This window comes from Streptococcus sp. HMSC073D05, assembly GCF_001812015.1.
GTDB lineage: Bacteria > Bacillota > Bacilli > Lactobacillales > Streptococcaceae > Streptococcus > Streptococcus parasanguinis_D.
The window spans coordinates 307098-364768 of sequence record NZ_KV807499.1; the positions used below are offsets into that span (position 1 = coordinate 307098).

Sequence of the window (57671 nt, forward strand, 5' to 3'; positions counted from 1 at the left end):
TTGCCACAAGGCCAGACTCCCTGCAAATCTTCGCAAAATTGACTTTGAGCTAGCAAGAGGGCCATCTCAAAACTGGCAAAAGAACCCGTAAAGAGATAAGCATGACTGAGCTGTTTGTGTTCTAAGATCTGGGTGAAGCGCTCCACCAATTCTGGCTGGAGCTGTTGGATCTCTTCTAGCTTCATTTCAATATCCCCAAGCGATTTTCTAAAACAGCCAAAACATCCGCAAAGACTGCTTCAAAGGATTGACTGGCATCGATTTTCACAATGCGCTCTGGTTCCTTTTCGTACAAGGCCAAATAACCTTGTCTGACTTTTTGGTGAAGCTCCAATCCTTCCAAATCCAAACGATTGACTTCCCGCTCTTGGTTTTTGGCAATTCGAGCGAGCCCTTCTTCGACATCCAGATCAAAGTAAAGGGTGAGATCTGGTTTAAGACCATCTGTCGCGAATTGATTGAGCCACTCGATATCTTCCACACTCAGACCGCGACCATACCCTTGATAAGCGACCGAGCTATCAATAAAGCGGTCCATCAAGACGATTTTCCCAGCTGCAAGGGCCGGTAAGACACGTTCCACCAAATGCTGCCGGCGACTAGCAATATAGAGCAGCAACTCGGTCTTGGCATCCATACTAGTATGGTCTGGATCTAAAATGACTTGGCGGATCTTTTCTGCAATGTCTACACCGCCTGGTTCACGGGTTGTAATAAAAGGAATTCCTTTTTCTTCAAGTAGAGGCAAAACGGCTTCTAGGACCGATGATTTTCCCGCTCCTTCTGGACCTTCAAATGAAATTAATGTACCGTTTACCATAGTATCCTCTTTCTAGTTTTCTTCTTTTTATTTTACCAAAAATAAGGGTAAAAATCTTGTATTTTAGGAGAGAAAATTTTTCAAAGTCATTTTCATTTTTTCACTTTTTTGTTACAATGATCTTATAAAGTTTTAGGAGACAACCTATCATGTTTAAATTTAAAGATATTCTGGCTATCATCTTGGGGGCCGGCATTTTTTCATTTGGGATCTATTTTTTGGTCATTCCCTTTCACTTCTATGAAGGAGGAGCAACAGGGATTACCTTGATCACCTATTACCTCTTAAAAGTCCCCGTATCCATCATGAACTTACTGATCAATATCCCTCTTTTCATTCTGGCTTGGAAGCTGCTGGGTAAGAAATCTCTTTATCTAAGCTTACTGGGGACCTTTTCGGTTTCCGCTTGGATGGCAATTTTTGAGGCCATGCCCCTCAGTCACCGCTACCATCACTTCATCTTTGAAGCCTTTAAAGGAGATATTCTGCTTGCCTGTATTGCCTCAGGGGTTGTGCTTGGTTTGGGGCTAGGGATCATCTTCAATGCTGGAGGAACCACGGGAGGAACAGATATCCTCGCTCGCATCTTTAACAAATACACTTCCCTCAGTATGGGGAAACTCATGTTGATTGTAGATGCCATTGTTCTGACAACTGTGGTTGTTGTCTTCCAAGATGTTCGTACCGCTATGTATACCCTCTTCTTTATCCTGATTGACACCCTTGTCATCGACTTGATTGGGGAAGGTGGTTTTGCTGGAAAAGGCTTCCTTATCGTTACCTCTAAACCAGAAGAAATTGCCAAAAAGGTATCTGACGATCTGGGTCGCGGGATTACCTTTATCCGCGGGATGGGCTATTACAGCCGTAAGGACCTGGATATTGTCTACTGTGTCGTTTCACGGAATGAGATGAAACAAATGAAAGACATCATCAATCAGATCGATCCATTCGCCTTCATCACCATTTCTGAAGCCCATGAAATTCTCGGCGAAGGCTTCACTTTAGATAAAGAAAAACAACCCATTAACCGTTAATAGAAAAAATAAGGCTAGATTCTCATCTAGCTTTGTTTTTCTATTTACGATTTTCCTTAGGTGAGTACGGACGTCAGGTGAAATTATCCAGTGGATGATTTCAGCAATCCAGGAAGTTCCATGACTAAATCAAGATACAATCCGCGACCCGTATTCAATTAGTTTTGAGCCCCTTCGCTTTTTAATTTCTAAGCTCAGGCTAAAACAGTTCCCCAAACTGTTTTACTCTCAAAAATTCCGAGAGCATGAAACATACTTGTTTCATGCTATTTTCTCACGGTGGAAAATCTTAGAATACACGTCATAATTAATAAAATCATAATTATTTTTACAGAATTTATTAAGTTACTTTATACAAAAATCAGACTGGATTGTCATCCAGCCTGATTTTTTATTAAATTGCTTTTGCGGTTGTTCGAGTGATTTCATCGACTTTCAAACCGTTGGCTTCAAATTTACTACGGATTCCTTCTAGATCTGTCACCCCATCAATTTGAACTTCGATAACCACACGATCATCTTTGGTTGGGATATTGACTGTATTGGCGATGTTATACCCTTCTTCTACAATCAAGTGAATGATTTGTTCTAGAACTCCAACCTTATCTTCTGTCACAAAGCGAACACGAACTCCTTCTTCTCCATAACCGGATACTTCAAGGAAGGCACGGAAAATATCACGGTCTGTGATGACACCGGATACTTGGTCATTGTCCACGACTGGAAGAATTCCCACCTTGTTCTTATACATGAGATAGGTCGCATCTTCTAAGCTCGCAAATTTAGAGACGGTAATGACATCGCGAAGCATGACATCTTTGACCTTGGTCTTGTTCAACAGATAGTTCATCTCGAAAATAGACAAGCTTGTTGCTTTAGATGGACTTGCTTCTGCAATCGTACCTTCTGTCACCAAACCAACCAATTTATCGTTTTCAATGACTGGCAAACGGTGCAAACCTTGTTCGCGCATCAAATCTGCCGCGTGGGCAATTGTAGTATCTGGACTAATGTAAACCACTTTACGTGTCATAAAATCTTTAACAGCCATAACAAGTTCTCCTATGCTTTTATTAGTTTTATTATACTTGATTTTAAGAATGATTTCAAACGCTTTCAGCAGTTTTCTCTTGTTTTCAAAATTTAGAAAAATCAAACACACGTACCTTTTTATGCAACATTTAATCTTGTAAACTAATCTTAGTCACTAGTAACCGATTTATTAGAAGATAAGGAAAGTACAAATACCACAATGGATAATAATAAGAATATACCCCAGGCAAACTGAGAGTTCCACATAGATAAACTTGTAAATAAAATAGTTGCTATTGGCATTGATAATACTGATATAACCTTAAAAAAACTACTAGTTTGTGCAAGAATATCCGGTGGAAGTTTTGCCATTAAGAGACTATTTAATTTGGGATTTACCTTACTACTAAGATACATCATGAATGCCAACACACTAAAGGAAATAATTTCCAAACCATTTATCCAACCACATATTCCTATGACTATTAATAATCCACTATCTATTTGAAGTATTTTAATAAGTGATAGTTTAGAAAAATAATCATTAGGGGTCATTCCACCAATTAGGGCTGAAACAAATAATATTGTTTGAAGTAAAAATACCGACTGAGCAAAAGATAAACCAAAAGGAGTTATTTCTGTAAATTTCAGATTGTACATTATTAAAATAGCACTGCCTAACGAATTTAATCCTAAAATTGAAAAAATCATTAGACCAAAACGTACTTTCTCTTGATATTTAAATATACTTTTACTATTTTTGTAAAGGTTCTTAAGTTGTGAGATAAACCCATTTTCTGGTGAATAATTAACTTCTGGATGTGTCAATTGTCTTTGGATTTTAAGCAATACCATCGATGATAATAAGAAACTTATAGCATTTATCGTAGCTAAAAAGAAGAAATTATTATGAGAAATCGTTAGTAACCAAACTCCCAAAGTTTGACCAGAAATCAAAGTTATTTGACTAATTACTTGATCAAAAGAGTACGCTTCCATCAGCTCTTCTTCGGGAATGTGGGACTGAAACATGGGTAATACTAAGCCTCTTCTGTACTCTGCAATACAATCTGATAGGATGTTAATGAAACATACAATCGAGAAAACTAGCCATGAATTTTCTTTCGATAAGAACGCAACCATAATAAATAATACTGCTTGTATATATCCTAATAATAGCAACCACAATTTCTTATTCTTTGTTTTGTCAGCCTGCATTGCAATAAAAAGAGCACAAATCGTTGGAATATATTGTATAAAACTTGCTACACCAACCGCCAATTTACTATTCGCCATACTTGCTGCAAAAACTACAAAAACAAGATTATAAATAGTTGATCCTAAATCATCGAAGAAACTAGACAAGACCAGATTCCTAAAAAAAATATTTCTTAAAAAAACTTTCATCTGCTATACCTTTCTAGTAGAAACTTGATATACATAACTTCATTCAAATAAAAAAATATTTTTAAGTTTTTCAGAATTACTTTTTCTTTTATATGAATTAACGAAATATCGAAGTATTTAATTGTTATATCTAAATATAGTTTACTACTAAATTTTAAATATTTAACAGAGTTTCAAATATGAAATATCCTATCTCATACATCTGATCTTTTGCCTAATTTATATGTATCCCAAACTGGTCCAATTTTACCTCTAAAATATTAATCAGTTGACTATCACCAACAACTCGAAGAGACTCTATAAATTGTTTAATTTCCTTTTTAGAATTTTTTGACTTTAAGTAACCATTTACTAATTTTAAAAATTTCAACAACATGATTTCTAGCATATCATATGGGAAAAGAAGCTTTTCTAGCTCGAGTATAAACAATGGAACTTGAGTATCAATTTTTCTTAAAATTAATTCGCCAATTAAATTTATGTACGTTAATTTTAAAGAACTTAAATTGTGTTTAAGAAAATTATAATCTTTAGTCCTTTCCGCAAGCTGATCTCCAAAAAATAATAAATCTTCATCAGAAATTAAAGTCATTGTATTTCCAAATACATATAATTCAAACCATGTCCAAGATTCAATTGAAAATAGATAATCTACCAATACTTTTCTATCTTCTATATTTATTTCATAGTTTTGATCTAATGAATGAATCGCATTTTCAATAATAAACGACTGAATTCTTTGATATTGATCCGTCTCTTCACTCTGTAATACTTCGGTTAATAGATACTCTAATCCTTTAATATCCTGTTTCAAAAATAAAGTGGATATCTTCTTACCTAAAATAATATCTTTAGGTAATTCATAATTATTTAATTTATGGCCAAACTCTTCAAAAGTCATGTGAATTGATTCTATCGCTATTAATAATTTATCAGCACTTAACATTGTTTGCCCATTCTCAAATTTAGACAATTGTGCTATGCTTAATCCTTTTCTAGCAACATCCTTTTGTTTTAAGCCTCTGGCGATTCTTAGTTCCTTATATAATTCACCCAATTGAATTTTTCGATCTATATGCATAACTTATTATCCATTTCAGTCATTAGTAATTACGTTTATTTTACCAAATTAATAAAGGAAATTATATATTTTAAATTATTTTACTAAGAAAAAATCTCAGCCAGTACAAATGAAAAAAGAAAGGCCTTCAGGACCTTTCTTTCGAACATATTCAAACTGTTTTTCCTATAAAATTAGATTAATGTTTCTTCATAATAGAAATTATGCTATTTTTGAATCATTAGGAGTATATAGAAACTTTCCGCCGTGAGAAAAGTGCTTGAAACAAGATTATTTCAAGCACTCGGGAGTTTTGAGACCTTAGGCTCAAAACTAAGTCATGGAACTTCGTAGAAGTTCGCTGACGTCCGTACTCACCTAAGGAAAGTTTTTAAATTATCTTTGTCATCAATCCGAAGAAAGGTCTTCAGGACCTTTCTTTTTAATATTCTAGTGAACTTTAGAAATCTTATCCACCAAGGTAGGCCTTGCGGACTTCTTCTGAGGCTAAGAGTTCTTTTCCTGTTCCGGTAAGAACGACTTTCCCTGTTTCCAAAACATAACCGCGGTCTGCGATGGCAAGAGCCTTGTTGGCATTTTGCTCGATCAAGAGAACCGTTGTCCCTTGTTTTTGGATATCTTGGATGATATCAAAGATTTCTTGGATAAAGATTGGAGCCAATCCCATAGAAGGTTCATCCAGAAGCAAGAGTTTTGGCGTTGACATAAGTGCACGACCCATTGCTAGCATTTGTTGTTCCCCACCAGATAGGGTTGCTGCATCTTGGTTCTTCCGTTCTTCCAAACGTGGGAAACGGGAGAAGACTTTCTTCAAGTTAGCTTGATTTTCTTCTCGATCTTTCTTCAAGAAAGCTCCCATCTCCAAGTTTTCCATAACAGTTAAGCCTGGAAAGACGTGGCGGCCTTCTGGAACTTGAGAGAGTCCTGCTGCTACAATCTTTTGAGCCGGAACCTTTTGAATCTCCTGACCCAAAAACTCAATTTTTCCAGCACTTGGACGCACCAAACCTGAAATGGTACGAAGAATAGATGTTTTCCCAGCACCGTTAGCACCGATAAGAGAAACAACTTCCCCTTCGTTTACCTCGAAACTGACATCACGGACAGCCTGGATCATGCCATAGTGTACAGAAAGATTTTCAACTTTTAACATAGACATTAGGCTTCACCTCCTAGATAGGCTTCGATTACGCGTTTGTTGGTCTTGATTTCATCTGGCGTACCATGGGCAATCAAGCGACCATATTCCAATACATAAATCCGTTCTGTTACTTCCATGACCAAGCTCATATCGTGCTCGATCAGCATGATCGTAATATTAAATTCTTTTTGAATGCGACGGATCAATTGGGTCAATTCTGCTGTTTCTTGAGGGTTCATCCCTGCAGCAGGTTCATCCAAGAAGAGGATTTTTGGCTCTGTCGCAAGGGCACGAACGATCTCCAAGTGACGTTGTTGTCCGTAAGCTAAGTTTTTGGCCAAGGTATCTGCTTCTTTTTCCAAACCAAAAATCGCTAACAATTCAAGGGCTTTCGCTTTCAAAGCTTCTTCATTCTTGTAATAGCTTGGCAAGCGGAAAAGACTCGCAAAGACATGTGGTTTGTGGTGATTAGCAAAGGCAATCAAAACATTGTCCAAAACGCTCAAATCTTTAAAGAGACGAATATTTTGGAAAGTCCGTCCCAGACCACCTGCAGCGATTTTATAGGGTGCTTTACCATTTAGCAGCTGAGCATCTAAGGTAATAGTTCCTTCACTTGGTTCATATACCCCTGTTAGGAGGTTGAAGAGGGTTGTTTTACCGGCACCGTTTGGTCCGATCAATCCAACCAATTCCCCTTCATTGAGTTCCATGGTCACATCACCAACGGCTGTCAAACCACCAAAGTTTTTTGTTAAATTTTTTACTTCAAGAAGTGCCATTAGTTAGCCTCCTTTTTTGAGAGTAGTTTTTTCAAGCTGAATTCCCATGTTCCAAGAAGACCACCTGGACGGAAGATCATCACGAGAATCAAAGCCAATGAGTAAATGATCATACGGACACTTGAGAAGTCTTGAAGCACCATGTTCAAGATACCCAAGACGATGGCTGCCACAACTGTTCCGGACATTGATCCCAAACCACCAAACACGACAATGATCAAGACATTAATAGTATTGGTGAAAGAGTAGTCTTTAGGAACAACAGAGCCGATAAAGCCGGCTTGGAGAGATCCAGCAATCGCCGCTGTGATCGCACCAAATACAAAGGCGATGACTTTGACTTTGGTCGTATTGATCCCAACAGATTCTGCCGCGATTTCATCTTCACGAACAGAAAGGGTAGAGCGTCCAATTGGACTGCGTAAGAAGTTAATCGTAAAGATCGTTGTAATGACAACAAAGAGGTAAACCAATTGCCAAGTTGTAAAGGCTGGCAAACCAAGGATCCCAGCAGCACCATTTGTTAGAGTACCACCATTGACGATCAAGATCCGGATGATTTCAGAAACCCCAAGTGTCGCAATCGCGAGGTAGTCCCCTTTCAAACGAAGGGTTGGAACCCCAACGATCAAGGCAACGACACCAGCAATCAAAGCCCCTAAAACCATCGCGCCAAAGAAAGCCCCGTAGGTTGGTGATTTGGAACCGAGAATGGCTGCAGAGTAGGCACCAATCGCCATAAATCCGGCATGTCCGAGTGAGAATTGACCTGAGAAACCAACAATGAGGTTCAAGCCAACTGCAAGGATAATATTGATTCCGATTTGTTCTAAAATTTGGATATAGAAGAGGTTGAGCACACCCGCTGCAACCAAGACTTGGATCAAGGCAAAACCTGCGACCAAAAGACCAAGCCAGACTAAATTCACTTTTAAATTTTGTTTCATGGCTTACACCTTCTCTTTCACATTTTTACCGAGGATACCTGCTGGACGGATGAGCAAGATCACAATCAAGATGGCATACACAATGGCATCACGGAAGTCTGAAAGACCGATCGCTGTAGCGAAGGTTTCTAACAAACCGATAACAAATCCACCTAGGGCAGCACCTGGAATGATTCCGATTCCCCCAAGAACGGCTGCGACAAAGGCTTTGATCCCTGGTGTCATCCCCATCAAAGGCTCGATCGAGTTGTAATACAAACCAATCAAGACACCACCAGCACCTGCCAAAGCTGATCCCAAAGCAAAGGTAAAGCTGATCGTACGGTTTACGTTAATCCCCATCAATTGAGCGGCATCACTATCAACAGATACAGCCCGCATGGCTTTCCCCATCTTTGTTTTTTGAATAATAAATTGAAGAGCGACCATCAAGAAAACAGACACTCCCAAGATCATCAACTGAATATTGGAGATTGAAATAGGACCAAAGTTGTAACGAACTGTTTTAATCACTTGCGGGAAGGAACGGGTATTGGCACCGACGAAGAAGACCATCCCATATTCGAGCAAGAAGGAAACCCCGATGGCTGTGATCAAGGCAGCAATCCGAGTCGAATGACGAAGCGGACGATAAGCCAGGTATTCAATTACAACCCCTAAAATAGCTGTCCCAACCATGGCTAGGAGCAAGGCTACAAAGAAGTTTACTTTCCACGAGTTCAATAAGAAATATCCCATAAAGGCACCTACCATGTAGATATCCCCATGGGCAAAGTTGATCAATTTGATAATTCCATACACCATAGTATAACCAAGGGCCAAGAGTGCATAGACACTTCCCAAGATTAGACCGTTCACTAATTGCTGGAGCATTTGAACCATCCTTTCTAACAATAAAGAGCGAGGCCAGGAATTTTCATTCTCCCAGCCTCTTGTACAAACAACAAATGATAATTATGGTTTAACAGACTCAACTGATTTGACTTTACCATCTTTCAAGCCAATCATAAGAGCTGATTTAACCGGGTTGTGGTTCTTGTCAATTGACATTGTACCAGTCACACCTTCCAAGTCTTTCAACTTCGCAAGGTTATCTTTCAATTCGACAGAGTTCTTAGCACCTTTAGATGCTTCTGCAACCATGTAAACTGAATCATAAGCCAAAGCTGCGAACATTGAAGGTTCTTCATTGTATTTCGCTTTGTATGCTTCTACGAATTTCTTGGCTTTATCAGTCATTTCACCTTCAGTAGAGAATCCAGCTACGTAGTAGATATCTGTAGCTGCAGCAGGTGTTGCTTGTTCAACGAACTTAGCATCGCTAAATCCATCCCCACCAATGATTGGTTGTTTGATTCCCATACCACGCGCTTGGTTTACGATCTTACCAGTTTCTGTGTAGTAACCTGGAAGAACAATCGCATCGAAGTCTTTATCTTTGATTTTTGTAAGGGCAGCTTGGAAGTCTGTATCCTTAGATTGGAAGGTTTCTGTTGCTACGATTTCACCTTTGTAAGATTTCTTGAAGGCTTCAGCAATCCCTTTCGCATAGTCAGATGAGTTATCGTAGTAGAGAACGACTTTTTTCGCTTTCAAGTTATCAGTTGTGTATTTGGCAATGATTTTTCCTTGGAAACTATCGATGAAGGTTGCACGGAAAAGGTAATCTTGACCTTTTGTCAAATCATCTTGAGTTGCTGATGGTGTTACCAATGGAACACCTGCTTTACCAGCGTTGGCAACCGCTGCTGCAGTAGCACCTGAAGTCGCAGGTCCTACAAGAGCGTTCACTTTTGATTGAGTGACAAGGTTTGTAGTGACTGTAGCTGCTTCAGCTGTTTCAGATTTGTTATCTTTATCTGTGACAACAATCTTCTTACCGTCAGCTCCACCCTTAGCGTTGATTTCATCAACGGCCAATTGAGCACCTTTTTGTTCAGCGCTACCGTAGGCTGCTACTTCACCAGTTTTTTCAAAGTTAAAACCGACTTTTAGTTCTTTGCCGATTTCGTTACCAGTTGTGTTTGAACCTGAAGTAGAAACTTCACCACAAGCAGCAAGAAGAGCGACACTTGCAATGGTTAAAAATGAAAGAGCAAATTTTTTCTTCATTTGTAATGATCTCCTTAAATGAATCTTAAAATAAATACATTAAGAATATACCGAATTATCTGACAATTGTCAATAAAAAAAACGCAATCCATCAAATGATTGCGTTTTCTAACCTTCTGTGACCACAGATGGGGTCTCCAATCGTTGCAAACTCCCCACAAAATCTGTATCTAAATCTTTGAGATGGCAAGGCAAGACTTTTTTGACATAACGTTCTTTCTTTAAGTCTTCCATGACTTGATCGGCCTTGTCGCTGTCCACATACAATTGGACATAACGGCATTTCTTAGAATGGTACAAGACATCTCCGACAGATTGTAATTTTTTCCCGTCTCGATTGTAATACAATTTAACAATTAAGCCTGTTCTTTCTTGTTTCTCAAACATGGTCAATCCCTTTCTCGTTCTGTTACTAGTATATCAAATTTCAAGAAAAAGAACTACTCTTTTATGAGAGCAAAAAAGAGAGTGGGACAGAAATCGGTAATTCGTTAGTATTCGATTTCGTTGTCCCACCTCCGCACAGTTGAGTAAGGCTGTAAAAGCTGATGAAATCAGCGTAGTATATCCCACTCAACCACTGCGTTTTGCTCGACAATCCAAAAATAATTGAGAGGCTAGGACTTTTGTCCAGCCTCTTGACGGGCCTTCCCACAGGATGGTTTAACCCAATTTATTATTGGCCATGATTTCATCAATAAAGCCATATTCAAGTGTTTCTTGTGCGCTCATCCAATTGTCACGCTCCGCATCAGCATGCACTTTTTCAATGGATTGACCTGAATTTTCCGCAAGGATTTTTTCCAAGTTGTTCCGTGTTTTGAGTAAGTGTTCTGCTGCAATCGCCATATCGGTTTGTTGGGTACCACCACCAGTACCACCCATTGGTTGGTGAATCATGTACTCGGCGTTTGGCAACATGAAGCGTTTGCCCTTCGCACCGCTTGAAGCGATAATAGTTCCCATAGAAGCTGCCATCCCCATAACAATGGTTTGGACATCTGACTTGATAAAGTTCATAGTATCTACAATGGCAAGACCTGCTGAGACAGAGCCACCTGGGGTATTGATATACATATAGATATCTTTTGTATTATCTTGGGCATCCAAGAAGAGCAATTGAGCGATAATGGAGTTAGCCATTTGGTCCTCAACTGGTCCTGTTACCATGATAATTCGATCTTTTAACAGACGGGAATAAATATCGTAAGAACGTTCTCCTCGACTGGTTTGTTCAATAACTACTGGAATCATCTATTCTTCTCCTTTAGTATCCATTCATTCTCACGATTCGTGAGGTTCAAAGTATATGTGCTATTATAAACCAATGGTCAAAAAAGGTCAAATCTTAAGCACCTTTCGGACGAATCATGAATGGTTTCTTATTTGGTACCGAATAAACGGTCACCTGCATCTCCAAGACCAGGAACAATGTAGCCATGTTCATTCAAATGATCATCGAGGGCTGCTGTAAAGATATCAACATCTGGGTGAGCTTCTTGAAGAGCTTTCACCCCTTCTGGCGCTGATACTAGACAGACAAATTTGATATGGCTAGCGCCACGTTTTTTCAAGGAATCAATAGCTAGAATAGCGGATCCACCCGTAGCAAGCATTGGGTCTACTACAAAGATACGACGTTGATCAATATCTTCTGGCAATTTCACCAAGTATTCAACTGGTTTCAAGGTTTCTTCATCACGGTACATCCCGATATGGCCAACCTTAGCAGCTGGTACCAAACTCAAGAGACCATCAACCATCCCAATCCCTGCACGAAGAATTGGGACAATAGCCAACTTCTTCCCTGCGATTTGTTTTTGAACGGTTTTGGTAATAGGAGTTTCAATTTCAACATCCTCAAGAGGCAATTCACGCAATACTTCGTAGCCCATCAACATAGCAATCTCATCTACCAATTCACGAAAGGCCTTCGTAGAGGTATCTGTACGACGAAGAATAGACAATTTGTGTTGAATCAGTGGATGTGTAATAACTTCTAATTTTCCCATTTTGAGATCCTTCTTTCTAAGCTGTTATTATTCAAAAAAGAGCTATGATAAAAGTGGAGTCAAGCTCTACTCTTTCTTTCAGTCCCTCTTTGATACTCACAGCACATGGAAATCTTCATTTCCAACTTTACATTCTTCTTATTATACCAAATTTTACAAAAAAAAGAGAGCCCTTACACTTAATTTTTTAAGTTCGGACTCACTCTTTCTATCAATCAATTACAACCATTCTTTGTATTTCTTAATATAGATACGTTTGACAACCGTCACACTCAGCATATAGAGGACGATAATCGCAAACAATAGAACAAAGTACAATCCATTTAGTTGGCTCAACTTCAAGATAGAAGCCAAAGGACTATATGGAAGGGAGGTTACAAAGAAGGCTGCTGCTAAGGTCGTCACCACGACTGAGAAGGCTGGACGACTTTGGATAAATGGCAGTTTTGGTGAACGCAACATATGAATAACCATGGTTTGAGACCACATAGATTCGATAAACCATCCGGTTTGAAACACCATGATAAAGGCTGCTGCATCTGTTGCTCCATGGTTGTAGCCATGACCTAAAATCATAGGAACAACAAGGAAGTAAAGAAGCATGTAGGTAATAATATCAAATACAGATGAAATTGGACCAATCCAGGCCATAAAGCGCATGATAGAGTTTGCTTCCCAGATACGAGGTTTCTTGAGGAATTCCTTGTCGACATTGTCAAAAGGAAGGGCGATACAGGAAAGATCATAGATAAGATTGAGCACAATCAAATGAACGGGGGCCATAGGAAGGAAGGGCAAAAAGATGCTGGCAAAGAGAAGAGAGAAGATGTTCCCGAAGTTAGAAGAGACCGTCATCTTGATGTACTTGGTCATATTGGCATAGACCTTGCGGCCTTCAACCAAACCTTTTTCAAGGACCATCAAGTCCTTATCCAGAAGGATGACATCTGCCGTTTCTTTGGCAATATCAACAGCGGTATCCACGGAGATCCCAACGTCTGAGACCTTCATAGATGGAGCATCGTTAATACCATCTCCCATGTAACCAACCTTGTGGCCATTGTTCTTGAGACTGAGGATGATCCGCGCTTTTTGATCGGGTGATAGTTTGGCAAAGACCGTTGTTGTTTCTACAACTTGTGCTAACTCTTGGTCTGTCATCGTATCGATTTCGCTTCCCAAAAGAATCCGCTCGACATCTAGTCCTACTTTTTCACAGACAGCTTGGGTGACCTTTTCATTGTCCCCAGTTAAGATCTTGGTGGTTACCCCATATTCTGCAAGAGCTTTGATTGCGGGAGCTGCAGAAGGTTTTGGTGGATCAAGAAAGGCAAGGTAACCGGTTAGGATCATATCTCCTTCATCTTCAACACTAAAGATGTCATTTTCGTCCAAGTCAGTTTTGTAGCTGACTCCCAAAACACGAAGTCCTTGTTCATTTAATTGAGCAACTTCAGCAAGGACCTCTTGACGAACTTCATCTGTCAGGCGTTTAATCTCCCCCTTGTATTCAACATAAGTCGATACAGAAAGCATTTCTTCCAAGGCACCCTTGGTCACCATGCTGACCACATCGTCTTCGTCTTTGACAATGACACTCATGCGACGACGTTCAAAATCAAAAGGCAATTCATCAATCTTATGGAAAGTTTGATCCAGATCGCGAACGATTTCATGTTTCTTGGCTTCTTTCTGGGTCCGATTGATAATCGCCCGGTCCATCAAATTTTTTAGCCCGGTTTGGAAATAGGAATTCAAGTAAGCCCGGCGAAGAACTGATAGATCCAAATCGCCATGGATATCAAGCGGATACTCCAAAACGATTTCATCTTGGGTCAAGGTACCTGTCTTATCAGTACACAAAATATCAATAGCCCCAAGGTCTTGAATGGCATTGAGTTTTTTGATAACGACTTTTTCCTTGGCCATGATGATGGAGCCCTTCGCAAGACTCGCTGTAATAATCATCGGCAGCATTTCAGGAGTCAAACCAACCCCAACGCTGAGGGCAAAGACACCTGCTTCTAACCAGTCACCATCTGTGAGACCATTGATCACAAAGACAACGGGCACCATCACTAACATGAGCCGAATCAAGAGCCAAGAGATGGTATTCATTTCTCTCTCAAATGAGGTTGGTTCGTCATAGGTGTTGATGGTTTGCTCAATAGCTCCCATCATGGTTTCATCCCCCACGACCAAGACCAAGGCTGTTGCCCGTCCGGAGATGACATTGGTCCCCATGAAGGCCAAGCTTTCACTCTCCAAGAGACTATCTAGATTTTGACTGTCGGCTTTTCTGAGACAAACCTTTTCAACAGCATCACTTTCCCCTGTGAGACCAGATTGTTGGACAAAGAAGTCACGGGAATCAATCAAGACCACATCTGCTGGAATCATATCGCCGGCACTTAATTTGATCACATCACCTACGACGATTTCATCGATCGGAATTTCTTGTTCTGACCCATCACGCAGAACGGTCGCTGTATTGACAATCATACGTGATAAGTTGCTAGCTGCTTTGTCGCTCCGCAATTCTTGAATGAAGCGGATGCCACCAGAGATCAAGACCAAGGTCACAATGATGATAGAGGTCGTTGGATCCTGTTCACCTGGTTTTGCTAGCCAGACATTGGTGATGAAGGAAACCAGCGCAATGACCAACAAAATCACTGTAAAAGGATTGATGATCGATTCGTAGACCTTTTTGATCATGGAATCTTCTTGACCTTTTGTGATGACATTTTCGCCATAAATATCGCGGTTTTCTTCTACTTGATCGTCAACTAAACCAAGGGCACTGGTTTTGTAGGTGGCAAAGGTGCTTTCAAGTGGTTCTTGAAGAGTAGCAATGAGTCTTTCTTTATTTGTTTGCATTGGTATCTCCTTTTTCAATCAGGAGCCAATCACTTTTGGAGTCCCTACGACACAAATCAGCGATTGGCTGGTTCGGTGCGGTTCGGGATGATCGTCGATTTGTATCATAGCTCTCTCCTTTCTCTTTTCTTGGTAAGGCATAAAAAAGAGTCCTACCCTCGATCGGTAGGACTCATGAAACTCGTCATTAATTTTTCAATCAAAACTCTCAAAAAACTGACCGTCCAAGCTTTAGCTCCACAAGGCAATGAAATGAGCTTAGTCTTGACCTTTGCGATCAGGACTGTTGACCAACGAGTAGTGTCTCCACTGCTTTGCGGTAGTCATCCGTATCCTTGTGGTAGCCTCACCTACCGTATTTCGAGTTTATTGTACTCCTTCACTTACAGAAAGTCAACACTTATTTGTGAAAAGTTTCCACCAAGCGTTTGGTGATTTCTTCAATGAGGGTGAAAGGGGCTGCTACATTGAGGCGAGCATGCAAGTTTCCTTCTTTTCCAAAATCTGTTCCACGGTTCAAAATCAATTTGGCTTGGTCATGAATTTTAGCATGCAGCTCATCATCGGTATAAGGATAGGCTGAAAAGTCCAACCAAAGAAGATAGGTGCCTTGGGGTTTCATGACACGGATTTTGGTCTTTTCATGCAATTCATCTACCACATAGTCGATGTGTTTTTCAAAAACTTGCTTGAGCTCTGTCAACCAAGGCTTGCCATGACGATAAGCCGCTTCTGTAGCAATATACCCTAAGCCTGAGATTTCATGTTGATTATTAGTCAATTGCCGTTGTTTAAAAGCCGTACGAAGCTTTGGATTTTCAATGACCACATAGGAATTTTTTGTTCCTGCAATATTGAAAGTCTTGGTTGCACTGGTTAAGATCAAACTGAAGTCTTTAAAGATTGGATCAACCGTGTTAAAGCTGGTATGACGGTGGCCAAACAAGGCCAAATCTTGGTGGATCTCATCTGAAACGAGAAGGACACCATGTTTTTGACAGAGGTGGCCGATTTTTTCCAAGACTTCACGATCCCATACACGGCCTCCAGGATTGTGCGGATTACACAAAACATAGAGTTTAACTTCTTGCTCCACAATGTCTTTTTCGAGCTGATCAAAATCAATTTGGAAAAGACCATCCTTTTCAACTAATGAATTTTCGATCAATTTTCGACGATTGAGTTTGACACTTCTGGCAAATGGAGGATAGACCGGCGTATTGATTAAGACAGCATCCCCTTCCTTAGTAAAGGCTTGAATAGCTGTTGAAATGGCTGGAACAACACCTTCGATAAAGACGACAGCTTCCTTGTCAAAGGAATAGCCGTGCTCTTCTTTTTCCCAATCAAGGATAGACTGGTAGAGGGTATCCGATGCGTAGGTGTAGCCATAGACCATTTGGTCCGCATAACCGATCACCGCTTCTCGTACTTCTGGAATGACATTAAAATCCATGTCCGCGATCCAAGCCGGAATGATTTCTGGATCTGTCTCTGTTTCTTTCCACTTGTAGGTATGGTGGGTCAAGCGATTCGGTAAAGTCGTGAAATCATATTTGGTCATCTTAAGCCTCCAATGCTTGTTTCAAATCGTCAATCAAGTCATCTGCATCTTCGATTCCGATAGACAAACGAAGGAGATCATCTGTCAAACCGTATGAATGACGAACTTCTGCAGGAATGTCCGCGTGAGTTTGGGTGGTAGGATAAGTGATCAAGCTTTCAACTCCGCCAAGACTTTCTGCAAAGGTAAAGACTTGAAGGGAATTCAACAAGTTAGGAATTTTTTTCTCATCTTGAATTTTAAAGGAGACCATTCCACCTTTTCCAGTGTAGAGGACTTCTTTGACCTGAGGGGAGGTTTTCAAAAACTCGACCACCTTGCGGGCATTCTCAGTGGAGCGCTCCATCCGGATAGAGAGCGTCTTGAGACCACGGATCAGCAGATAGCTGTCAAATGGGGAAAGAACAGCACCTGTCGTGTTCAAATTGTAAAAGAGTTTGTCATACAAGTCCGCATCATTTGTCACGACAACACCAGCCAAGACATCGTTGTGACCAGCTAGGTACTTGGTTGCTGAATGAAGGACAATATCCGCTCCCTCTTCAATTGGGCGTTGATAGATCGGGCTATAGAAAGTATTGTCCACCACGACTTTAGCACCTTTTGCATGGGCCAATTTGGCTAAATGAGCAATATCGAATTCAAACATCAATGGATTGGTTGGTGTTTCAATATAAAGGACATCCACCGGATCATTATCTAGATGGTGGATCAGTTCTTCTTCTGTATTGGCATAGGTGAACGAGAAGCGGCCTTCTTGCTCTTGTTGGTTAAACCAGCGGAAAGAACCTCCATAAAGGTCACGAACGGCTAAGACTTTTGAACCAACTGGGAAAATGCTAAAAGCAAGCACAATGGCTGACATTCCAGAGCTTGTCGCCAAAGCATAGTCTGCACTTTCGATAGCTGCCAAAGTCTTCTCAGCTGTTGCGCGTGTTGGATTTTTTGTACGGGTATAGTCAAAACCTGTAGACTGACCAAATTCTGGGTGCTGGTAAGTCGTAGAGAAATGCAAAGGAGTCGTTAAAGCTCCCGTTGCTTTATCCGACTTGATTCCTGCCTGTGCCAAAATAGTATTGATATTACGTTTTTTACTCATATTGCCCTCCGATAAACATTCAATCTAACTGCTTACTATTTTATCACTATTATGAGGAGAGCGGTTTTCCCATTTTCAAGACCTAGCTATAGTTTCAAACTATAAGAAAAGGCTGGACATAAATGTCCAGCCTCTGATTTATTTAATCCGAAATTTTTGTCTGAGACGTGCGGCTTGACCTCCGATAAAGCGGTCAAAATACCGTAGCCATAATCCTAAGGCTCCATAAATAGCAACTCCTAATCCGCCAATGACGACGATATAAATCATGCTCGATACACGGCCATTTGGTGGGAAAATCCAGCCCAAAATCAAGCCTGCGATCAAGACTCCAAGTAGCATCACCACGGTAAGAATAGAACCAAGTAAGGTCCGCTTGAAGACGATGGTTCGATTAAACTGAGTAATGGTTTGGATCTCTCGATACATGAGGACGATCGGCACCATTAAGGCAATGGTCGTTGACAAAAGTGGCCCATAAGAACGAAAGACCAAAATAAATGGAATTTGGAGGACCAATTTCACCACTACCCCATAGAGGAAGTAACGAATGGCCTTGCGGTTTTGGAAGAGGGCTTGAATCATTGGGGACAAGACCGTGTAAAGACCGAGAATTACGGTCTGCAACATCGCTACGATGAAGAGCCCTAATGCCAAGCCATCTGGTTGCCCATAGAATACTGTATAAAGTGGTTTTGCGACTGCTACTGCACCAAGGGTAGCTGGAAGCAAGAAAGCAAGTAGCATGGTCAAGTTATCCTGTACGAGCTTCCCAGCCGCTTTTAGGTCACCCTTCACATAATTCTCTGTCAAGAGAGGAATCCCAACTCCCCCAATCGAAGTCGCTACTGCGATCAAGATCATGGTGATTTTATTTGGGTTAGCAGAGAAATAACTAAACATGACCAAGAGCTGCTTTTGACTATAATCTGTAAACCAAGACATGACATTAATAAAGGTCATCTGGTCGACAATTTGGAAGAGCTGGATCGCAGAACCAGTGATGATAAAAGGAATGGCTTCCCGTATCGTATCGATCAAGAGGGCCCGAGTATCAATTCCTTCACTTCCCTCTTGCTTTCTAAAAATAGAAGAGAGCAAGCCTGTCTTTGCAAGGTAATAAAAGAGCACCAGAAGGCTCGCTCCCATACCAATAAAGGCAGCAAAGGTCGACTGCGTCACAGCCTGCACGTAATCACCTGAACCAATCTTCATAATAAAGAAGGTCGTGAGCAACATCCAGATGACCCGGATCACTTGTTCAGCGATCTGGCTAATGGCGTAAGGCTTCATGTTGTTAAAGCCTTGGAAAAATCCTCGAATGACACTCATGGAAGGAAAGATCAAGACAGCCCAAGAAAGGCTCTGCATGATCGGAATCAACTCTTTTCCCCCACCTGAAAGACTCGCAAAAACAGGAGACAACAGATACATGAGAATGGCAAATCCAAGGCCTAGAATACCCATAAATTTCAAGAAGCCTCGAATCAAAGCAAAACTATGATCGGCTTGGTCTCGGGTATTGTATTTGGCTACTTGCTTGGCAACAGCTACGGGTACCCCGGCTGTCGAAATCAAGAGAAACCAAGCATAGATATTGTAACCCATTGTAAAAAGACCATTGGCTTGTGGCCCATATTTTCCCATCCAAATATACCAAGGAATAATATAAGCAGCTCCTAGCAAACGGCTGATAAAGTTGCTGGCTGTCATCCAGGCAGTCCCGCGTAGCATCTGGGCTTGCTGGTCATTTTGTTCGTGACTCATTGGTGTCCTCTTTCGTTTCTTCTTCTCTTCATTATAAACTTTTCCATGACACTTGTAAAATAGGGACTTTAGGTTTACAATAGTTTTATGATTACAATTGAACAAACCCTCAACATTTTAAAACAAGACCAAAATTTCCGAGAAGTTCTAGTAAATGGTGAATACTACTACCATCTAGAAGGAACAAGTTTTGATGCTATTAGCTATGATAGCCGGAAGGTTTCTGCTAGCACCCTCTTTTTTGTCAAAGGGGCCAACTTCAAAAAAGAATACCTGGAACAGGCTATTTCTAATGGACTCGGCTTTTATGTCTCTGAAAAAGATTATGAAGTTGGTATTCCTGCCATCCTCGTCAATGATATCAAACAGGCCATGAGCTTAATTGCCATGGAGTTTTATGGGCACCCTGAGAAACAATTAAAACTATTGGCCTTCACAGGGACTAAGGGAAAGACAACCGCGGCCTATTTTGCTTACCATATTTTGGAACAAAGTCACCGACCAGCTATGCTGTCTACCATGAATACAACACTGGATGGTAAAAACTTCTTTAAATCGACCCTGACAACGCCAGAGAGTTTAGATCTTTTTGCCATGATGGCTGAGGCAGTAGCCAATGATCGGACCCACTTGATTATGGAAGTTTCCAGTCAAGCTTATCTGGTAAAACGGGTTTACGGTCTGACCTTTGACGTTGGTGTTTTTCTCAACATCAGTCCAGACCATATTGGACCGATTGAACACCCAACTTTTGAGGATTATTTCTACCACAAACGTCTCCTCATGAAGAACAGCCAAGCCGTAGTCATCAATAGCGATATGGATCATTTCCAAGTTTTAGCGGACCAAGTCGCGAACCAAGACCATGATTTTTATGGAAGCCAGTCTGAGAATCAAATTGAAAACTCCAAAGCTTTCAGCTTCTCAGCCACTGGTAAATTAGCTGGAAACTATGATATCCAACTGATTGGACATTTCAACCAAGAAAATGCTGTAGCTGCAGGTCTCGCCTGCCTTCGCCTAGGAGCGAGCCTCGAGGACATCCGAAAAGGGATTGCTAAGACGCGGGTTCCTGGCCGAATGGAAGTCTTGACTCAGCAAAACGGTGCTAAGGTCTTCATTGACTACGCCCATAATGGTGATAGCTTGAAAAAACTGCTCTCAGTTGTCGAAACCCATCAAACGGGGACCATTTCACTAGTCCTTGGATCAACTGGGAATAAAGGAGAGAGCCGCCGCAAGGATTTTGGCTTGCTCTTAGAAGACCATCCTGAAATTCAAGTCTTCCTCACAGCGGATGATCCCAACTATGAAGATCCTTTGGCCATCGCTGAAGAGATTAGCAGTTTCATCACGCGCCCTGTAGAGAAAATCGCAGATCGCGAACAAGCCATTCAACGGGCTATGACAACTACCAGCAAGCCTGAAGATGCTGTCATTATCGCAGGAAAAGGAGCTGACTGCTACCAAATCGTCAATGGGGTAAAAGAAGAATATCCAGGGGATGCCGCCATTGCTGAACGTTACCTATAATCAAACGAAAGAAGGCTAGGAAATTTTCCTAGCCTTTTATTGTTTGATAAACATCAGTCTTTCCTTGTCCAAGTCCACTGCTAATTCATATTTGCCTTCATCATTTTTGCGGATATAGCCTAAGACTTCTAAGCTATCAACAAAGATATCTCTGCGCTTTTGCTGGACTACTTCTTTTTTGAGGAACTTGAGCAAAAAGCTGGTCATATACTTGAGAGCATACTCGGGATTGACATCGCCCAAAATAGCATAGAGCTTTTCTTGCTCCTCTGTCAATGGATATTGGTGTTTCACCTTGTAGAAGTAATTGGAAAGGGTCTGTGCATTTCGCGCAAAGTCCGTCTCCTCTATCAAAATCGCTTCATTGGTCGTATTGCTGAGTTCTGTTTGGAAGACTTTGGCTTTCAATTCCTGAAAAAGTTCACTATCCTCTCGGACAAAGACTTCTTGATCCAGGTCAACAAGATCAGCTGACTCTAAGAAAGGCAGGTTGAGGGTGTAGCGTTTATTTTCTCGAAGGATCAAGCCCGCTTTGATATACTCCTCCATCAGTTTATCCACTGGTTGATCTGTAAATTGGGCCTTGATTTGCCGCAAAATCACATCATCCTGCTGATCCAAATAGTTGATCAAGTCCTTGAAAAATGGCTGACGTGTCAAACGTGTAGGATTAATGATTGTAATCATAAATAGGTCTCGTTTACTGTTTTATCGGTTCGTTCTTATTGTAACATAAAAATTAGTTTAAGCGAAATCAATACCAAAGGACAAAATCTTCAATTTATGGATAGGCAGGCAAGAGGGGAAAATAAGGCAATAAAAGAACTTAGTCTTTTCAATCCAAGTTTACTGTAGAAGCCCCATAAGTTATTCCAACTCATTTCATTTCTATTATTTTAAAAGAAATAAAATCAGTCAGTAGTTGCTTAATGCGTTCTGGACATTCTTCATTGTCCCTACTGTAGATACTCACTAAGCCATGTAAAAAAATAAAGATTCCACTACGAATATTTAGCGCTTCTGCATCAGATAAGTCTTTCGGTAAAAAGACATCAATAGCTTCTTCCAACAAACGATAACTTTTCATTCTCAATTGCATCAACGGTTGCGAACAATCGCCTGAATCTTCATGCTCTCCACGGTAAAAAATCAATAATTCATAAATATTACGTTCTCTAAACCCAAAATCCACGTATACTTGACAGATTTGAAGCAGACGTTCCTTATCATTCTGCTTGGAATGACTGATTTCTAAGCAAGTATGATAGAGATGAGTTAACGGTTTTTCCGCTACTGCATATAATATATCCTCTTTCTTTTTAAAATACTGATAAATAGCTGTATGTGAACATCCTGCAGCTTGAGCAATCTGCCTGATTCCTACTTTTTGCTGAGATTCTGTCCGGAAAAGTTCTTCGGCTGCCCTGATAATTCTAGATCTTGTATCCTTTGCCATTACAAACTCCCTTTAAACCCATCCGATGCCTCAAAATCTCGTACTGCATCTTTTACCTCACTACCATGACAAACACTAACAAGTGCCTGCGAATATCTCTTGATAATTCTTTCTCCACTAGCTAAAGCTTGTCTCATATCTGCTGTATATCCTTTCATTGGTGGACGCAACTTTCCATTTCTCGTAGCTGTAAAAAGGTCTCCAGCAATTAAAACTTGATCCTCTTCATGGTAATAAACAACATGACCAGGGGAATGACCAGGAGAAAATAGGGGTTTTAATCCTGCCCTACTTAACAAGTCTTGACCCTCTTGACTTTCAACAGTTATAAAAGTAACCGGGTCAAAAATGACTTTTTCTTTCTCTTTTCTATTAGGAAAAGGTTCTTTGCCTGAAATATAGGGGAATTCCTTCTCACTGATTAAAGTCGGGATGTTCCCAAAGTGCTGTCTAAGATAGGGCAAACCTTTGATATGATCTGGATGTCCATGGGTCAGAAAAATTGCTTCAATTTTTTGTGGGAGTAAAAACTGGGCAGCGTACTTCTCCATTCCTCGCATTCCCGTATCAATCACATAAAAGCGACCAGATGATTCAACTAGCCATATGCTGACAACAAAAATGCCCAATTCGGACTCAAACTTTTTTATATGTGGACTGATTTGTTTTGTACGTGTTAATAAACGATACAAGAAAGACATATTTACTTCCTCCTTTGATTTCCAGCAAAAACTAACCAGTGGTTAGTTTTTTTGTGAAGTATATCATATTTTATCTGTCTAAACAAGAAACATCCAGAGGATATTAGAAAAAAATACAACTTTTACAAGTTGTATTCGAACGTAGAACATATTTTTCTTTAGTTTGATGCAACTCTTATAAACTGTATCAAAGATTCAGATTGTTGTTTCATGAATCCAAATCATCCAAATACCTTTCTTTAAACTGTAGCTGTGGTGATTGGGCTAACTGACTCGGGTTGGTCCCGGGCTGATCTAAAGGAACCGCTAGACCAAGCTCTCTGTAGTAATCTTCCCAAAACGAACTAATCTCTTGTTCCTCATCTCCAAACTTCATGGGAATGGTTTCAAAAATAGGAAGTAGTTCAGCAATGAACTGGGAACAATAGAAACCAGCTCCATCTGGATAAAAGGAAGCATTGTAGGGAGCCCCTAAAAGGTTTTCTGCCCGCTTTTTGACCTCTGGACAATCAATCTGCGCATAGCGATAAAGGTCATAGACTTTTCCAGCTTCAAAGAAATCCTCAGGGGCTTGGGAAAGGACGCCACCTTCTACCGTGGCATGATAAATGAAACCGTCCAAAAAGATAGCCACATGGCTATAGTTGCCAGTAGATACCTGGATGGCCTGCCCCATTTCCGTATCTTCTCTCACAAAAATCAAATCGCCCGTCTCTAACATGATCTTCTCCTAGCAAAAAAGGAGCCGAAACTCCTTTTTAATAATGGGTTTCCCCATTTATCATTATGCATTAAAGCTTTCAGTCAATTGAGGAACCACTTGTTTCTTACGTGAAACGGCACCTGGAAGGAAAGCGTGGTTGTTTTCAAGTTTGAAGTTGAAGGCTGCTTCTACCTTGTCCATGTTGGCACCAAGAGCCAAGATTTCTGAGTTTGAGTTGACGATGTCTGTAATCATCAAAACAAAGTCAGAGTAGCCGTTAGCGGCATTGGCAGCTTGGATAGCTGCTTCGATTTCAGCTTGGCGTTCCAAAACTTCCGCAATATCAACTGTGTTCACTTGAGCCACACGAACGTTATTTCCGTTCAATTCAAAAGTCTTGGCATCGATGTCGATCAATTCTTCTGCTGATTTGCTTGCCAAGTTAGTACCAGCCTTGAGCATTGCAAGACCATATTCTTCCAAGTTGACACCAGCCAATTCAGCCAATTCTGGCGCAATCACTTTATCAGATGGGTGAGTTGTTGGAGATTTCAAAAGAAGAGTATCTGAAATCAAACCTGAAAGCATCAAACCTGCGATTTCTTTTGGCACTGCTACACCGTGTTCTTTGAACATGCGGTACACGATAGAAGATGCTGATCCAACTGGTTCCAAACGCATGTAAAGTGGGCTGGCAGTTTCGAAGTTAGCCACACGGTGGTGGTCCACTACACCATATACTTCTACTTCAGCAATATCTGATACTGATTGTTGGAATTCATTGTGGTCCGTCAAGATGACTTGCTCTGCACCTTCTGCTTTAGCTGATGTGATGACGCGTGGTGCTTCCACACCAAAATAGTCCAACACGAAAGCTGTTTCTTCATTTGGAGTTCCAAGGGCCACTGCTTCTGTATCCAAACCATAAGCTTCTTTTGCAAGATAAGCAAAAGCTACAGATGAGCCGATAGCATCTGAGTCAGGATTTTGGTGACCAAAAACGAGAATTTTTGACATGTTTCTACCTCTTTATTTCATTTATAGATTCACTCTATTTTAGCACGTTTTGCCATTTAAAGAAAGGGAATAGTTGTGCATTTCATCAGAAAAAGACAGCTGGAAGGCCCAACTGTCTATACTTTTTATCCTTTGACCCGTTTCAGGTAATCTTGGTAACTTTCTGTTTCCATCAAATCTTTTGCATTTTGAACCCGTTCTTTTGTCGGTGGTTTTACACCCTCCAATTTGTAGGGAATGCCCAATTCACGCCATTTGAATTCCCCCATGGTATGATAAGGCAGAATTTCAAATTTATCGACATTTTTTAGGGTTTTAACAAATTTTCCAAGCTCGATCAAATCATCATCCCGGTCCGTTAAACCTGGCACCAAAACGTGACGAATCCAGACTGGTTTTCCAATATCAGACAAGTACTTGGCACAAGCTAAGATCGTTTTATTGGTATGGCTGGTCACAATTTTGTGTCGTTCATCATTGATTTCCTTGATATCGAGAAGCACCAAGTCTGTCACCGCCATCAAGCGGTCGAATTTTTCCAAATAACGAGGTGTATTCCGGAAAGGAAGGGCACAGGTATCCAAGGTACAATGAATGCCCAACTCTTGAGCCTTAGTAAAAAGTGCAATCAAAAAGTCAATCTGCAAGAGGGCTTCTCCACCACTGACAGTGATTCCCCCTTTTTGACCCCAAAATCCACGATAGCGGAGGGCTTCTTCTAAGACATCATCCACCGTCCGCTCACGGGACTTGTTGGTTTCCATTGCCCAAGTATCTGGATTGTGGCAGTATTGACACCGCATTTGACAGCCTTGAAGGAAGACAATAAAGCGGATCCCAGGCCCGTCTACTGCACCAAAACTTTCTGTTGAGTGTACCATTCCTGTTACTTTTCCATAGTCAACTGTTTCATTTTCCATTGAGGAACCTCTTCTCTTGAAAACGTTTTATGATTTTATTATAACACGATTCCATCTATTTTAAAGAGTTTAAGCCTCTTTTTGAAAAGAAACTGTTCTTTTCAGTATTTTTCATTGTCCTAGTACAGTTTCCAATATGGGACCAACTGTCCTGTATTTAAGGAGAAAAAAAGGAGCCAGCAACTCCTTTTTTAGATCTTTCTTACGAAACACGTTAGTGAGTAGTCTTTTTCTTTTTGTACCAGACAAGACTGATCGTGGCTACTACTACTCCAAGAAGAGCTAGATAACTTGTTTCTTGTCCAGTAGATGGAAGGATTTTCCGTTTACCTGGTGTCTTGATTTCTGTTGCTACCTCTTCCTTGTCGTCTTGCTTCTCATCTTCGTTCTTGCCCTTCTCTTTGCTTTCAGATGTTGAACTCTTTTGTTCATTAGCTTGAGCCTGATGAGGGGCTAGTTGAGACCCTGTATTCGATGAAGAAGGGCTAGTTTGATCCATTGCTTGTCCTGAATTCCCTTTTTGATCATCCGTCGGCGTTCCTGGAATTTGTGCTCCACTAAAGTCGATTTGGACCAAGACAGGATCATGGTCTGATGCACGACCGTGTTCCTTCATAAAGGAAGCATTGATATGGACTGGTTCAAACGTTGCTTTGGCTGCCATGTTGTTTGAGATAAAAATGTTATCTAATACTTGGTTGCTACCACGGTAGAAATAAGAATAGCGATCACCTGCATCATGTTGGGACATTAAGTTGGTTAGCTCATTGCCCGCAAGGATCTGTGCTGTGGTTGAGAAATCGTAATCATTAAAATCACCCGTCAAAACGAAGGTAGTCTTCGGATTTTGCTTCAATCCTTCTTGGACGAATTGATGGATGACACTAGCTTGTGCTTCACGAGTTGGCAAGGTATGTTCCACTGCTGGTTGGCTTGCCCCATAAATAGCATCATCTCCGATTTTTGATTTCAAGTGATTGGCAATCACCACAACTGGTTGGCCTTTGAATTCAAACTCAACGGCTAAAGACTTGCGAGTATGATCAAACGATGAATCGCTAGGGGCAATCCGAGCTGGGTTTTTAACCAGGTGTCCCTTGTCAAATTGCGCTGCTTCGTTGCTAGTCGCTGCCTCTTTTTTAGCTAAGGTCACGCGTTCCGGATTGTAGAGAATTCCCAAACGAATATTGGAACCTGGCTTTCCACCGTCAGCGCCATCTAGTGGAGCAACCTCCGTATACTCATAGCTCTTGCCACCCAATTCCTTGATCCGACTAGCTAGTTTGCGTCCACTTTCAACACCACTGGTCGTCCCGTCATCCACACTGCCATTATTGTCCTGCACTTCGATCAAAGTAATAATATCCGGATTGTGAATTTCATGGATAAAGGAATTAGCAATCAGCGTCACCTTATCCTCTGGCGTTTCATTTTTGGCATTGTTGGCCGAGAAATTTTCAATATTATAGGAAGCGATGGTCAGCTTGTCCTCACTTGGTTGGGTTTGAGCTGCTTGACGCTGCAAGCCACCATCTTGGACTGTCAACTGTTGAGTGGGCTCTACCTTATAAAAGCTATTCCGATAAGTCACCACTCCTGTTACATCTTCTGCAAAGTAATCTTTGGCTTTTGCGACAAACTGATTACCAACATAAATCGGGATCGTCGCTGTATTTTGTGCATGTGGCCGTAGATTCAGACCTCCAATATTGTTTAAAGGAAGGCCTGTAAAATCTTCTCCCAATACATAGATATCTCCTTTATACTGGGGACCTAAAACATGCGGTTTCTTTACCACAGTGAGCATGCCTTCCAGACTTTCCCAATAATCGAGGGCATCGGTTTCTGGAGCATAAGCAGTTGGATTAGTCTTCACCTCTGCCGGCATCCCTGCAGTGATATTCACAGCTTCTGGAAGAGGGGCTGTCCCGTCTTTTGTGATCCAAGCATCAACCAACATGGTCACCGTTAAACTATTCGTCGGTTCCTTAAAGGTCTTCCCAGCTCCCAAGGTGACTTCTTCCATATAACCTTCCTTGACAGTACCGGTGATTTTTACCTTGTCACCGACCTTGACCTTGTATTTAGAAACTACATAAATCCCATCTGAAGTCCGACTATTACCATCCGATTCAATGTCTTGAGCATAAAAACCATAGCGGTCTGTTTTGGTCACGACCGCATTTTTGATGGCTACCTTTTGGCCTTCAAGTGGAGAGCGTTGCGCTTCCCCTTGAATCTCCCCAATCTTAACCGTTTTCTCTTCGGTATCCTCCGAGGAACTGCTAGATATCTCTCCTCTATCACTCGAAGCTCTCGTCGTAGCTTCTGTAGTTGTTGTTGCGGAAGTCGAATGATTTGTCAAGCCTTCCTCGCTACTAGTGTTCGTCACAAGTGCTGGCTCTGAAGTCGAAGCTGTGGTCTCGTCAGCAACTACCGTGAGGGCACTGTTAAAGACCCCCAACTGACTAACCAATAAGGTAGCTACTGCTAATAATCGAATCTTTTTTCCGTTATTTCTCATGCTTCTCTCCATCCCTAAAAAGTTTTCCTCTTTTATTATAAGGGAAGAACTTTGTATTTTCAAGCGCTTTCAAAAATATTTTTCAAAAAGAAAAACACTTCGACCGAAAAAGATCGAAGTGTCAAGAACTTAAGCTAAAATTGCCAGTGTCTGATACGGTTTCAGAATTATCTTTTCAGCAAGCTCTACATTCTCATAGTTGGACAAGAGCACGCGCCCTGCTTGGTAGTCTTTTGGAATCGCTACTTCGACTTCACTTCCATAGAAATGATTGAGTACCAAGAGTTTTTGACCATCTAAGTGGCGTTCAAAAGCGTAGACTTCTTGACTATCCTCCAATGCTGGCAGGTAGCTTCCTTCTGAAATGATGGGCATTTCTTTGCGCAAGCGAATCAATTCTTTATAGAAGGTAAAGATTGGACCATCCATTTCCTTTTCAACATTGATATCTTTATAGGACTTCCCAACTTTCAACCATAGCGTACCTGTTGAAAAACCTGCATTTTCAGAAGCATCCCATTGCATGGGCGTACGAGAATTATCACGGGACTTAGCTTGGATAATCTTAAAGGCTTGCTCAGGAGACTTGCCTTGATCCAAAAGCATTTGGTAAGCATTGATGGACTCGACATCCATATAATCTACCATCGAATCATAGTCTGGGTCAATCATGCCAATTTCTTCGCCCATGTAGATGTAGGGTGTTCCGCGTGAAAGGTGGATGCTGGCTGCCAGCATGGTCGCTCCTTCATTGCGGAAGTTCTTGATATCCACAAAGCGATTCAAAGCACGAGGTCGGTCATGGTTATTCCAGAAAAGAGCACTCCAACCACCACGTTCACTCATTTCCTTGCCCCAAGTATGATAGAGACGCTTGAGCTCTTGCAGGAAGAAGGCTTTATCGAGACTGTTCAAGGGATGGGGTCGCAAATTTGTAGGCAAGCACACTTTGACTTCCCCGTTTCCCAATTAACCAGCTACCAAGAAATCGTCAAAGCTTCTGGTCTTCGCTCAGAAACCAATGTCATTCGTTTGGAACAAATCAGTATCGATGAAAAAGGCGCTAAAAAGACAGGTTTCCCCCTTCACCGTTTGGTTTGGAAAGTCACCCGGCAACGGGTAGTGGATGGTGTCGCTTCTGTCTTAGATATTGATTACCTAGACAGAGAGCTGATCCCTGGCCTGAGCAAGGAAATTGCCCAGCACTCTATCTACCAATATATAGAAGAAGACTTGAAATTGCAGATTGGCTATGCCAAAAAAGAAATCTTGATTTCACCAATCGATAATCGTGACAAAATCTTATTGGATCTTGGAAAAGACCAACACGTGGTGACGGTCCGTTCCCAGGTTCACCTAGCAGACGGACGGCAATTCCAATTCACCGAAAGCCGGCACAAATTAGACAAATTTCATTTTGTCGACTATGCAGAGCGGAGGAAATAAAGGAGGCTGGGACAAAAGTCCTAGCCTCTCAATTGTCTTGGATTATCGAGCAAGACGCAGTGCTTGAGTGGGCTCTACTACGCTGATTTCATCAGCTTTTACAGCCCTACTCAACTGTGCGGAGGCGGGACAAAGAAATCGAATTCTAACGAATTACCGATTTCTGTCCCCCTCTCATTTTATCCTAATACCAATTCATCACTAACCAGGGTTTCGCCACTGTTTTGTTGGAAGAGGCGCATCAAATCTTCAACTGTTAGATTTTTCTTTTCTTCTCCTTTGACGTCTACAACGATCTTGCCTTGGTAGAGCATGATCAAACGGTTGCCGTATTCAATTGCATGGTTCATATCATGCGTAATCATCAAGGTTGTCAAATCATGGCTTTCCACAATCTTTTGTGTCAATTCCATGACCATTTCACTAGTCTTAGGATCGAGCGCTGCGGTATGTTCATCCAGAAGCAAGAGTTTCGGTTTGACCAAGGCTGCCATGACCAAGGTCAAGGCTTGACGTTGCCCACCAGACAAATATTGGGTATCCACCTTGAGACGGTTTTCTAAACCGATATTCAGTTCCTTCAAGGCTTCACGGAATAATTCGCGATCTTTCTCTCGAACTCCCCAGCTCAAACCACGAGATTTCCCCCGACGTTGGGCAATGGCCATATTTTCTTCAATAGTCAAACGGGAAGCTGTCCCCATTTTAGGATCTTGGAAGACACGCGCAATATCTTTCGCACGCTTACGAACACTCGTATTTTTGATGGAGTTACCTTCTAGCAAGATATCCCCTTCATCCACGACCAGATTTCCTGCCAAGATGTTCATCAAGGTTGATTTCCCAGCTCCATTTCCACCGATGACTGAAATGAAGTCCCCTTCTTCTACTTGGAGATCCAAGCCTTTTAAAACATGGTTTTCATTGACTGTTCCTGCTTCAAATGTCTTATGAATACCTTCAATTGATAATAATGTTGCCATACTTTTCTCCTACTTATTTCCTAACTTCAATCCGCGAACACGAAGACGTTTTTGCGCCTCAGGAGCGAACAAGACAATCGCGAGCAAGATCGCATTGAAGAGACGGACCATATTTTGATCGAGATTTGGGATCTCGTAAATATTTAAGATAATCAGACGGTACACAATGGCTCCAACCCCAATGGAAAGCAAACGCCAACCAATAGTCAATTCGTGGATCAAAACTTCAGCAATAATCACCGCACTCAAACCAACTACGATCGTCCCTGTACCAGAAGTCACATCTGAGAAACCATCATTTTGTGCAAACATGGCTCCACAAAGGGCAATCAAACCATTGGAAATCATGTAGCCCAACATCTTCATGTTATCTACATTGACCCCATTGGCCTCACTCATTGGAATGTTATCACCAGTCGAGCGCAAAACCAAGCCAAGCTGCGTCTTCATTAAGAGGGTCAACAAGATACAGACGATGATCAAGCACGAAATACTAATCAAAAAGACAGCTTCTTCATTGGACAAGCCCAATTTCATGACACTTTTGAAAATGGTACTAGCATCGCCAATAGAGAGGTTGGGTACTCCCCCCATGATTTTAATATTGATAGAGTAAAGACCGGTCAAAGTGACAATCCCTGTCAAGAGGGCTGGAATTTTCATTTTTGTATGGAGAATCCCAGAAACCAATCCTGCGATCATTCCTGCTAGAAAGCCCAGCAAAGTTGCAAGCCAAGGGTTTCTTCCTGCTTGAATTTGGGAGGCTACAACTGCTGCCCCAAGTGGAAAGGCTCCTTCTGCCGTCATATCGGCAATATCTAAAATTCGAAATGTTAAGTAAACACCGATCGCCATGATCGACCACAATAAACCTTCTGATAAACTTGATAAAACGAAATTCATCTCAAACCTCCTATTTTTCTACCTTCAACGAGCTAATATCAATTCCAAGCTCTTTGGCCATCTCTTTATTGGTATGCAATTCTAATTTTTCAGGTGTTTCAACTGCGACTTTCCCAGGTTTCTCACCCTTCATGATGCGAATGGCCATCCGAGCAGCTTGTCTTCCCAATTCCTCATAATCGGTACCAAAGTTGTACAAACCACCAGTAGCCACCATTTCAGCAGAACCTCCAAAAACTGGCACCTTATGACTAATCGATACCTGTTTTACAGTTTCCATTGTAGAAGAGATAATATTGTCTGTCGGAACAAAGACGATATCTGCTTCTGACATGATACTGTCTGCTGCAGCTTTCACATTGTTACTATCGAGAATTGTTTTTTCAACCACTTGATAGCCTTTAGCTTCAAGGATCTTCTTCGCATTATCTTTTTGGACGACTGAGTTAGGCTCACTTTGCGTATAGAGGATCCCAACTGTTTTCGCCGTTGGAAGCACTTGCTTAATCATGTCTACCTGTGTAGAGATCGCATCTTCTGACTGGTCACTTGTCCCTGTGATATTGCCACCAGGCTCTTTCAAGTTTTTCACCAATTTCGCTGCCAATGGATCGGTCACAGCTGAGAAGACAACCGGTGTTGTTTTCGTCGTATTAGCCAAACTTTGAGCCGAAGGTGTTGCAATCGCAAAGACGAGATCACTTTCTTCCGCCAATTGTTTGGAAATGTTTTTCAGATTTCGTTGCTCCCCTTGAGCATTTTGGAAATCAATTTGGATATTTTTCCCATCCACATAGCCCTCTTTCTTCAACTCTTCGATAAAGCCTTTTCGTGTTGCATCAAGCGACTTATGGGTGATGTACTGGGAAATCCCAATTCGAAAGACATTGTCCTTTTTAGCATCCTTCAGATGGTGTAAGGTCACCAATGATGTTAACAGAAGTCCTACAACCAGGACAGGTGCTAGTAATTTCTTCACTACTTTCATTTTTTGACTCCTCTTCTGCAAATAAACAAAAAATCCGCTTAGATCATTCTCTAAACGGATGCTTGAAATTCTCCAACAAGTTACAAAACCTCGGTCCATTTAGATACTAGCTCTATGGACCATCATCAAAAATCTTAGCCACATAGATACAAACAAATTGTTTGGGTTGTTTGCATCCATGAGATCATGTCTACAAACACTATCTAAAGTAGCTAAAGTAAAATTTTTGAGTTGAAATGGCTTGTTGCTTCATGTTTATTTTCTGCTTTCTTTATTTATGGGTATTATCTTACCTTAATTTATTTTGGCTGTCAAGAATATTTCAGAAATTTTTAAAATTTTTTGAAAATTCAACTAGCCCTGACAAGAAAAAAACAGAGGCTGGAACACGTCCAGGCCTCTATTTTCTAATCTTCTTTTGATTTGGTTTCTTCATCTTCTTCGACGATTTCAGAAATTTCAACTTTCACCTTGGTCACACGACCGTTTTTCACCTTGTCATTAGTCAAGATCAAGTGTTTCTTTTGACTATCGACTTCACAGCTGAGGCGTTCTTTCAAGGATGGAATCCGCCCAACTTCAGTCAAATAATACCCTGCAATAGTATCCACATCATCACTTTCCAACTCAACGCCAAAGTATTCATTAAAGTCGTTTAGTGACATAGCTCCTTGCACGACATAAGTATTATCCCCAATTTCAAAAACATCAATTTCAGCTTTGTCAGTCTCATCGTCAATTTCACCGACGATTTCTTCCAAGAGGTCTTCAAGAGTGACCAAGCCAGACATCCCGCCATATTCATCGAGTAGAATGGCCATTTGATTTTGCGTATTGCGCAATTCCTTCAAAAGATCATCCACAAAAATGGTTTCTGGAACAAACAAAGGTTCTTGTAAAATCTTTCTTAAGACAATATTATCAAAGCCATTGATAAATCCTTCGTTCAAGAGACGTTTGGTATGGATGAGGCCGATGACATTGTCCTTGTCATCATCATAGACAGGAATTCGTGAAAAGTTTTGCTTAAGGATACTTTCAATAATTTCTTTGGTATCATCATTGATATCAACCATGAAGGCATCTGTCCGTGGAACCATGACTTCACGCGCTACCATTTCATCTAATGAAAAGATCCCTTGGAGCATCTCAATCTCGTCCGCATCTAGTGTTGCTTCACTATTGGTCAGCATATACTCGATTTCATCCCGCGTCATCTTTTCATCCGGATCATCGAATTCCATTGGCGTGATACGGCTCAAAAGGTTGGTCGATGCTGAAAGCAACCAAACAAAGGGGCTGACAATTTTTCCTAATAGAATCACAATCGGAGCTGTTCGAACAGCCAACTCATCTTTTAGGTTCATAGCGATTCGTTTCGGATAGAGTTCGCCAAACACGATCGAAATATAAGTCAAAAATGCTAGAGATAAAAAGCTTCCAGCTGCAAGAGCCGTTTTAGTATTGCCCATCCATCCAGCAATGACATGACCGAGACTTTCTGCAAGACTCGCCCCAGATAAGATGGTAATCAAGGTGATCCCCACCTGAATAGTGGATAAGAAATGGTTGGGCTGTTCCAAAACGCTAAGAAGACGGATGTATCTTTTATCTCCTTCTTCAGCCTTTTGCTCTACACGAGAGCGATTTAACGATACCATTGACATTTCAGTCGCCGAAAAAAAGGCGTTCAATAATGTCAAAACAATCAATAAAATAAATTCCAGTAAAATTTCCTGACTGCCAGGGTCTTCCATGGATAGTTTCCTCCAGTATATAATATTGTATATTATACCACAAAATAGGAGAGCCTGCATTCTTCTATAAAATTTTCTTTTTTTACCATCAAAAAATCAGGACCAGGTCCTGATTTTAGTGTTCTGCACTGGTAAAATCATAAAAGAAGGCATTGAGTTTTTCAACCAGCTCAAGCGATGAGAGACTACTTGTACAGATAAAAGGTTTTTTCTTTAATTCGGGCATCATAAAGTTGGCTACCACCACATCTGCATCCGAAGCTTCGATATCATCCACTGTCAGATTGTACTTGATCATCTGTGTAAATTCAAAGTTATCCGTACAGTAGAAATCAAGGAAATCAATCATGGATTTTGCATGGTGATCGTCAAAACGACTGATAATCAAGACCTTAATAGACTTCCGTCGGCGCAACAACTGCGGTAAGAGACGTTCCCAGTGAGTATAGACCGTGTAGATCATGTGCTTGATGATCTCTTCGTTCAGATCATGCTTCATGGTCTTCATATAAGTGATGATATGCTCCTTCAAATCATCATAGAAGGCTGGGAAGATGCTCATGAAATCTTCGTTGGTATTGGTCTTCGTATCAAATAAGAGGAACTCGGAGAATAATTCCTTCCGACCTAAGTGAGCCGTATTGTGAACGTGCATCAACATCTCATCAAGATTTTCAATGTCTAAATCATAGGTATAGCATAGATCCTTGAACATATCTTTGATGAGTCTGGTCGATTCTTTGGCATACGGATCAGTTTCTGCAGCTTCGACCAAGCTTTCTGGGCTGAAATAGAAATTCTCTTGAATGAAGATGATGAAGAATTGCTCCAGCACTCTTTCATTCAACTCGACACCCAACTGCAAACTAAAGTAGCGCAACATCCCCTCGACATTGGTCACCCCTTGATACTGGTCTTTATACACATCATAGTTCGTTGGCATGTCAATAAAATAGCCCTGCTTAATACGTGATAAGTAGACTGTCAAGAGAACTTTATAAGACCTGAGTAAAGAGAAGGTCAATGGATAGCCATAGAGTTTGAAGAAGAAGGTGATCAAATCGGTCACCGCCTCTTCCTTAAATTCTGGGAAAGGCCACTCCATATAGTAATAACGTTCCGCAAAATACTGGGCATAGAAGAAACGAACATCTACTTCATCCCCGACAAGATTCAAGGGTTTCAAATCAATCTTTACATTGTATTTGGTTTGAAGTTTCTGATTGATCGTCCGAATCAAGCGGTAGAAAGATTGGTAACTCAGATCAAACTTTCTGCAAATATATTCATTAGAAACATCCTTGTTGAAGAAGAGATATTCAATCAATTCGAAGGCTTGTGATTCTTTAAAAAAGTGATGATAAATCACCTCAAGCCCAACCGAATCCTCATAACTGATTTTGATCCCATTGGTAGAGGATTCAATTAAAAAGTCATCAAATGTACTACGAAGATTAGACAAATCCTCTTTTAACGAACGTTCTGTACAATCCAAACGCTTGGCCAACTCTTTCAAGTGGAACCATCTTTTTTCCTTAATCAAGATTTCCAATAATTGCAATTGGCGTCTCTGTTTTTTGGATAAGAGCAGTCTCATCTTTTCCTACCTTTTCATATTTTCTTTCAAAATCACTTATATTTTAACACATTTCATAGCACTTGTTGACTTTTTTCCAGCATTTTTTCAAAAAAATGTACAAAAAAGACTCCAAGGCCCATATAGGCGCTAGAGTCTAGGATTTATTAATGATTCCAAATTCTTCTTTTTTCTTCTGCTCCTTAGCAGCACGGTGGTTATCATAAAGATTTACCAAGAATTTTACAATTTCTTTTCCAATCGAATAGACTGGAATCGCAACGACCATCCCGATAATACCGTAGATATTACTTGAGAGTAACAAGAGGACCATAATGGTAATCGGGTGAACCTTCATCACGCCTCCAACGATACGCGGATAAAGAATATTCCCATCGATCTGCTGGATAATCAACATGTAAATGACTGCTTTGATCATCATATCCATATCGGTAAAAGCATAAGTGATGACCATCGGAATCAAGCCGATGGTTGGTCCTACATAGGGAATGAGGTTGGCCAATCCAGAAAAGATGGCAAAGACCAAAGCGTACTTCAATCCAATAAAACTATAGCCAATATAGGCTAGGGTTCCAATGATCAAGGCATCGATCGAAATCCCACTAATATAGCGAGAGACTGTTTCATTCAGACTAACCAAGAGGCTTGAAATGTGGAGTTTGTCATTGCGTAGAATGGTTCGCTCCAACATCGGCAATAACTTCTTCCCATCGACCAAGAAATAAACCAAGAAGACGGGGGTCATGATCAAGATAAAGACCGTATTGACAATGGTGTTAACCACACTTCCTAAACTGTTGGTCACACTATTCAAGAGATTTTGTAGGATATCCATATAAGAGAGATTCAACTGCTGAATCGTCGACTGGATATTCACATTCTGGAACAAAGGATTGGTCGAAAGTTTTCGAACCAAACTTTGGACTTCCCAGTAAAGTCCTTGAGTTGAATTGATCAAGCTGGTTAACTGATTGATCAAGATGGGGAGCAGATAAAAAATCCCTAAGCCAATGATCCCAAACAAGAGGACCAAAGTGATCAAAATCCCAAACACACGCTTGATTTTTAAGTGTTTTTCCAACAATTCAACAACTGGATTGGTAATGTAATATAAAAAACCTGCAATTAAAAATGGTAAGAGGATGGTATTCAGAACAGATACAAACGGAGAAATCAAAGTCCCCATTGATTTCCAAATATAGAAAATCACCGTCAATAATAAAATCTCACATGTCCAGAATAACAATTTACTATTTCGAAACATTCCTTACCTCCTGTTTTCTATTCTACCATATTTTATGTTAGAATAAAGGAGATTTTAATCAAAAGGATGAAGTTATGAAGAATTTGATTGAACTACAAGACGTCAATTTGATCCGTAATGGAAAAGCTCTTTTGAAAGAGATTAACTGGCAAGTGAAAGAAAATGAATGCTGGGCCATTTTAGGCCTCAATGGGGCAGGAAAATCGACCCTCCTCAAACTGCTCATGTCTGAATATTGGGCTAGTTCCGGCCAAGTAACGGTCCTTGGAACCCGCTTTGGAGAAGGAGGAATTCCTGAGTTGCGGAAGCGTATTGGAATCGTAAGCTCTTTTATTTCAGAAAGACTGCCAGAGCATTTTTTGACAGAACAAATTGTCCTAACTGGTCAATACAAGAGTAGTATTTTATATGCTGCATACGGGGAGGAAGAACTAAACTGGGCACGGGATATGCTAACTTCGATTGGAGCTAGCGCTTTGATCGGTCGCAAATACCGTGAGCTCTCCCAGGGAGAAAAGCAGACCGTTCTCATTGCACGAAGCCTCATGGACCAGCCAGATCTGATCATTTTTGACGAAGCTTCTAGTGGATTGGATCTCTTTGCCAGAGAAAAGCTCCTCCGCCAGATCCATCATATCAAACAACTGGATCACGCGCCAACCATGATCTACGTCACCCACCATGCCGAGGAAATTACAAAAGACATGACCCATGTCCTCTTACTCAAACATGGCCAAGTGGTTGAGCAAGGACCAAAAGATCAAATTCTAACACCAGGTGTTCTCAGCCATTTTTACGAAGCTCCTGTATCCCTTATTGATCTTGGTGACGAGCGACTCTTTGTCAAACCAGAAATCGCACACTGAAAAGAAAGTGAATAAAGCAATAAGAGAGTGGGACAGAAATCGGTAATTCGTTAGAATTCGATTTCGTTGTCCCACCTCCGCACAGTTGAGTAAGGCTGTAAAAGCTGATGAAATCAGCGTAGTATATCCCACTCAACCACTGCATCTTGATCGACAATCCAAAAATAATTGAGAGGCTAGGACTTTTGTCCAGCCTCTTTTCCTCTTATCTCAACGATTTCGTGCATACTCGATCAAATCGTATGGAAGCGTATTGGCACTTTCTCTTAGGGAATAGCTTTCTAATTCATTGACATTTTGTCGCATACGGCGCGCTTGCTTGGCGGTAATCAGGTGTTGCGCTTCATATTCAAAAATAATCTTACGCTCCAAATAATAGCCTCTCAACATTTCATCGATATTATTTGGTTTCACGCGATTAATAACCCGCTCCACAAAGGCCCCACTGGTAATAATAGCTGTCTCTCTCAGACGAGATTCTTGTAGGAAAGAGATCAAACTGCTCCGATAAACCCCCTTGAGGTCTTCCAAACTTTCGATAATGATTTCCGTATTGGCCAGATAAAGGGCCGCAATCTGGTCATAATCAATGGCCTCTAACTTACTGTCTTCTCGGGTCCACCAGTTTCGCAAGCCAGATCCAAAAGTTAAGATCTCATGAACTAATAAACGCAAAAGTCGGAAAGACACCAAGAGGTAATAGGTTAAGCGAGACGAAAGATTGCGATTGACACGTTGCTCCATATTGCGAAGATAGCGTTGGTAGACACGGTAGCCCCGCTCTCGAATCTTTCCTTCTTCATAGGCCTGTTCCAAGCCGTCACTTTCAATACTCAAAATCAGGAGCTTCAACTGTTCCCAGTCCTTTTGAATGAGCCTGTTTTCTTGGCCTAGAATCAAGTTTTCTATGCGGCCATGGTAGTTATCAATCGCCGCATACAAGGGACCCTTGTGCTTGCTATTCTTTAGGTCTGCTTCTAATTCCATGACGACATCATTTAAAATCGCGATCTGCATCAGGTAGTCATTGGTTTCTTCCTTTTCTTCTGATAATTTTGGAAGTACCACTAAGCCTGCAATAAAGCTGACAAGGGTAACTCCTGCCACTAAAAAGAGTAGGATAGGGTATTCTTTTTCGATCTTGGTTGGAATCAAAAGAATCGTCGCAATCGAAACCGTTCCCTTCACACCCGAAAAGGTCAGCAATAAGGCATCTTTTAGATAATTTCTTAACGATTTTTTTAGTCGAACCGTTCGGAACCAATAAAAGAGGTAAACCATGACAAAACGAATCAAAAAGAGCAAGGCTGTCAACAGAAAGACAGAAAGAACTAAAAGAAGATTATTGTAAATGGGACTACTTAAGATGGGCTTGGAGATCATTTCCAATTCCATTCCTAAGATGACAAAGACCGACCCATTTAAGATAAAGTTGACCGTATTCCAGACAGTATGACTCACAGTATCTACCCGCGCTTCAAGGAGGGTAATGTGCTTAAAGCGACTGGCTTTTAGGATCCCTGACACAACTACTGCAATGATACCAGAGACATGGAGTTCTTCTGCTAGGAAGAAGGTCAACAGTGGGAGACTCAGTTCTAATAACAATTCACTGGCAATATCACTGGCGCGAACACTCAAGAGCAAGGTTTGCAACCACCGGTTCACAAAGGCCGTCAAGATCCCCACCGCAAATCCTCCAATAATGGAGATTCCTAAGGAAACCCCTGCCTCTCCAAGGGAGAAACTTCCGGTCGCAAGGGCTGCCAAGGCCACTCGAAAGGCAACTAGACCTGAGGCATCATTTAGTAATCCTTCGCCTTTTAAGATATTCGAAACCCGCTTTGGAAAGCTAAAGCGCTCAGACAGAGAAGCAAAGGCTACTAAGTCGGTAGGCCCAAGGGCTGCCCCTACTGCCATACAGGCTGCTAAAGGAAGGCTCAGCCACAAGGAGTGAGCTGCCCAGCCCAAACTAATGGTGGAGATAAAAATCACTGGGAAAATCAAATAGAGGATGACCCGCCAGTGCTTTAAGACGGAAGTAATATCTGCTTCTTCTGCTTCTCGAAATAAGAGAGGGCCAATGACCAAGGCCAGAAAGAGCTCGGTATCCAGATGAAAATTTTCTTCGGGCACAAAGAGAGCCCAACCAATCCCTAGTAAAATTTGAATCAAGGGCAGAGGAAGGCTCGGCACAAGTTTATTCGTGGCATTTGAGACGATCAAAATCATCGAAAAGATCACTGCATAAAGGAGTAGTTCCATATCACTCCCTCCTTAGCGTTCTTGGCAGCAGGTCTCAAATTGCTGTTTTAACTCCGCAATCTTTTGGTCTGTCTTGGTTACATCCTTGTGCTCAATCTTCTTTTGGCACCGTTCCATCTCAAGCGAAACCAATTTCTTTTTTATTTTGAGCATCTTTTTGGTCATATGGGCTTCATCATAAAAACCTATTGCACGCTCGTGGATGGTTGATTCGACAAAATCATGTCTCAATCCTTCGATTTTATTCTTTAAATATTCTTTATCCATGACGGTAGCTTTCTAATTTTTCGATCATGACCAAAAACGGTGGCTGATTCACTTGATTCAGTGTCCGGTAGATGGTCACTGTATAGTCTTTTTGAGGGAGCTGACTGACAAAGTCTAACACTGCATCACGCTCGATGTCTCCTCCCTCATGACCATAATAGATCATAATAGCAATTCGCCCACCTTTTTCTAGGCGAGCACAGATTTTTTCCATCGCTTCAATCGTAGTAGCCGGAAGAGTAATGACCGATTTATCCGCAGATGGCAGATAACCCAGATTAAAAATAGCTGCTTTGAGGGTCTCCACATATTGGTCCACATGCTGGTGACCATCCAAAATCAACCGGACATGTTGAAGACCCAACTTTTTCAATCTTTCCTGGGTATTTACAAGTGCTTGCTCTTGAATATCAAAGGCATAGACCTGGCCTGCTCGTTGGGCTAAAAAAGCTGTATCATGTCCATTTCCCATGGTCGCATCCACCACCACATCTTCTTTGGTGATGACTTCTGCTAAAAATTGATGGGCCATTTCAAGTGGTCGAAGCATCGGCAGTCTCCTTTTCTTCTAGCTTACATCCTTGGGTACTTCCACGCCGACGCATTTCAGTTTCAATAGCGTTTAGGACTTCCCATTTGTTGAGGCTCCACATAGGGCCAATCAACATATCCCGTGGGGCGTCTCCCGTAATCCGGTGGATGACAATGTGTTTGGGGATGATTTCCAACTGGTCACAGATGACCTTGACATACTCCTCCTGGCTCATGAGTTGAAGTCGTCCTTCATGATAGTCCCGTTGCATCCGTGTATTGGTCATCAAATGCAAGAGGTGCAACTTGATGCCATCAATCTCATTATCAGTCACACAACGGCGAACATTTTCCACCATCATCTCATGCGTCTCCCCAGGTAGACCATTAATCAGATGAGAGACGATCTCAGCCTTAGGCACCTGTTTGCGAATACGCTTGACTGTTCCAACATAAAGATCATAACTATGGGCACGATTGATCAATTCAGAAGTCGCTTCATAAGTCGTCTGAAGACCCAACTCAATCGTCACATGCATGCGCTCTGTCAGCTCTGCTAGGTAGGCCAAGGTCTCATCTGGTAAACAGTCCGGACGCGTACCAATGTTGATTCCTACCACTCCTGGTTCATTGATGGCCTGTTCATACCGCTCTCGAATGACTTCCACTTTATCGTGGGTATTGGTAAAATTTTGAAAATAGACCAGGTACTTCTTCACATCCGGCCATTTCCGATGCATAAAGTCAATCTCTTTGTAAAATTGTTCTCGAATCGGAGCTTCTGGGGCCACAATGGCATCTCCTGAACCCGAGACCGTACAAAAAGTACAGCCACCATGGGCGACTGTTCCGTCTCGATTGGGACAATCAAAGCCTGCATCAATAGGGACTTTAAAGGTCTTTTCTCCAAATAAGGTTCGATAATAATCATTCAAAGTATTGTAGGATTTCATACCCTTCATTATAGCAAAAAAAGAGTCGAACTCAAAACGCGAGTTCAACTCCTAGTTGTTAGATGCTTATTTTTGCTTGCCTGTAAAGCGCCATTGAAATCGCAAGCGATCATACAAGGGATACTCAAACTGTAAGACAGCAAGACCCAAAATCATACTGCCAAGAACGTCTGATGGGTAGTGGACCCCAACATAAATGCGGGAAACCACAATGGTCACAATTCCCAGAACCAGCAAGGCTTGAAGGCAATAGCGGGCAGTTTTATGTTTAAAATGTTGGCCGATTATGATGATCAAACTTCCCAAAACAAGGGTAGACGCCAGTGAATGACCACTCGGGAAAGAAAAGCCCTTTTCCTCTACTAGATGAAGAATACTTGGTCTCGGTCTCTGGTAGATATTCTTCAGAAGAAGAACCAAAAGCCCGGTCAATACTAGATTGCTCCCCAGAAAGAGGGCTTCGCTGTACCATTTCTTATAGGCAAAGACAGCCAACAGAAGAGCCACCCAGATGACAATGATCTTGGTATCCATGACATGGGTTACCTTGGTAAAGAAGGCTGTCAGTGCTGTAGGCAGATCGCCTCGGATAGCAGATTGAATCGTGCTATCAAAACCAGTTAATTGTTGCGGGTAAAAACGAATCACATACCCAAGAATGACAAAAATGAGAAGGGCGAAGCTTGCCTTCGCCCAATGTTGTTGTTTATTTTTCATATTTTTCCAAAATCGGTTGCAATAAGGTATAGATCAACCCAAATGCGATGGCCCAAATCACCCCTTCGATCAGGTTAAACGGTGCAACCATTGCGGCTAAATAGTGGACAAGCCCTAGTGTTTTCGAAATATCATAGTTCATAAAGCGAGCATACAAAGGGATTGCATAGACATAGTTCACCAATACCATCGTGATACTCAAGCTGATCGTCCCAACAATCGTTGCCAGGACAAATCGACCATGGGTCCGTTCTTTGTTCCAAATCCATGCAAAAGCAAGGACAAAAACAAGAACTCCAATGATATTGATTGGTAATCCAATCAAGGTTTCAAGCCCCTTATTATTAAGAGCTAATTTAAGAACAGATCGGATCAAGGTCACCCAAACGGCACTTTTAAAATCCAACAGGACCAAGGCCAACAAGATGGCAATGATACTCAAATCAATTTTGAAGAAATCTATCAAGAAAGAAAATTGATAGAACATCAAAATAAAAGATAATGCGGATAAAACAGCCACTAGGGTCAGTTTACGTGTATTTGTCATAACAGGTTCCTCCAATTTTTTAAAAATTAGAGAAGCTGGAAAGACGTCTACTCCATCATTCTACTCTAAACTATTTAAACAAAGCTTAAACTAGAAACTATTCTAGTTACTTTTGCTGGTCTCCATCGTAACATGCCGTTAGTCAGTCTTAGACTCCAACGTACTATTCCCATGCATCAGCTCTAAACAGATCAGAATAGCTGTCAGACTATTCGTCTCTCGTCTTCTCCCATCCAGACTATACTGTCGGTTGTGGAGTCACACCACATCAGCTTGCGCTCGCGGACTTCTTTTAGAGTATGGAAAAGAACATTTCCTCGTAAAAGTCACCGCCGGTCGGGAATTACACCCTGCCCTGAAGACTTCTTAATCATAACAAAAAAAACTTGCTAAGGCAAGTTTTGTAACTTTATAGATTACATCGTTCGGTTTTTTAGTTTTCATCGGCTATTTGAGCTTGTCGTGTTCATAACGATGGCTCAACTCCAGCCCCTTAAAACCTTGCTGGCGGAGAGCCTCATAGACAATCATGCAGACGGTATTGGAGACATTTAAACTACGGACATGCTCATCATTCATCGGAATGCGAATGGCCTTCTCTTCGTGCTGGCGCATAAAATCTTCCGGCAATCCTTTATCCTCGCGTCCAAACAAGAAATAATGGGACTTCCCATCCTGATAAGAAACGTCCGAATAGGTCTGATTTGCAAACTTGGACACTAGGTGCACCTGACCGTCGCGCGCCGCTTCCATAAACTCTTCCAAGCTATCATAAAAACGGACATCCAGCTTGTCCCAATAATCGAGTCCTGCTCGCTTCATTTTGCGATCATCGATCGGAAAAGCCATAGGGCGAATGATATGCAAGGGGGAATTGGTCGCCGCACAAGTCCGTGCAATATTTCCCGTATTTTGTGGAATCTGAGGTTGGAACAAGACAATGTGATTTTGAGTAGTTGACTCTTGGTAGTCCAGTTCTTCAATATTCATACTCGATCTCTTTCTGATAAAAAAATAGCCACACTGCCCGGAGTCAAGCTCAGCAAACAGCGTGGTTACAGCTTCATTAACTTAACTCACAACAGGTTTGAGGTAAATCAACGAAGGTACTTTCTAAGTATATCACTTTTGAAGCTCCTGTCAATAGTTTTTTTAGATTTTTTTAAGAAACTTTATCAAAGTTTTCGCTCCCTCCTCATTCTACTCTTCTGACGATTTTTCCTACTTGTTCTTAGCTTCTCAAAATTCCACCAGAAAATCCTTAAAAAAGATGAATTTTTCTTGAAAATAGAGTATGATAGAAGCATACTCTGGAGGTATTCTATGAAAATTATTGTTGTTGGTGGAGGAAAGGTCGGAACGGCCCTTTGTCGTTCTCTCGTTGCTGAAAACCACGATGTTATTTTGATCGAAAAAGACGAATCCGTTCTTAACCATATTACCAAACGGTTTGATATCATTGGAATTTTAGGGAATGGGGCGAACTTCAAGATCTTGGAGCAAGCGGATGTTGAAAACTGCGATATCTTCATTACTATGACCGAGTACGACGAGGTTAACATGGTCTCCGCTGTTTTGGCTAAAAAAATGGGAGCCAAAGAGACCATCGTTCGAGTGCGGAATCCGGAATATTCCAATTCCTACTTCAAGGAAAAAAATATCTTGGGCTTCTCCCTGGTTGTCAATCCGGAATTGCTGTCAGCTCGTTATATTGCCAATATCATTGACTTCCCAAATGCCCTCTCTGTGGAGCATTTTGCCAATGGTCGGGTAGCCTTGATGGAATTTAAAATCAAGCCAGATAGCAATCTCTGCAATATGAGTCTATCCCAATTCCGGAAGAAATACGGAAATGTCATTGTTTGTGCAATCGAGCGTGGCAACGAACTCACCATTCCAAACGGAGATTTTGTCTTGCAACCTCAAGACAAGATTTTCGTAACAGGTAACCGGATCGAGGTCGTTCTCTTCCACAACAATGTTCGCCCTCAGGTCATTAAGAGCATGATGATCATTGGTGCTGGGAAAATTGCTTACTACCTACTCAATATTCTTCAAGATGTGCGCCGCAAGATCGATCTCAAGGTTTTAGAAGTCAATCGTGAACGGGCGGAATTCTTTAGTCAGGAATTTCCTGATCTCTATGTCGTCCATGGAGACGGAACTGCCAAAGACATTCTTTTAGAAGAGAGTGCCAATAACTTCGATGCTGTGGCTACTTTGACAGGAGTCGATGAAGAAAACATCATCACCTCCATGTTCTTGGATTCTGTCGGCGTCAAAAAGAACATTACCAAGGTCAACCGAACCAGTCTGTTGGAGATCATTGGCGATCAAGATATGACCAGTATCGTTACGCCAAAACGCATCGCCGTGGATACTATTATGCACTTTATTCGTGGACGTTACAATGCACAGTTCTCAAACCTAGAAGCCCTGCACCATGTCGCAAACGGTCGGATTGAAACCTTGCAGTTCCAAATTAAGGAAGACAATAAACTAACCCAATATCCCCTCTCTGAATTGAAATTAAAAAAAGGCGTCTTAATCGCTGCCATTATTCGAGATGGTAAGGCTATTTTCCCTAATGGAGATGACCGTTTGATGGTAGGAGATCGGATTGTCGTGACCACCCTGATTCAAAATATCACTAAAATCTACGATTTAGTTGAGAGGTAAGCCTGATGAATAGAAGCATGATTCGTTACCTCTTGTCCAAACTCCTCTTAATCGAGGCAGCTCTCCTGATCGTTCCCTTAGTCGTCGCTACGATCTATCAGGAACCTGCCAAGGTCTTTGTCTCTATTGGGGCAACCATGGCCATCTTACTTGGGCTGGGGCTACTTGGTAGTTTTCACAAACCAAAGGACTTTCACATTTATGCTAAAGAAGGAGTCCTGATTGTAGCACTCTGTTGGATTCTCTGGTCCTTCTTTGGTGCCCTTCCCTTTGTCTTTTCGGGACAAATCCCCAACATTATCGATGCCTTCTTTGAAGTCAGCTCCGGCTTTACAACAACAGGGGCAACGATTTTAGATGATGTGGGTGTCCTCAGCCACTCCCTCCTCTTTTGGCGCAGTTTCACCCACTTGATCGGTGGGATGGGAGTATTGGTCTTCGCCCTTGCCATTATGGACAATAACAAGAACAGCCACCTCGAAGTCATGAAGGCGGAAGTTCCTGGTCCAGTTTTTGGAAAGGTCGTTTCCAAATTAAAAAACACAGCTCAAATCCTCTACTTCTTGTACTTGGGCTTGTTCTTCCTCTTTGTGGTTCTTTATTTCCTTGCCGGCATGCCCCTTTATGATAGTTTTGTCATCGCCATGGGGACGGCTGGGACTGGGGGCTTTACCGTTTTTAACGATGGGATCGCCCACTACAATAGTAGTTTGATCACCTATTTAGTCAGTATCGGGGTTTTAGTCTTCGGGGTTAACTTTAACCTCTACTACTTCCTCATGATCCGAAAATTCAAGGCCTTCTTTAAAGACGAGGAATTGCGGACCTATATCACCATCGTCCTCGTGTCCAGTGTCTTGATCGCTTACAATGTCCTTCATCTCTATGCCAATGTCGCTAAGAGTTTTGAGATTTCCTTCTTCCAAGTTTCCAATATCATCACCACCACCGGTTTTGGTTATGGAACGACGGAAAAATGGCCTCTCTTTTCTCAGTTCATCCTCTTGATGCTGATGGTCATCGGTGGTTCTGCTGGATCGACCGCTGGAGGACTAAAAGTGATTCGGTGCTTGACCTTATGGCGAATCGCAAAAAATCAGGTTCTTTCGACCTTGTCCCCGAATCGCGTTCTAACCTTGCATGTCAATGATACGGTATTGGATAAGGATACACAGCATCAGATCCTCAAGTACTTTACAATATACAGTTTTATCACGATCGGCCTACTCTTTGTAGTGAGTCTAGATAATAATAACTTCATGACGGTTGTCAGTGCTGTCTTTAGTTGTTTCAACAACATTGGACCTATGATTGGAACAGGTCAAACCTTCTCCATCTTTAGTCCGATTTCAAAACTGTTGCTTTCCTTAGCCATGATTTCCGGACGGCTTGAAATCTATCCAATGATTCTTCTCTTCCTCCCTAAAACATGGTCTAAACGCTGATAGACAACTCTTGTACAAAATCAACACCCTTAGAAAAATAATTTCTAAGGGTGTTTCTGTTTATTTGCGATCATCCTATTTTGATTCTTCATTTCGCTTCAGACTAAAGTGGTCTGGCAAGGGATCTGGCCCCGCCTGGCTTCCAGGATGGCATCGTAAGATCCTTGCAATCCCCATCAAGACACCTTTCACACCAAAACGTTCAATCGCTTGGATCATATAATTGGAACAGGTCGGTTGAAAGCGACAAGAAGGCGGAAATAGGGGAGAGATCCATTTTTGATAGCCTCTGACCAGCGCAATCAGGATTGTTTTCATGCTTTTTTAGATTTAGTCACTGCTAGATTGTGCAACTGGCTGATTTCTTTTTTGTTCAAGCGACGGTATTCACCCGGACGTAGCCCTGAGACGTCCAAATTTCCAAACTGGGTCCGGGAGAGTTTATCCACTAAAAGTCCCACAGCTTCAAACATCTTTTTAACCTGGTGGTTACGCCCTTCATGAATGGTCAACTGAACCACTGAACGGTTCTTTTCGACATCCACTTTTAAGATCTCATAAGTCGCTGGCTTGGTTTTCTTTCCATCAATGGTCACCCCTCGCGTCAAGGGACGCAAGTTTTCCTTATTGGCAATCCCTTTGACACGCGCCACATAGACCTTATCAATTTCATTGCGCGGGTGAATCATCTCATCTGTAAAATCACCATCATTGGTCAAAATCAAGACACCAGATGTATCCCAGTCCAAACGTCCCACTGGGTAGATACGCTCTGGCACTTGAGATAAAAGGTCAACGACTGTTGTCCGTCCTTTATCATCCGATACACTAGAGATGACGCCACGTGGCTTGTTTAATAGATAGTAGACCTTTTCTTCGTTATAGATTGGAGTCCCTTCTACTTCAACCTGATCACCGGTTTTAATGATGGTCGCTAATTCACGCACAACTTGGCCATTGACCGTCACCAGGCCTTGCTTGATCAGTTCTTCGGCCTTGCGACGACTAGCCACGCCTGCATGGGCAATATATTTGTTAATTCTCATCTAGTTCCTCTGTTCTCTCTGAAAATAATTGACCCTCTTCTGGATCGATGTCCACTTCCTCAACCTTTGGCAATTCCTCCAAATGATTGATCCCCATATAATCCAAAAAATACTCCGTCGTGACATACAAATTAGGACGCCCGAGGACTTCTTTTTTCCCATCTTCGCGGATCAGATCAAATGATAGTAGTTTGGTAATGGCACCACTGGAATTGACGCCTCGAATATCATCAACTTCCACGCGGGTGATCGGTTGCTTATAAGCAATGATTGACAAGGTTTCAAGGGCAGCCCGAGACAAACTTTGGTTCATAGGCGTTCTAGAATAGTCTCGTAAAACCGAAGCATAGTCTGCCTTTGTCACCAATTTATAACGGGAAGCTGTCTCCATTAAACACAGACTCGTATCTGTATCCTCCTGGTATTTTTGGGCCAATTTTTCTAAACTTTGCACCACACCTGTTGGGGGTAAAGAGAGAAGATCTGCGATTTGTCTGGCAGTAATTCCTTCTTCACCCGCTACAAATAAGAGTGCTTCAATTTCAGCTAATTTGCTCATGTTCAATCCTATTTAAGTAAATTTCTCCAAAAGCCCTATCCTGTACCACTGTGACCTCTTGAATCTTGATCAATTCAAGGGTTGCAAGAAATAGGGTAATGACCTCTTGGAGATCCGCTGCTTCTAGAAACAAGTCCTGCAAGAGAACTTGTGAACGATCGTGGAATCGGTGACGCAGCTGGTCCATCAGATCCTCAATCTTGTATTCATCCTTTACAATGGTTGTATGGTTCTGGCGGAATTCTTCTTTTTTCTTGGTCAATAGTTTTGAGAAAGCCAAGAAGAGATCCACCGTGGTGCGATCATGAAGTAATTCGGTATCGTCATAGACCAATTCCATCTTCGGTTTCGAATAATAGAGGGCGCGCTCCTCGTGCTGCGAGGCCATCAACTCTCCTAATTGCTTGTAAGTACGGTACTCTTCCAATTGAGAAAGGAGGTCCTGCTCTAGATCCTCTGCTTCATCCATCTCCTCTGCGACCTTAGGAAGAAGTCTTCGACTCTTGATCAGGGTTAGTTGACTAGCCATCAGCATGTATTCCCCTGCTACCTCTAGTTTCATAGCCTGGAGAGTCGCCAGATAAGCCAGGTACTGTTCAATCACCTCAATCAAGGGGACCTCATAGATATCCATCTGGTATTTAGAGACCAAGTGGAGCAAGAGGTCCAAAGGCCCTTCAAAATCTTTTATTTTAATATCCATTATTTATATTTTTCTAATGTCACCATGGTTTTTAGGCCCAATTCACGCGCAATACTAAAGAGATCCACACCGAGTTCACGTTGTTTCAAAATATACTGCTCACGAATTGATTGGGCCGAAAGGTCTTGGTTGCCTTTTTCGATCAAGAAGGCTTCTAACTGTCGGAATCCCCACTGACGGGAGTAAGATTTTCCTTTATTATCAAAGAGATAGACACCATCGAGGAAGAGTTGCAACTCTTCCAGTAAAGGATCTGGAACTTTTAAAACCCGTTTTTGGCCATCTTTGCCCACTCGAATGACATGAAAGTCCAGCTGAATATCTTCGACCTTGACTTGGAGGATCTCACTTGGCAATAAGCCCATCTCCAGAATCAATAAGGCCATCAAGCGTCCCTGTGGGTTAGTTGATTCTTCCCAAAAATGGGTCAGATTCAATAATTCACGATCATGGGTTTTGGCCGGTTGAATTTTAGGCAAGACCAAACGATGGTATTCAGAAATAAAGCGTTCTTGATACAAATAATATAAAAATTGGTTAACAGCGGATAATTTCCGTTTTTGAACCGCCGGTTTAAAATCTTTAATCGAAGCTTGGTAAATTCTCAAATTTGTCGGTGTCACTTTTCCATGAATTGATTCAATAAATTGGTCCAAATCATAGAAATAGGCTGACTGAGAATTTTCACTTAGTTCTTTTTGATCAATAAAACTTGCAATAAATTCTTTCATTTTGGAATCATCTCGTATTCATTTGAAAAATTATGCATGAGCGAATTGATGGCTTTGAGGATCGATTTCCGCGTAATAATCCCTTGGAAATAACCTTCTTCATCCACCACCGATAAGAAGGAGTCATCCACCAACTTGTGAAGGACTTCTGTCAAATTGAAGTCTAAGCCGATGACCCCAACCTCCTTCTTTGCAACGTCTACGATATCCATCGAAGCAAAAGTCTCCTCAGGAATCTCGTGTTTCAATTGATAAGATAGAATATCCGTTAGGGAGATCGTCCCCACAAACTTGCGTTCATCCGTCACTACCGGGATGCGACTATAGCTAATCTGGCTCAACAGCAAAACCGCATGGTCTACATTGTGGGTATCAATCAAGACCGCTAAATTTTTGGCAGGAGTTAAGAACGTCTCTTCCTGCGCCAACAAGAAACGTTCAAATTCCTTTGCTATCATCTGCTAAACTCCTTTGTCAATTCAGGGTACAATTCATGATCTCGCGTATAATACTCTACCTTGAAGTTCGAATCGGTAATCTCTATCTTGGCATACAAACACTCGCGAATCAGACCACGAGGTTGGCTAATGGATCCAGGATTCACAAAGAGGGTTCTTCCTTCCTTCCAAGCATCTGGGATATGAAGATGGCCGTATAGACAGATATCTGCTTCCTCCTCTTGGGCCCACAGATCCAATTTTTGAAAACTAAAATTGATCTGGAAGAGATGTCCGTGGGTCTGGATGATCCGTGTTGGCCCTAGTTGGGTCACCAAGCGTTCCGGAAAGCCATCATAAAAATCCATATTCCCTTGGACAACGTGGATCCCTTCCCAGACAGGATCGTCACTTTTCAATTCAGAATCCCCATTGTGAAAGATCCCATCGACCTGACCTAGGTATTTTTCTTTAATAGCTTCAACAATGGAGCGGTCTCCATGCGAGTCACTCATAACGATGATTGTTTGCTTTGCCATGATGGAAATACCTCCAATAACTTTTTAACAGCTAAAGCACGATGTGATTGTGTATTTTTTTCTTCTAGCGTTAATTCAGCAGCAGCACGGCCCGTTTCCCCAACTAAGAAGAGAGGGTCATAGCCAAAGCCGTATTCCCCTTTGGGCTCAAAATTAATATACCCTGGCCAATCTGCTTCCACCACTAGGCTTTCCTTGCCCGGTCTTGCAACTACCAAGGTCGTATGGAACTGGGCTGAACGATCTTTCAAGTCAAAAACCATAGCCAATTCGTGCAACAATTTCGCATTGTTTTCTGCATCTGTCGCACCAACTCCCGCAAAGCGAGCTGACCAAACTCCTGGTAAGCCTCCCAAGATATCTACCTTCAAACCTGAATCATCTGCTAAGACTGTTTTCCCAGTTAGCTCTGCAATGGTTTCAGCTTTTAGGCGGGCATTCTCTTCAAAGGTCATCCCTGTCTCTTCGACTTCTGGAAGCTCTGGGTATTGATTGAGATTTTCCACTTCAAAGCCCAGCTTTTCAAACATATTACGGAATTCTTTGGTTTTTCCCTCATTTCGAGTCGCAATGAGAATCGTATCTTTGACCTTGTCTTGACCCAAGAAGGCTTCCAAATCCACTCCATCACTTGGCAAATGCAAGTAAAGCAATTTCCCTTTTTCAACCAAGAGCAAGGCACCTTGACGCTGGACAATTTCAAAATTTCTTCCCTTGACCTCGTTTAAGATTTCGGTCAAAAAGGTCAGAAAACGGAAGGCTGAACCATAGCGCATCACCGATAGATTGAGAGGGAATCCTTCAGGATCCTTTGCAAAGAGAAGTTCCAGCTGGTCTAACAGAGTGGAAGCTTCCGCAGGAACTTGACTAAATTGGTTGTAGTCTGCATCTTCTCCCCATTGGGCAATATACCAATCTTGGGGATCTTTGTATTCAAATAGTTTGTCACTCATAAATTTATGTGCTCCACATTCACTGAACGTTCTAGCCATTTTTCGGCAATCGCTGCAAAGCTATTGGCATTTGCAGTTGTATAAAAGCAGTGGGTCTGCTCTAAGAGTTCACGACTCTTATTGAGCTCAAAATAGTTTAATAAGACGGAAATATCCCGAACACACTCAGCTCCACTATCAATCAATTTGACATCCGGTCCCATCACATTTTGAATGATCGGTTTTAAAAGGGGATAATGGGTGCACCCCAAAACCAAGGTATCAACCTTTCCAACTAGTGGTTTTAGGGTTTCGTAAACCACCTTTTTGGTCACACTGGATGCCAACTCGTTTGATTCCACTAAAGGAACAAACTTGGGACAAGCCAGACTGCTGACTTCCATGTCTGGTGCTAGACTTTGAATCTTCTTTTTATAAATTCCAGAAGAAACCGTCATCGGTGTCCCAATGACCCCAATTTTTTGATGGGTCGTCGATTTAATGGCTGCAGAAGCTCCGGGTAATATCACTCCCAAAACAGGAATATCAAGCTTCTCCTTGACTTCTTCCCAAACAACTGCCGTCGCTGTATTACAGGCTAAGACAATCATCTTGACATTTTTGGTCAGAAGGAAGTTCACCATCTGCCAAGTATACTCGCGAATTTGGTCTGCAGGTCTAGGACCATAAGGTGCACGCGCTGAATCTCCAATATAGACGACATCTTCGTGAGGAAGCTGACGGAGCAATTCGCGGACAACAGTCAGGCCCCCTACTCCAGAATCTAAAAAACCAATCGGTCGGTTATCCATATCTCTTCCTTCCAAAAGGAGGGACTAAGAAATTCCTCCAAGCCCCTCTCATTTATTATCGTGAGATTGCCCCACTCTTATTTTTTCTTGTTTTTCGCCATTGCTGATTTTTGTTGGCTCACAATTTGGCGATAGACTTGTTGAACTTTTGCTTCGCTTGGACGTTGGCCGCTCGCTCCTAAAAGCGTACGAACTGCTTCAACATTCAAACGTGGGTTTGATGCAAATTCTTTTTCAAACTGACGACGAAGCAAGAACATTCCTGCAATCATCCCACCAAAGAAAGCTAAAATAATCAACAAAATTCCTAAAAAGAGATTCATACAATTTTCTCCGATCCATTATTTTTACATAACTATCATTATATCAGACAATCGCTTATTTTTCAATGTTAAAGCCGTAGAGTGTCGCAAGATAATCTTCTGGTTTTTCTGCTCGACGAATCAAACGGGCCTGCCCATCTTCTTGAAGCAAAACTTCTGCAGAACGCAACTTAGCATTGTACTGATAGCCCATTGAAAATCCATGAGCTCCGGTGTCATGGATCACAAGTAAATCTCCAATCTCAGTCACGGGTAGTTCTCGTTGTTTCGCAAATTTATCGTTATTTTCACAAAGACTTCCCACGACATCGACCACTTCAGTCGGTTCCTCTGGACGATCCATATTAGTAATATGGTGATAAGCACCGTACATAGCCGGTCTAAGAAGGTTCACAGCTGAAGCATCGACACCCACATAAGTCCGGTAAGTTTTCTTTTTATGCGTCACTCTGGTTACCAAGAGACCGTGTGAAGCCAGCATAAAGCGACCAAGCTCCGTATAGATTTTCACATGACCAAGTCCTGCCGGTTTGAGAATCGCATCAAAGACGCGATGTACGCCCTCCCCAATAATGGCAATATCATTTGGCTCTTGCTCTGGTTTGTAATTGACCCCAACCCCACCAGAAAGATTGATGAAGCCCAAGTGAACACCTGTTTTCTCGACGACTTCCACTGCCAATTCAAAAAGTTGACGCGCCAACTCTGGATAGTAGTCATTGGATACTGTATTAGAAGCCAATAAAGCGTGAATGCCAAACTCTTCCACACCTAGTTCTTTCAACTCGATAAAGGCTTGGATCAATTGCTCCTTGGTCATGCCAAACTTAGCTTCTTCCGGATTGTCCATAATATCGGTTCCCAGTTCAAAAACTCCACCAGGATTATAGCGGCAAGAAATGACCTTGGGGATGCTAGTCACAGACTTCAAGAAAGCAATGTCTTCATAGGCGTCCAGATTGATCGTTGCCCCTAATTCTCTCGCATAGACAAATTCATCAGCTGGCGTATTGTTAGAAGAAAACATGATTTCTTTTCCACTAAAGCCCAGTTTATCCGCCATCAACAATTCCACGTAGCTGGCCGTGTCGACTCCACAGCCCTCTTCTTGCAAAATTTTTAGGATCGATGGATTGGGTGTTGCTTTGATGGCAAAGTATTCTTTAAAGCCTTCATTCCAAGCAAAAGCTTGATGGAGGGCACGCGCTGTTTCACGAATTCCTGCTTCGTCATAGAGATGGAAAGGGGTCGGAAATTTTTGGGTCAGGCTTTCTAATTGTTCACGGGTTACAAAAGGTGTTTTCATAAGCGCTCATTTCTATACTTTAGTCACTATTAGTATAGCACAAGTCGGAAGACAAAAAAAGCCGAGGCAACTGCCCCAGCTCAATTGCTCTTTGATTAGTCGTTTCTTCCGAAGATACGAAGAAGGCTGATAAAGAGGTTGATAAAGTCAAGATAAAGTTCCAAAGCCATCGCTACTGCCCAACCTGTAGCAGGTTGACCATTTGTTTGATCATAGACATAGCGAATCTTTTGGTTATCCCAAGCTGTCAATCCTGCAAAGAGGAAGACAGAGATAATACTCAAGATATAGTCCATTCCAGAACTTCTCAAGAACATGTTCACAACAGAAGCGATGATCACACCGATCAAGACTCCCATCAAGGCACGTCCCATACCAGACAGGTCTTTTTTCACGACGCGTCCGATAGCTCCCATGACAATAAACATCAAGGCACTGACCAAGAAAGCCTTATAGACAGTTGCTTGCATGTAGCGAGCAATGATAAAGCTCAAGGTAAAGCCATTCAAAGCTGAGTAGATCAAGAAGATCGGAAGAGCAGACGGGCTATTTTTAACAGCCTTCCCACTTGCAACAAAGACCAAGATCAATTCTACAACCACTGCTGCATAGTAAACCATTGGTGCTGTTGTCAAGATTTGAACGAAGAAATCTTGAAAGACTGTCATCATAAGACCAGACACAAGGGCTGAAATCCCAACACCGATCCCAACTAATGAGTAGATTTTGTTATAAAAAGCATTCAATCCACTTTGTTCTTGGATTACTGAATCATTATACATATAAACAAGTTCCTTTCAAATTTGTTTACTATGATTTTAACATTTTTCGATGAAAAAATCTCCTTTTGGCCATCTTTTTACGCCAAGGTTCTGAAGCTTCCTTAACAGCCCAGTATTTATCCACCATCGTCACTACGAAGGATTCTTTGTAGCGAGGCGGGGCAAGGGTAGCACCCCACATATGTTTAATAATGATGTCTTCTTCCTTGGCATTGAGATCTGTGATCTTTCGTGCATTTCTCACGGCAATGCGGGGATGGATCCAGGCGTGACTTTTCGTAAACTTGGTCTCGCGCCAATCATAGTAAAAGAGGTCATGCAGGAGGCCACCCCGAGCCGTACTTTTGGCATCCCAACCAAATTTTTTAGCCAGTTTATAACTGGTATAGCTAACATGAATGGAATGCTCCAAACGATTGGAATGAATATGGTGGGGAATGTCAGCTAATTTTTGAACCTTAGGATGCTGGATCAGATGGCCTACATAGGTCATGTATTCTTTGTCACGATGATATTGCATAAGATAACCACCTTTCGTTGATAAGCTCTCCCAATAAGATCTCCATCAACTTCTTCTTACAGGTTAAGTATACTTCTTTTTCTCAAAATTTCCTTAAAGAAAACATCAAAATTCCTGCTGCCACTGCAACATTCAAACTCTCGGCCCGACCTGGCATAGGAATATGAACCAGCTGGTCTGCTTGTGCCGCCATTTCCTGGCTGATGCCATTTCCTTCATTCCCCATAACCAGAATAAACTGATCGGTCTGAGGAAGCTGACGGTAGTCAATGGAAGCTTCTGAAAGCGTCGTTGCGAGAACTGCTAGATGAGATTGCGCAGCTCGTTCCAATAGTTCTTCTCGATCCAGTTTCCAGATAGGAATATGGAAATGACTGCCCTGCATGGATCGAAGGGTCTTGAGACTGTATAGATCTGCGGAGGCTTTCGAAAGCATGACGCCATCAAAACCTGCTGCATCTGCTGTTCGAATCATAGTCCCTACATTGCCGGGATCCTGTACATCCTCCAAATAAAGGTAGCGACCTTGTAACTGATCTGGAAGCTCTGGCTGCTCTAGAAGAATCTCTGCGACAATCCCTTGAGGAGTCTTCGAATCTGCCAAGAGGCTTAAGATCTCCGGAGTCACGATAGTGACTTTTTGGATGTCCTCTACCCGGTCTAAATAGGCTTCTAAAACAAAGACCTGCCGAATCTTCGCATGATTTTCTACTGCCTCTTCAAACAGATGCCAGCCTTCAATGAGATAAGAATCTGTCCGGTATTTTTTTTGATGTAATTTTTTTGCATTTTTGATTACATTATTGGATTTAGACGTTATAATATTCATAGAACTATTATAGCACAAAGAAAAAGAAGAAATCATACCTCAGATAGATTTCTTCGAGTCAAGGAGGTCGCACATGCAAAAGGTAAAAATGATTGCCCAAGGACGGGTTCAAGGGGTTGGCTTTCGCTGGGGAGTCTACAGTCTTGCTTTAGAGATCGGTGGGATCACTGGCCGTGTCTGGAATAATGACGACGGAACAGTTGGCATTCTGGCACAGGCAGAGTCTAGTAGCCAAATGGCCAAATTCATCCAAGAAATTCGCAAAGGTCCTACGCCTTTTGCGCATGTGACTTATTTAGATGTTACGCTCGCAAACTTTGAAAACTATACAGACTTCAAAATTGCAAATTAAGACTAGAGAACTATTGTGTATTTTCAAAAAAAACAGTAGAATAGAAAGGTAACATTA

Annotated in this window: 58 protein-coding genes, 1 pseudogene and 2 riboswitches (1 of these 61 only partly in view); of the genes and pseudogenes, 7 read left to right on the top strand and 52 right to left on the bottom strand. The window is 41.7% G+C overall.

All coding sequences use genetic code 11. The features are described 5' to 3' along the window. Together HMPREF2832_RS08955 and tmk are read right to left on the bottom strand one after the other, a co-directional pair. Positions 1–185, bottom strand: partial view of a DNA polymerase III subunit delta' gene (locus HMPREF2832_RS08955; RefSeq protein WP_070506842.1) — the 5' end (the start) only. It extends 709 nt beyond the left edge of the window; only the first 185 of its 894 coding nucleotides appear in the window; the start codon lies at positions 183–185; its stop codon lies off the left edge, out of view. Beyond that, positions 182–820 (bottom strand): dTMP kinase, encoded by a 639-nt coding sequence (tmk, locus tag HMPREF2832_RS08960; RefSeq protein ID WP_049472085.1) that lies wholly within the window; start codon positions 818–820, stop codon positions 182–184. Before tmk ends, HMPREF2832_RS08955 begins: the two co-directional genes overlap by 4 nt. 149 nt (positions 821–969) lie before the next feature. Here tmk and HMPREF2832_RS08965 point away from each other — a divergent pair, with 149 nt between their 5' ends. After that, the gene (locus HMPREF2832_RS08965; protein ID WP_070506848.1) at positions 970–1857 is read left to right on the top strand and encodes a YitT family protein; all 888 of its coding nucleotides are present in this window, start codon (positions 970–972) and stop codon (positions 1855–1857) included. Positions 1858–2251: 394 nt separating this feature from the next. On the opposite strand, the gene HMPREF2832_RS08970 is transcribed toward HMPREF2832_RS08965, so the two are convergent. From HMPREF2832_RS08970 to HMPREF2832_RS09040, 15 genes are all read right to left on the bottom strand, one after another. After that, the gene (locus HMPREF2832_RS08970; RefSeq protein ID WP_003005183.1) at positions 2252–2908 is read right to left on the bottom strand and encodes a CBS domain-containing protein; all 657 of its coding nucleotides are present in this window, start codon (positions 2906–2908) and stop codon (positions 2252–2254) included. A gap of 149 nt (positions 2909–3057) precedes the next feature. Continuing rightward, the gene (locus tag HMPREF2832_RS08975; protein WP_045759741.1) at positions 3058–4296 is read right to left on the bottom strand and encodes an MFS transporter; all 1239 of its coding nucleotides are present in this window, start codon (positions 4294–4296) and stop codon (positions 3058–3060) included. Positions 4297–4510: 214 nt separating this feature from the next. Further along, positions 4511–5377 (bottom strand): Rgg/GadR/MutR family transcriptional regulator, encoded by an 867-nt coding sequence (locus HMPREF2832_RS08980; protein ID WP_045759742.1) that lies wholly within the window; start codon positions 5375–5377, stop codon positions 4511–4513. Between the two features lie 448 nt (positions 5378–5825). Then, complete coding sequence (locus tag HMPREF2832_RS08985; RefSeq protein WP_003005434.1) at positions 5826–6536, bottom strand: ABC transporter ATP-binding protein; 711 nt, start codon at positions 6534–6536, stop codon at positions 5826–5828. Continuing rightward, positions 6536–7300 carry an ABC transporter ATP-binding protein gene (locus HMPREF2832_RS08990; protein WP_049471818.1) on the bottom strand — a complete coding sequence of 255 codons (765 nt, stop codon included), beginning with the start codon at positions 7298–7300 and terminating at the stop codon, positions 6536–6538. The genes HMPREF2832_RS08985 and HMPREF2832_RS08990 overlap by 1 nt, the downstream gene beginning before the upstream one ends. Further along, the gene (locus HMPREF2832_RS08995; protein WP_003008278.1) at positions 7300–8247 is read right to left on the bottom strand and encodes a branched-chain amino acid ABC transporter permease; all 948 of its coding nucleotides are present in this window, start codon (positions 8245–8247) and stop codon (positions 7300–7302) included. The genes HMPREF2832_RS08990 and HMPREF2832_RS08995 overlap by 1 nt, the downstream gene beginning before the upstream one ends. Before the next feature lie 3 nt (positions 8248–8250). Continuing rightward, the gene (locus HMPREF2832_RS09000; protein WP_021153669.1) at positions 8251–9120 is read right to left on the bottom strand and encodes a branched-chain amino acid ABC transporter permease; all 870 of its coding nucleotides are present in this window, start codon (positions 9118–9120) and stop codon (positions 8251–8253) included. A gap of 81 nt (positions 9121–9201) precedes the next feature. Next, complete coding sequence (locus HMPREF2832_RS09005) at positions 9202–10359, bottom strand: ABC transporter substrate-binding protein (RefSeq protein ID WP_023918808.1); 1158 nt, start codon at positions 10357–10359, stop codon at positions 9202–9204. Positions 10360–10467: 108 nt separating this feature from the next. Continuing rightward, positions 10468–10746: a DUF2129 domain-containing protein gene (locus HMPREF2832_RS09010; protein WP_003013098.1), complete on the bottom strand. Its 279-nt coding sequence runs from the start codon at positions 10744–10746 to the stop codon at positions 10468–10470. Positions 10747–11022: 276 nt separating this feature from the next. Next, positions 11023–11613: an ATP-dependent Clp protease proteolytic subunit ClpP gene (gene clpP / locus HMPREF2832_RS09015; protein WP_021153673.1), complete on the bottom strand. Its 591-nt coding sequence runs from the start codon at positions 11611–11613 to the stop codon at positions 11023–11025. Between the two features lie 128 nt (positions 11614–11741). Next, a complete protein-coding gene (upp, locus tag HMPREF2832_RS09020) occupies positions 11742–12371 on the bottom strand; it encodes a uracil phosphoribosyltransferase (RefSeq protein WP_003005574.1) in 630 nt (209 codons plus the stop codon). Between the two features lie 219 nt (positions 12372–12590). Then, entirely contained in the window at positions 12591–15251 is a 2661-nt protein-coding gene (gene mgtA, locus HMPREF2832_RS09025; RefSeq protein WP_070506853.1) for a magnesium-translocating P-type ATPase, read from the bottom strand. 207 nt (positions 15252–15458) lie between these two features. Beyond that, positions 15459–15616: riboswitch (M-box (ykoK) riboswitch) on the bottom strand. 35 nt (positions 15617–15651) lie between these two features. Beyond that, entirely contained in the window at positions 15652–16815 is a 1164-nt protein-coding gene (locus tag HMPREF2832_RS09030; protein WP_023918813.1) for a MalY/PatB family protein, read from the bottom strand. Between the two features lies 1 nt (position 16816). Beyond that, complete coding sequence (locus tag HMPREF2832_RS09035) at positions 16817–17914, bottom strand: cystathionine gamma-synthase (RefSeq protein WP_070506858.1); 1098 nt, start codon at positions 17912–17914, stop codon at positions 16817–16819. A 138-nt stretch (positions 17915–18052) separates the two neighbouring features. Then, positions 18053–19681: a putative polysaccharide biosynthesis protein gene (locus HMPREF2832_RS09040; RefSeq protein WP_070506863.1), complete on the bottom strand. Its 1629-nt coding sequence runs from the start codon at positions 19679–19681 to the stop codon at positions 18053–18055. 87 nt (positions 19682–19768) lie between these two features. On the opposite strand from HMPREF2832_RS09040, the gene HMPREF2832_RS09045 reads away from it, so the two are divergent. Then, entirely contained in the window at positions 19769–21214 is a 1446-nt protein-coding gene (locus tag HMPREF2832_RS09045; RefSeq protein ID WP_070506868.1) for a UDP-N-acetylmuramoyl-L-alanyl-D-glutamate--L-lysine ligase, read from the top strand. 36 nt (positions 21215–21250) lie between these two features. Here HMPREF2832_RS09045 and HMPREF2832_RS09050 read toward each other — a convergent pair whose 3' ends face one another. The 8 genes and pseudogenes from HMPREF2832_RS09050 to HMPREF2832_RS09085 form a co-directional block, all read right to left on the bottom strand. Continuing rightward, positions 21251–21901 (bottom strand): DUF1803 domain-containing protein, encoded by a 651-nt coding sequence (locus HMPREF2832_RS09050; protein ID WP_070506872.1) that lies wholly within the window; start codon positions 21899–21901, stop codon positions 21251–21253. A 190-nt stretch (positions 21902–22091) separates the two neighbouring features. Further along, positions 22092–22670, bottom strand: coding sequence for a TetR/AcrR family transcriptional regulator (locus HMPREF2832_RS09055; RefSeq protein WP_070506876.1), 579 nt, complete (start codon positions 22668–22670; stop codon positions 22092–22094). Continuing rightward, complete coding sequence (locus HMPREF2832_RS09060) at positions 22670–23371, bottom strand: MBL fold metallo-hydrolase (RefSeq protein ID WP_070506881.1); 702 nt, start codon at positions 23369–23371, stop codon at positions 22670–22672. The genes HMPREF2832_RS09055 and HMPREF2832_RS09060 overlap by 1 nt, the downstream gene beginning before the upstream one ends. 208 nt (positions 23372–23579) lie before the next feature. Further along, positions 23580–24092: a YiiX/YebB-like N1pC/P60 family cysteine hydrolase gene (locus HMPREF2832_RS09065; protein WP_070506884.1), complete on the bottom strand. Its 513-nt coding sequence runs from the start codon at positions 24090–24092 to the stop codon at positions 23580–23582. A 63-nt stretch (positions 24093–24155) separates the two neighbouring features. Further along, positions 24156–25091: a manganese-dependent inorganic pyrophosphatase gene (locus HMPREF2832_RS09070; protein ID WP_048689738.1), complete on the bottom strand. Its 936-nt coding sequence runs from the start codon at positions 25089–25091 to the stop codon at positions 24156–24158. Positions 25092–25216: 125 nt separating this feature from the next. Next, entirely contained in the window at positions 25217–26011 is a 795-nt protein-coding gene (gene pflA / locus HMPREF2832_RS09075; protein WP_003008306.1) for a pyruvate formate-lyase-activating protein, read from the bottom strand. Between the two features lie 214 nt (positions 26012–26225). Next, a complete protein-coding gene (locus tag HMPREF2832_RS09080; RefSeq protein WP_070506888.1) occupies positions 26226–28535 on the bottom strand; it encodes an endonuclease/exonuclease/phosphatase family protein in 2310 nt (769 codons plus the stop codon). A gap of 129 nt (positions 28536–28664) precedes the next feature. Further along, positions 28665–29429, bottom strand: a pseudogene (locus HMPREF2832_RS09085) (alpha-amylase family glycosyl hydrolase); the annotation flags it as partial. Between HMPREF2832_RS09085 and treR the strand changes: the two are divergent. Then, positions 29316–29981: a trehalose operon repressor gene (treR, locus tag HMPREF2832_RS09090; protein WP_410002238.1), complete on the top strand. Its 666-nt coding sequence runs from the start codon at positions 29316–29318 to the stop codon at positions 29979–29981. The pseudogene HMPREF2832_RS09085 and the gene treR overlap by 114 nt on opposite strands. 179 nt (positions 29982–30160) lie before the next feature. Here the strand turns inward: treR and HMPREF2832_RS09095 are convergent, their stop codons facing one another. From HMPREF2832_RS09095 to HMPREF2832_RS09120, 6 genes are all read right to left on the bottom strand, one after another. After that, positions 30161–30964: an ABC transporter ATP-binding protein gene (locus tag HMPREF2832_RS09095; RefSeq protein WP_003005034.1), complete on the bottom strand. Its 804-nt coding sequence runs from the start codon at positions 30962–30964 to the stop codon at positions 30161–30163. Positions 30965–30973: 9 nt separating this feature from the next. Then, positions 30974–31867, bottom strand: coding sequence for an ABC transporter permease (locus HMPREF2832_RS09100; RefSeq protein ID WP_003005682.1), 894 nt, complete (start codon positions 31865–31867; stop codon positions 30974–30976). Positions 31868–31877: 10 nt separating this feature from the next. After that, positions 31878–32855 carry an ABC transporter substrate-binding protein gene (locus HMPREF2832_RS09105; protein ID WP_070506893.1) on the bottom strand — a complete coding sequence of 326 codons (978 nt, stop codon included), beginning with the start codon at positions 32853–32855 and terminating at the stop codon, positions 31878–31880. A 407-nt stretch (positions 32856–33262) separates the two neighbouring features. Further along, a complete protein-coding gene (locus HMPREF2832_RS09110; protein WP_070506898.1) occupies positions 33263–34612 on the bottom strand; it encodes a hemolysin family protein in 1350 nt (449 codons plus the stop codon). 115 nt (positions 34613–34727) lie between these two features. After that, positions 34728–36209, bottom strand: a complete 1482-nt coding sequence (locus tag HMPREF2832_RS09115; RefSeq protein ID WP_070506903.1) for an AcpB/EbpR/MafR family transcriptional regulator — start codon at positions 36207–36209, stop codon at positions 34728–34730. Positions 36210–36345: 136 nt separating this feature from the next. Further along, positions 36346–37473, bottom strand: coding sequence for an AI-2E family transporter (locus tag HMPREF2832_RS09120; protein WP_070506907.1), 1128 nt, complete (start codon positions 37471–37473; stop codon positions 36346–36348). Between the two features lie 74 nt (positions 37474–37547). Here HMPREF2832_RS09120 and HMPREF2832_RS09125 point away from each other — a divergent pair, with 74 nt between their 5' ends. After that, the gene (locus tag HMPREF2832_RS09125; protein WP_049497808.1) at positions 37548–38339 is read left to right on the top strand and encodes an ABC transporter ATP-binding protein; all 792 of its coding nucleotides are present in this window, start codon (positions 37548–37550) and stop codon (positions 38337–38339) included. Positions 38340–38549: 210 nt separating this feature from the next. Here the strand turns inward: HMPREF2832_RS09125 and HMPREF2832_RS09130 are convergent, their stop codons facing one another. The 7 genes from HMPREF2832_RS09130 to trmL form a co-directional block, all read right to left on the bottom strand. Continuing rightward, complete coding sequence (locus HMPREF2832_RS09130) at positions 38550–40604, bottom strand: cation:proton antiporter (RefSeq protein ID WP_049497807.1); 2055 nt, start codon at positions 40602–40604, stop codon at positions 38550–38552. A gap of 12 nt (positions 40605–40616) precedes the next feature. After that, positions 40617–40871, bottom strand: coding sequence for a hypothetical protein (locus HMPREF2832_RS09135; protein ID WP_049497806.1), 255 nt, complete (start codon positions 40869–40871; stop codon positions 40617–40619). Next, on the bottom strand, positions 40864–41421 hold the full coding sequence (locus HMPREF2832_RS09140; RefSeq protein WP_049497805.1) for a tRNA 5-(aminomethyl)-2-thiouridylate-methyltransferase MnmM: 558 nt from the start codon (positions 41419–41421) through the stop codon (positions 40864–40866). Before HMPREF2832_RS09140 ends, HMPREF2832_RS09135 begins: the two co-directional genes overlap by 8 nt. After that, positions 41405–42364, bottom strand: coding sequence for a tRNA modification radical SAM protein MnmL/YtqA (locus tag HMPREF2832_RS09145; RefSeq protein ID WP_083306347.1), 960 nt, complete (start codon positions 42362–42364; stop codon positions 41405–41407). The genes HMPREF2832_RS09140 and HMPREF2832_RS09145 overlap by 17 nt, the downstream gene beginning before the upstream one ends. 57 nt (positions 42365–42421) lie before the next feature. Beyond that, on the bottom strand, positions 42422–43072 hold the full coding sequence (locus HMPREF2832_RS09150; protein WP_070506914.1) for a phosphatase PAP2 family protein: 651 nt from the start codon (positions 43070–43072) through the stop codon (positions 42422–42424). Then, complete coding sequence (locus HMPREF2832_RS09155; RefSeq protein WP_410002236.1) at positions 43062–43634, bottom strand: ECF transporter S component; 573 nt, start codon at positions 43632–43634, stop codon at positions 43062–43064. Before HMPREF2832_RS09155 ends, HMPREF2832_RS09150 begins: the two co-directional genes overlap by 11 nt. A gap of 202 nt (positions 43635–43836) precedes the next feature. Further along, positions 43837–43986: riboswitch (FMN riboswitch) on the bottom strand. 80 nt (positions 43987–44066) lie between these two features. Then, a complete protein-coding gene (gene trmL, locus HMPREF2832_RS09160; protein WP_070506923.1) occupies positions 44067–44609 on the bottom strand; it encodes a tRNA (uridine(34)/cytosine(34)/5-carboxymethylaminomethyluridine(34)-2'-O)-methyltransferase TrmL in 543 nt (180 codons plus the stop codon). 333 nt (positions 44610–44942) lie between these two features. Between trmL and trkA the strand changes: the two genes are divergently transcribed. Together trkA and HMPREF2832_RS09170 are read left to right on the top strand one after the other, a co-directional pair. Next, positions 44943–46298, top strand: a complete 1356-nt coding sequence (gene trkA / locus HMPREF2832_RS09165; protein WP_070506929.1) for a Trk system potassium transporter TrkA — start codon at positions 44943–44945, stop codon at positions 46296–46298. Positions 46299–46303: 5 nt separating this feature from the next. Further along, on the top strand, positions 46304–47743 hold the full coding sequence (locus tag HMPREF2832_RS09170; protein ID WP_049497800.1) for a TrkH family potassium uptake protein: 1440 nt from the start codon (positions 46304–46306) through the stop codon (positions 47741–47743). A gap of 75 nt (positions 47744–47818) precedes the next feature. Here HMPREF2832_RS09170 and yidD read toward each other — a convergent pair whose 3' ends face one another. From yidD to HMPREF2832_RS09240, 14 genes are all read right to left on the bottom strand, one after another. Next, a complete protein-coding gene (yidD, locus tag HMPREF2832_RS09175) occupies positions 47819–48061 on the bottom strand; it encodes a membrane protein insertion efficiency factor YidD (protein WP_024056192.1) in 243 nt (80 codons plus the stop codon). Continuing rightward, the gene (locus HMPREF2832_RS09180; protein WP_003005375.1) at positions 48058–48789 is read right to left on the bottom strand and encodes a pseudouridine synthase; all 732 of its coding nucleotides are present in this window, start codon (positions 48787–48789) and stop codon (positions 48058–48060) included. Before HMPREF2832_RS09180 ends, yidD begins: the two co-directional genes overlap by 4 nt. Beyond that, positions 48779–49348 carry an SMC-Scp complex subunit ScpB gene (gene scpB / locus HMPREF2832_RS09185; protein WP_003017403.1) on the bottom strand — a complete coding sequence of 190 codons (570 nt, stop codon included), beginning with the start codon at positions 49346–49348 and terminating at the stop codon, positions 48779–48781. The genes HMPREF2832_RS09180 and scpB overlap by 11 nt, the downstream gene beginning before the upstream one ends. Beyond that, positions 49332–50051: a segregation/condensation protein A gene (locus HMPREF2832_RS09190; protein ID WP_024055478.1), complete on the bottom strand. Its 720-nt coding sequence runs from the start codon at positions 50049–50051 to the stop codon at positions 49332–49334. The genes scpB and HMPREF2832_RS09190 overlap by 17 nt, the downstream gene beginning before the upstream one ends. Further along, a complete protein-coding gene (gene xerD / locus HMPREF2832_RS09195; protein WP_049497799.1) occupies positions 50051–50782 on the bottom strand; it encodes a site-specific tyrosine recombinase XerD in 732 nt (243 codons plus the stop codon). Before xerD ends, HMPREF2832_RS09190 begins: the two co-directional genes overlap by 1 nt. Further along, positions 50779–51240: a cyclic-di-AMP-binding protein CbpB gene (gene cbpB / locus HMPREF2832_RS09200; RefSeq protein WP_003008353.1), complete on the bottom strand. Its 462-nt coding sequence runs from the start codon at positions 51238–51240 to the stop codon at positions 50779–50781. The genes xerD and cbpB overlap by 4 nt, the downstream gene beginning before the upstream one ends. Beyond that, positions 51237–51758 (bottom strand): metallophosphoesterase, encoded by a 522-nt coding sequence (locus HMPREF2832_RS09205; RefSeq protein ID WP_049497798.1) that lies wholly within the window; start codon positions 51756–51758, stop codon positions 51237–51239. The genes cbpB and HMPREF2832_RS09205 overlap by 4 nt, the downstream gene beginning before the upstream one ends. Beyond that, positions 51731–52711: a nucleoside-triphosphate diphosphatase gene (locus HMPREF2832_RS09210; RefSeq protein WP_049497797.1), complete on the bottom strand. Its 981-nt coding sequence runs from the start codon at positions 52709–52711 to the stop codon at positions 51731–51733. The genes HMPREF2832_RS09205 and HMPREF2832_RS09210 overlap by 28 nt, the downstream gene beginning before the upstream one ends. After that, positions 52708–53502 (bottom strand): glutamate racemase, encoded by a 795-nt coding sequence (racE, locus tag HMPREF2832_RS09215; protein ID WP_070506933.1) that lies wholly within the window; start codon positions 53500–53502, stop codon positions 52708–52710. The genes HMPREF2832_RS09210 and racE overlap by 4 nt, the downstream gene beginning before the upstream one ends. A 77-nt stretch (positions 53503–53579) precedes the next feature. Next, the gene (locus HMPREF2832_RS09220) at positions 53580–53825 is read right to left on the bottom strand and encodes a YneF family protein (RefSeq protein ID WP_003008364.1); all 246 of its coding nucleotides are present in this window, start codon (positions 53823–53825) and stop codon (positions 53580–53582) included. 55 nt (positions 53826–53880) lie between these two features. Beyond that, entirely contained in the window at positions 53881–55131 is a 1251-nt protein-coding gene (locus tag HMPREF2832_RS09225; protein ID WP_070506936.1) for a diaminopimelate decarboxylase, read from the bottom strand. Positions 55132–55226: 95 nt separating this feature from the next. Then, positions 55227–55913 carry a Bax inhibitor-1/YccA family protein gene (locus HMPREF2832_RS09230; protein ID WP_003008369.1) on the bottom strand — a complete coding sequence of 229 codons (687 nt, stop codon included), beginning with the start codon at positions 55911–55913 and terminating at the stop codon, positions 55227–55229. A 28-nt stretch (positions 55914–55941) separates the two neighbouring features. Next, complete coding sequence (locus HMPREF2832_RS09235; protein ID WP_003005617.1) at positions 55942–56433, bottom strand: HDIG domain-containing metalloprotein; 492 nt, start codon at positions 56431–56433, stop codon at positions 55942–55944. An 82-nt stretch (positions 56434–56515) separates the two neighbouring features. Further along, a complete protein-coding gene (locus HMPREF2832_RS09240) occupies positions 56516–57262 on the bottom strand; it encodes a TrmH family RNA methyltransferase (RefSeq protein ID WP_070506997.1) in 747 nt (248 codons plus the stop codon). Positions 57263–57335: 73 nt separating this feature from the next. On the opposite strand from HMPREF2832_RS09240, the gene HMPREF2832_RS09245 reads away from it, so the two are divergent. Beyond that, the gene (locus tag HMPREF2832_RS09245) at positions 57336–57614 is read left to right on the top strand and encodes an acylphosphatase (RefSeq protein ID WP_023918900.1); all 279 of its coding nucleotides are present in this window, start codon (positions 57336–57338) and stop codon (positions 57612–57614) included. The last annotated feature ends 57 nt before the right edge of the window (positions 57615–57671 follow it).

Coding starts and splice junctions, on each gene's coding strand:
- tmk (WP_049472085.1), bottom strand. CDS start 820: ATGGTAAACGGTACATTAATTTCATTTGAAGGTCCAGAAGGAGCGGGA.
- HMPREF2832_RS08965 (WP_070506848.1), top strand. CDS start 970: ATGTTTAAATTTAAAGATATTCTGGCTATCATCTTGGGGGCCGGCATT.
- HMPREF2832_RS08970 (WP_003005183.1), bottom strand. CDS start 2,908: ATGGCTGTTAAAGATTTTATGACACGTAAAGTGGTTTACATTAGTCCA.
- HMPREF2832_RS08975 (WP_045759741.1), bottom strand. CDS start 4,296: ATGAAAGTTTTTTTAAGAAATATTTTTTTTAGGAATCTGGTCTTGTCT.
- HMPREF2832_RS08980 (WP_045759742.1), bottom strand. CDS start 5,377: ATGCATATAGATCGAAAAATTCAATTGGGTGAATTATATAAGGAACTA.
- HMPREF2832_RS08985 (WP_003005434.1), bottom strand. CDS start 6,536: ATGTCTATGTTAAAAGTTGAAAATCTTTCTGTACACTATGGCATGATC.
- HMPREF2832_RS08990 (WP_049471818.1), bottom strand. CDS start 7,300: ATGGCACTTCTTGAAGTAAAAAATTTAACAAAAAACTTTGGTGGTTTG.
- HMPREF2832_RS08995 (WP_003008278.1), bottom strand. CDS start 8,247: ATGAAACAAAATTTAAAAGTGAATTTAGTCTGGCTTGGTCTTTTGGTC.
- HMPREF2832_RS09000 (WP_021153669.1), bottom strand. CDS start 9,120: ATGCTCCAGCAATTAGTGAACGGTCTAATCTTGGGAAGTGTCTATGCA.
- HMPREF2832_RS09005 (WP_023918808.1), bottom strand. CDS start 10,359: ATGAAGAAAAAATTTGCTCTTTCATTTTTAACCATTGCAAGTGTCGCT.
- HMPREF2832_RS09010 (WP_003013098.1), bottom strand. CDS start 10,746: ATGTTTGAGAAACAAGAAAGAACAGGCTTAATTGTTAAATTGTATTAC.
- clpP (WP_021153673.1), bottom strand. CDS start 11,613: ATGATTCCAGTAGTTATTGAACAAACCAGTCGAGGAGAACGTTCTTAC.
- upp (WP_003005574.1), bottom strand. CDS start 12,371: ATGGGAAAATTAGAAGTTATTACACATCCACTGATTCAACACAAATTG.
- mgtA (WP_070506853.1), bottom strand. CDS start 15,251: ATGCAAACAAATAAAGAAAGACTCATTGCTACTCTTCAAGAACCACTT.
- HMPREF2832_RS09030 (WP_023918813.1), bottom strand. CDS start 16,815: ATGACCAAATATGATTTCACGACTTTACCGAATCGCTTGACCCACCAT.
- HMPREF2832_RS09035 (WP_070506858.1), bottom strand. CDS start 17,914: ATGAGTAAAAAACGTAATATCAATACTATTTTGGCACAGGCAGGAATC.
- HMPREF2832_RS09040 (WP_070506863.1), bottom strand. CDS start 19,681: ATGAGTCACGAACAAAATGACCAGCAAGCCCAGATGCTACGCGGGACT.
- HMPREF2832_RS09045 (WP_070506868.1), top strand. CDS start 19,769: ATGATTACAATTGAACAAACCCTCAACATTTTAAAACAAGACCAAAAT.
- HMPREF2832_RS09050 (WP_070506872.1), bottom strand. CDS start 21,901: ATGATTACAATCATTAATCCTACACGTTTGACACGTCAGCCATTTTTC.
- HMPREF2832_RS09055 (WP_070506876.1), bottom strand. CDS start 22,670: ATGGCAAAGGATACAAGATCTAGAATTATCAGGGCAGCCGAAGAACTT.
- HMPREF2832_RS09060 (WP_070506881.1), bottom strand. CDS start 23,371: ATGTCTTTCTTGTATCGTTTATTAACACGTACAAAACAAATCAGTCCA.
- HMPREF2832_RS09065 (WP_070506884.1), bottom strand. CDS start 24,092: ATGTTAGAGACGGGCGATTTGATTTTTGTGAGAGAAGATACGGAAATG.
- HMPREF2832_RS09070 (WP_048689738.1), bottom strand. CDS start 25,091: ATGTCAAAAATTCTCGTTTTTGGTCACCAAAATCCTGACTCAGATGCT.
- pflA (WP_003008306.1), bottom strand. CDS start 26,011: ATGGAAAATGAAACAGTTGACTATGGAAAAGTAACAGGAATGGTACAC.
- HMPREF2832_RS09080 (WP_070506888.1), bottom strand. CDS start 28,535: ATGAGAAATAACGGAAAAAAGATTCGATTATTAGCAGTAGCTACCTTA.
- HMPREF2832_RS09095 (WP_003005034.1), bottom strand. CDS start 30,964: ATGGCAACATTATTATCAATTGAAGGTATTCATAAGACATTTGAAGCA.
- HMPREF2832_RS09100 (WP_003005682.1), bottom strand. CDS start 31,867: ATGAATTTCGTTTTATCAAGTTTATCAGAAGGTTTATTGTGGTCGATC.
- HMPREF2832_RS09105 (WP_070506893.1), bottom strand. CDS start 32,855: ATGAAAGTAGTGAAGAAATTACTAGCACCTGTCCTGGTTGTAGGACTT.
- HMPREF2832_RS09110 (WP_070506898.1), bottom strand. CDS start 34,612: ATGGAAGACCCTGGCAGTCAGGAAATTTTACTGGAATTTATTTTATTG.
- HMPREF2832_RS09115 (WP_070506903.1), bottom strand. CDS start 36,209: ATGAGACTGCTCTTATCCAAAAAACAGAGACGCCAATTGCAATTATTG.
- HMPREF2832_RS09120 (WP_070506907.1), bottom strand. CDS start 37,473: ATGTTTCGAAATAGTAAATTGTTATTCTGGACATGTGAGATTTTATTA.
- HMPREF2832_RS09125 (WP_049497808.1), top strand. CDS start 37,548: ATGAAGAATTTGATTGAACTACAAGACGTCAATTTGATCCGTAATGGA.
- HMPREF2832_RS09130 (WP_049497807.1), bottom strand. CDS start 40,604: ATGGAACTACTCCTTTATGCAGTGATCTTTTCGATGATTTTGATCGTC.
- HMPREF2832_RS09135 (WP_049497806.1), bottom strand. CDS start 40,871: ATGGATAAAGAATATTTAAAGAATAAAATCGAAGGATTGAGACATGAT.
- HMPREF2832_RS09140 (WP_049497805.1), bottom strand. CDS start 41,421: ATGCTTCGACCACTTGAAATGGCCCATCAATTTTTAGCAGAAGTCATC.
- HMPREF2832_RS09145 (WP_083306347.1), bottom strand. CDS start 42,364: ATGAAGGGTATGAAATCCTACAATACTTTGAATGATTATTATCGAACC.
- HMPREF2832_RS09150 (WP_070506914.1), bottom strand. CDS start 43,072: ATGAAAAATAAACAACAACATTGGGCGAAGGCAAGCTTCGCCCTTCTC.
- trmL (WP_070506923.1), bottom strand. CDS start 44,609: ATGAATATTGAAGAACTGGACTACCAAGAGTCAACTACTCAAAATCAC.
- trkA (WP_070506929.1), top strand. CDS start 44,943: ATGAAAATTATTGTTGTTGGTGGAGGAAAGGTCGGAACGGCCCTTTGT.
- HMPREF2832_RS09170 (WP_049497800.1), top strand. CDS start 46,304: ATGAATAGAAGCATGATTCGTTACCTCTTGTCCAAACTCCTCTTAATC.
- yidD (WP_024056192.1), bottom strand. CDS start 48,061: ATGAAAACAATCCTGATTGCGCTGGTCAGAGGCTATCAAAAATGGATC.
- HMPREF2832_RS09180 (WP_003005375.1), bottom strand. CDS start 48,789: ATGAGAATTAACAAATATATTGCCCATGCAGGCGTGGCTAGTCGTCGC.
- scpB (WP_003017403.1), bottom strand. CDS start 49,348: ATGAGCAAATTAGCTGAAATTGAAGCACTCTTATTTGTAGCGGGTGAA.
- HMPREF2832_RS09190 (WP_024055478.1), bottom strand. CDS start 50,051: ATGGATATTAAAATAAAAGATTTTGAAGGGCCTTTGGACCTCTTGCTC.
- xerD (WP_049497799.1), bottom strand. CDS start 50,782: ATGAAAGAATTTATTGCAAGTTTTATTGATCAAAAAGAACTAAGTGAA.
- cbpB (WP_003008353.1), bottom strand. CDS start 51,240: ATGATAGCAAAGGAATTTGAACGTTTCTTGTTGGCGCAGGAAGAGACG.
- HMPREF2832_RS09205 (WP_049497798.1), bottom strand. CDS start 51,758: ATGGCAAAGCAAACAATCATCGTTATGAGTGACTCGCATGGAGACCGC.
- HMPREF2832_RS09210 (WP_049497797.1), bottom strand. CDS start 52,711: ATGAGTGACAAACTATTTGAATACAAAGATCCCCAAGATTGGTATATT.
- racE (WP_070506933.1), bottom strand. CDS start 53,502: ATGGATAACCGACCGATTGGTTTTTTAGATTCTGGAGTAGGGGGCCTG.
- HMPREF2832_RS09220 (WP_003008364.1), bottom strand. CDS start 53,825: ATGAATCTCTTTTTAGGAATTTTGTTGATTATTTTAGCTTTCTTTGGT.
- HMPREF2832_RS09225 (WP_070506936.1), bottom strand. CDS start 55,131: ATGAAAACACCTTTTGTAACCCGTGAACAATTAGAAAGCCTGACCCAA.
- HMPREF2832_RS09230 (WP_003008369.1), bottom strand. CDS start 55,913: ATGTATAATGATTCAGTAATCCAAGAACAAAGTGGATTGAATGCTTTT.
- HMPREF2832_RS09235 (WP_003005617.1), bottom strand. CDS start 56,433: ATGCAATATCATCGTGACAAAGAATACATGACCTATGTAGGCCATCTG.
- HMPREF2832_RS09240 (WP_070506997.1), bottom strand. CDS start 57,262: ATGAATATTATAACGTCTAAATCCAATAATGTAATCAAAAATGCAAAA.
- HMPREF2832_RS09245 (WP_023918900.1), top strand. CDS start 57,336: ATGCAAAAGGTAAAAATGATTGCCCAAGGACGGGTTCAAGGGGTTGGC.